Here is a 57,671-nt window from a genome sequence, read left to right as displayed (position 1 = left end):
TGAAGTCATCACCCTGGCGCACCTGCAAAAACAAACCTCGCGCTACAGCCAGATCCGCTTGTGGGGCTCCATCGGGTTCATCCTCACCGTGGTGATCATGGGCCGCCTGTTCGACTGGCTGAGCCTGGACATCTACCCGGTGGTGGTCGTGGTGATCATGGCCGGCATCATCGGTGCCAGCCTGTGGGTGCCGAATGCGCAACCTGCCAGCCACGGCAATCGTCTGGCGGGCGGGGGCTTCCTCAAACAATTGCGCAGCCCCGGCGTCCTGGCGTTTTATGCCTGCGTGGCGCTGATGCAGATGAGCCATGGGCCGTATTACACCTTTCTCACCTTGCACCTCGAACACCTGGGCTACAGCCGCGGTGTGATTGGCATGCTGTGGGCGTTGGGCGTGGTGGCGGAAGTGCTGATGTTCCTGGCCATGAGCCGCATCCTTTCGCGCTTTTCGGTACGCCGGGTGCTGCTGGCGAGTTTCCTGCTGGCGGCGCTGCGCTGGCTGCTGCTGGGCTCGTTTGCCGAGTTTTTCTGGGTGCTGTTGCTGGCGCAGGTGATGCACGCCGCTACCTTTGGCAGTTTCCATGCGGCGGCGATTGCCTTTGTGCAGCGCAGTTTCGGCGACAAGCAACAAGGCCAGGGCCAGGCGCTGTATGCCGCGTTGGCCGGCACCGGTGGCGCATTGGGCGCCCTGTATTCAGGCTACAGTTGGAACCTGTTGGGGCCGACCCTGACCTTCAGCATCGCCAGTGTCGCCGCCTTGGCGGCCGCCGTTATCATCGGTTTTCGATTGCAAGAGCAGAACCAAGGAACCCTTCAATGAGTTATGTCGCTGTCTACTCCGTCGCTACACCGGAAACGCCGAACAAGGTCCTGACCCATTTTGACGACATCGCCGCCACCCTGGCCGAGCAGGGCGTGCGTTTTGAGCGCTGGCAGCCCGGCCCGGTCGAGAAGGGCGCCAGCGATGGCGAGTTGATTGCCGCCTGCCAGGCGCAGATTGATCAGCTCGGCTACCGCGCCGCCGAGGTGATGAGGGATGCCGGCGACCCCGCGCAGAACGCCGAATTACGTGGGCAGTTTCTCGATGAGCGCCGCTATAGCGAAGACGATGCGCGTTTTTTCCTTGCCGGCCAGGGCCTGTTCGCGTTGCATATTGGCGATTACGTATACGCCATACGCTGTGAGAAGAATGACCTGCTGGTGATCCCGGCCGGTGTGGCACATTGGTTCGACATGGGTGAGAACCCGCACTTCGTGGCGTTGCGTTTATTCAATACCGAGAAAGGGTGGGTGCCAGCATTCACCGGTGACGATATTGCCCGGCGTTTTCCCGGTTTGGATGACTGATCGCGAGCTATCAGAATCTTCAAGTCCCGCATGTTGGAAGTTGTTGTGGGAAGAAACTTAAGCTCATGTAGGGGCTTGCTGTTTATTCTCATGGGTGCGCCTTAATCCCACGCCTTATGTAACTCTCTTCGGCAATAGCGTTTATATCATCCGTCAATAGGAGGAATCCGAAGGGTGATAGGTCGTCAGCCAATAATAAAGGAGAGGAACTAATGAGAGGCCCAAGGGAATCGTTTCTGGCGCCGTATACGGTGCCCAACGCTGTCAGGCGGCGCATTAATCTGGCGGGCAAGAGCCTGACTCGCACGGAGCTGGAAATACTGCGTTGGGCCTCGGAAGGCAAGACCGTGTGGGAGATCAGCCAGATACGCGCCACGTCCGAAGCCACGGTAAAATTCCACCTGCGCAATATCTACGGCAAGTTGGAAGTCAGTAACCGCGTCCAGGCAATGAATGAAGCGGCGCGCAAGGGCCTGTGCTGAACGCATGAAAAAGGGCCGCGACACCCCTGGGTGTCGCGGCCCTTTGCTTTTGTGGTTGATTAAGCCGAATGGTAGGTCGGCAGGGCAAAGCGGTTCTGGCTTTGCAGCATCGAAATCTGTGGCAGGTCGCTGGCTTGTTCAGCCAGGTCGCGGCGGATGGCGCTGATCACCCAAGTCAATTGGTCGGCCGTGTGCAACTGCTGGTACGAGATCGAGCGCTTGACCTGTTTGCCTTCACTGTTACGCAGGGTCAACAGGATGCCGCCGTCGGGACGTGGCTGGGTGGTGACGTCGTAGTTGGAGAATACTGAAGCGAATTTATCTTGGATCAGGCTCATGTCTATCAGCTCCGTTGGCTCAAGTTGGCAAGCATGGAGTGATAGGTGCAGTGATTGTGCCAGCTATTGATTTTATAAAATATCGTTATAAATCAATAAGATATAAAAATTGCAGATTTTCGATTTCGTGCAATTTGCATGAATGGCCATCATGCATCCTGCATTTTGCGTGGCCCGTCGGGGTCGAACGGGCCCGCCATTACTCCTACAGACTGCCCTGGCGTCGCTGAATTCCTTTTTTCGGCGGTCGTTCATCGGGATACAAAACTTTTCAAATCCTGCGTGTACAGCCGAAGAGAGGCTGACGTACTTTCCTGCAAGGTTTACGAAGAATAAGAAAAAGGATGTTCCCATGAGCCAACCGCCAAACGACATGATCACCTGGGGCATGATGCTGCGTAAGGTGCCCGCCATTGTTCGCGCCCTGCCACGGGTAGTGCGCGGCATGCGTGCCGCCAACGTCACCGACCCTCAGCAGCCCTGCGGCCTGGGCTGGACCTTCGAGCAAGCCACCCAGCGCAATCCGGATGGCGCCGCGTTGTTGTACGCCGACCGCGTGCTCAGCTACACCGAGGCCAATCAATCCGCCAACCGTATCGCCCACCACTTGCAGGCCCAGGGCATTCGCAAGGGCGATGTGGTGGCGATGTTTATCGAAAACCGTCCCGAGTTGCTGCTGAACGTGCTGGCCGTGGCCAAGCTGGGCGGCATCTGCGCCATGCTCAATACGGCGCAGACCCAAGCGGCGCTGGTGCACAGCCTGAACCTGGTGAGCCCGGTGGCGATTGTGGTGGGCGCGGAATTGGTGGCTGCCTATGATGCCGTACGCGATCAAGTGGACATTCCCACTGCACGGTCCTGGTTTATCCCGGAGCAGCAGGCCGTTGTGACGCCCGAGGGTTATGTCGACCTGATGGCCGCCAGCGCCGACGCCCCGGTGGATAACCCGGTCAGCAGCGCGCAGATCTTTTTCAACGATCCCTGCTTCTATATCTACACCTCTGGCACCACCGGCTTGCCCAAGGCCGGCATCATGAAACATGGCCGCTGGACCAAAACCGCCGTCAGCTTCGGCAGCATCGCCCTGGACATGGGCCCGGACGACGTCCTCTATTGCACCTTGCCGCTGTACCACGCCACCGGCCTTTGCGTGTGCTGGGGCTCGGCGATTGTCGGGGCGTCAGGGTTCGCCATCCGGCGCAAGTTCAGCGCCAGCCAATTCTGGGATGACGCCCGCCGCTTCAAGGCGACCACCCTCGGTTATGTCGGCGAATTGTGCCGTTACCTGCTCGATCAACCCGCCAACCTCAACGACCGCGATCACCGCGTGACCAAGATGGTCGGCAATGGCTTGCGCCCCGGCGTGTGGGTGCAGTTCAAGGCGCGGTATGGGGTTGAGCATGTCTGCGAGTTGTATGCAGCCAGCGACGGCAACATCGGCTTCACCAATGTATTGAACTTCGACAACACCGTCGGCTTTTGCCTACAGCACTGGGCGCTGGTGGACTACGCCCACGACACCGGCGAGCCGATTCGTGGCAGCGATGGCTTCATGCACAAAGTAAAGACTGGCGGGCAAGGTTTGCTGCTGGCCAGGATCGATGAAAAGTCGCCCTATGATGGCTACACCGACCCGGAAAAGAACCGCAAGGTGATCCTCACCGACGTATTCGAGAAAGGCGACCGCTACTTCAATACCGGCGATCTGGTGCGCAGTATCGGCTTCGGTCATGCGCAGTTCGTCGACCGCCTGGGGGATACCTATCGCTGGAAGGGTGAAAACGTCTCCACCACCGAGGTGGAGAACGTGTTGCTGCAACACCCGCAGATCGCTGAAGTGGTGGCCTACGGTGTGGAAATCGAAAACACCAACGGCCGCGCCGGCATGGTTGCCATCACCCCGAGCGAATCGCTGGCCTCGTTGGATATGCGCGAGTTGCTGCAATTCGCCCACGGCCAGTTGCCGCACTACGCGGTGCCGTTGTTCCTGCGTATCAAGGTCAAGATGGAAACCACCGGTACGTTCAAATACCAGAAGGTAAAGCTCAAGGAGGAGGCGTTCGACCCTGAAAAAGCGGGCAATGACCCGGTCTACGCCTGGTTGCCAGGTTCGGACTGCTATGTGCCGGTGACGGGACAATTGTTGGCGCAGATCCAAGGTGGCCAGTTCCGTTATTAAAAGCAGCGTTATTGATTCTGGCTATGGCGCCTTTTGACAAAAAAGCCATGACAGGCGGGAACTCCCTCGCGACACTGGGCGCCATATAGAGGACAAGACAAGGAGCCCCACATGTCAGACCAAGCCAAACAAATGACCGATGACGAAGCCGCAGAATTTGCCGAACAGGTGTTCGACGTCGCCCGCAAAGGCGACGCCGCCATGCTTGCCGCGCTGCTGGCCAAGGGCTTGCCAGCCAACTTTCGTAATCACAATGGCGACACCTTGCTGATGCTCGCGGCCTATCACGGTCATGTCGAGGCAGTAAAAGTGTTGCTGGAGTTCAAGGCAGACCCGCTGATTGCCAACGACAAGAACCAGCTGCCAATGGCTGGCGCGGCGTTCAAAGGCAGCCTGGAGGTAGTCAAGGCACTGATCGAAGGCGGTGTGCCAGTGGATGCGTCTTCCTCCGATGGCCGTACGGCACTGATGATGGCTGCGATGTTCAACCGCGTGGAAATGCTCGACTACCTGCTCGGCCAGGGCGCCGATCCCAAGGCCACTGACGCCCAAGGCGCAACCGCGTTGGCGGCGGCACACACCATGGGCGCGGTGGATACGGCGGCGAAATTGCAAAAACTGGTGTAGGTCGGGGGAGGCGAATCACTGGTTACAGTAGCTTTGCCCAAACATACCAAGTGAATACACCGGTCATTTGCAGTCTTGAAAAACAGTAGTAGGCGATAAGCCAGCGTTTCAATGCAACAGGGATCGCGGCGAGCTCCTCTTCGGTGATCTCGCCGCGTTTGATCATTTTTTTTGGTCTGACGACATAGTCAATGATGGCGCTTAATCGGAATGACTCATTCATAAATGTGTTCCACCACCAGAACTTTTTTTCTGCCTGTACTTCACGGTTGTTGGGGAAGTAGCTTTCCAATTCTTCGAGTCTCCACTTACGTAGATACCAATGGAGTGCACAGTCCAGTACCAAAGCGGGAACTATTACGAGAACGACGACTTTTTCCCATGTTATGACCATCAGTCTTTTGCCTCATAAAGGATGTCCCCGAATTCCTCGCCAACCGAGCCTCCGACATTGCCCCCCGCCAATCCGCCCGCGACCCCTCCAATGATTGCGCAACCTAGCGCACCTAACCCACGCTTTCGTATTTTCAGTGAAATACACAGCTTGCTGGCCGCCTTTGACGTAAAGGTTCCCGCTGCTGCAGCTAATGCGGTACCCGCAACCAAGCGGCCCGTTTCTATATATTTAGCTCTTTCACACAGCGCCTCCCGTCCTTCCATAAAAGCCTCCTTAATCGCCAACCCAGTCGCGCCGACATCCAGCGCCATTCCGATGTAAGTCCCTTTTCCCAAAAACTTAGAGGTTTCAGCTATCGCTCTGATGCGTTGCGTATAACCCACGATCTCGCGTTTGTGCAGGTAGCTCTTGGTCGAGATCCCTAGAATTTTCTTCAGCGACGTGTGCGAGCGTAGGCTGGTACCCAAGCGGGCGACGCCGTGGAGTTGAGCATCCAGTTTCTTGAACAAAGTCTGGCGCTGCTGGAGAAACGTCGTCCTCCCCAGCGTACCGTCCTTGAATCGTTGGTGAAGTTGTTCAATCTCGCTCAGTGCCTGCTTCACTTCGTCCAAATGCTGTGCCCACGCGGAGGTCGTGCTGCCTACGCCCAAGGAGCCATACCCCAACCAACTCTGAAGCAAGTCATAGTGACCAATGACTACCGTTCCCGCCGAAGCATCTTGGTCCAACCTGCGCCGTATCTCCTGTGCGTGGCGCATCAGCCACGCATCATCGGCAGTACAGGCCACACCATATTCTTGCGGGATAATCACCATCTGCCCTGGCGTGACCAAGCCATGACGCAGGTGCAGGTTCAGTGCATCGAATTTTTCACTCAACGCTCGACTTGATCCGGGTAACAAGCGCGATTTTAAACTGGGCAAATCGCTGGTGTACTGATTGATATACGCTTGGGCCATGCGCTCTGTCCTTAGACGAACAAACATGGCCACGGACTATAAGTAGCTGAAGGCGCAATAAATCAGCGTGTTGGAATTTCGGAATTGGACTACGCATGCACCTGAACAGGTCCTACAATTGCGCGAAGTTGTTGTACAGGGTAGCCGGTGTTATCTTCCCGGCCCCAATTCAGCCCGCCACAGGACCACACCCATGAAAACCGCCCTCGTCGAACTCATCAGCAAAATCAGCGCGGGTGTCATGAGCGAGGAAGAAGTGGCGCGCATTGCCGATGAAGCGGCCCAGGCCTACGCGGACCCCGCGGCGTTTCTGGCGGCCAACCCGGATATCAACTACGACGACAGCTTCCCGATTCCGTTGGGCGAGTGGGTCGTCGTCGGCAGCCTGCCGGAGACCGTGCTGTTCCAGGCCGACACCTATGGCGACCTGTTCGCGCAAATCGTCGCCTCGTTCGGTCCTGGCGTGGCGTTCAACCTCAAGCCCAAGCAGCTGGCGAAGACTGAGGACCTCACGGCGCTGAACCGCATCCAGATCCAGATGAGCGCCCTGAGCCCGGAAGATGGCGGCTATGTGCTGCTTAACTTCAGCCAACTGCTGGATGACGAGATCCAGGCCGTGCTGGTCTATGGCAACGACTTGCCGCGCGTGCTGGAACTGTGCGCCGAGGTGGGCATCAAGGGCGAGCCCTCCCTGGAAGCGCTGAAGATCGCCGTTCACGTCTGAAATAAAACGGAACCCCCGCCAGGGCTGGCTATCCTACAAGTGCATGCCCCCACTTTAGGAGCGACACCATGGGTTCCACTTTTAATGGCTTGATCGGGCTGATCATCCTGGCCCTGGATATCTGGGCGATCATCAACGTGTTCAAAAGCGGCGCGAGCACGGGCGCCAAGGTGCTGTGGATTTTGCTGATCCTGTTGTTGCCGGTGCTGGGCTTGATCATTTGGGCAATCGCCGGGCCGCGCGGTAACGTGCGGATCTGACCCCGCAACGCTTAGTCGATGCAGTCGGTGTGGAAGAGGGGCAAGCCTTCTTCCACATTTTTTGTGTCCAAATATTCGCTACACAGAATTTTCACACAGCGTTTTGGACAATTCCCTTCGCTTTGCTTCCTTGTAGGATAGGTCTGTCAAAGGCCTGGAAAAGCACCACAAAGACGTGTTTTCCCTCAGTAATCAATAGCGTTGATGGCATTCATCGGGCACCATTTGCGCCAACGCGCTAACCCCCCTGTTCCTACACGCTTGGGTGTAGGCAGGATGCCGCTGCAATATTTCGCAACTTAAACCTCCAATGGGTCCTAAAACGACATGGCAAACCCGGACGCCCTGAATCAGCAGCGCGCTTCAAATCGCTTGCTGCAACCGACCGTCAAATCCCATCTGGCGTACACGCTGCTCTGCGCACTGGTCATGATGGTGATGTTCTCCCTGCTGCGCCTCGCGCTGCTGGTGTACAACCGTGAAATGATCCTCGACACGCCGGCCTCGACCTTCCTGGAAGCGTTCGGCAATGGCACGCGCTTCGACATCCGCTTTGTGATGTACGCATTGGTCCCGCTGCTGCTGGCTCTGTTCAGCGTCCGCGCCATGGCTGCGCGTGGGTTCTTCCGTTTGTGGCTGACTGTCGCGTCCAGCATTGCCCTGTTCCTGGGCCTGATGGAAATGGACTTCTACCGCGAATTCCACCAGCGCCTCAACGGCTTGGTCTTCCAGTACGTGAAGGAAGACCCGAAAACCGTGATGAGCATGCTCTGGTACGGTTTCCCGGTGGTGCGCTACCTGCTGGCCTGGGCTGTGGGTACGCTGATCCTGAGCATCGCCTTCAAAGGCGCCGACCGTGCAACACGCCCGCGTGGCCCGTTCAGCGGTGGCAGCATCGGCACCCGCCAAGTGGCGCCGTGGTACACCCGCATCGCGGTGTTTGTGGTGTGCCTGTTGGTCGCCGTGGTCGCCATTCGCGGCACCCTGCGCCAGGGCCCGCCGCTGCGTTGGGGTGACGTGTACACCACCGACTCGAACTTCGCCAACCAGTTGGGCCTCAATGGCACGCTGTCGTTGATCGGCGCCGCCAAGGCGCGTTTCTCCGAACACCGTGATAACACCTGGAAGGCCACGCTGGAGCAGCCGCTGGCAACCCAGACCGTGCGTGACATGCTGGTGCTGCCGACGGAAAAACTGGTGGATACCGACACCGCCGCCGTGCGCCGCGAGTTCACCCCGCCGGCCGAGAAAACCCTGCCGATCAAGAACGTCGTCGTGATCCTGATGGAAAGCTTCGCCGGTCACTCGGTCGGCGCCCTGGGGCGTCCGGGTAATATCACGCCGTACTTCGACAAACTGTCCAAGGAAGGCCTGCTGTTCGACCGCTTCTTCTCCAACGGCACGCACACCCACCAAGGCATGTTCGCCACCATGGCGTGCTTCCCGAACCTGCCGGCGTTCGAATACCTGATGCAGACCCCGGAGGGCAGCCACAAGCTGTCGGGCCTGCCGCAGTTGCTCAGCGCGCGCAAGTTTGACGACGTGTATGTCTACAACGGCGATTTTGCCTGGGACAACCAGTCGGGCTTCTTCAGCAACCAGGGCATGACCAACTTTATCGGGCGTAACGACTTCGTCGACCCGGTGTTCTCCGACCCGACGTGGGGCGTATCCGACCAGGACATGTTCAACCGTGGCCTGGAAGAGTTGAAAGCCCGCGAAGGCGGCAAGCCGTTCTATGCCTTGCTGCAAACCCTGTCCAACCACACGCCGTATGCCTTGCCGACGCCATTGCCGGTGGAGAAGGTCACGGGCCGTGGCAGCCTCGACGAGCATTTGACGGCGATGCGCTACTCCGACTGGGCCCTTGGCCAGTTCTTTGAAAAGGCCCGCAAGGAGCCGTACTTCAAGGAAACCCTGTTTGTGATCGTGGGCGACCATGGTTTTGGTAACGAGCAGCAAATTACTGAAATGGACCTGGGTCGCTTCAACGTGCCGATGCTGATGATTGCACCGGGCATGCAGGAGAAGTTCGGCGAGCGTGACCACACTGTCGGTACGCAGATCGACATCGTGCCGACCATCATGGGCCGCCTCGGTGGCGAGACCCTGCACCAGTGCTGGGGCCGCGACCTGCTGAACCTGCCGGAAGGCGACAAGGGTTTTGGTGTGATCAAGCCGTCGGGCAGCGATCAGACTGTGGCGCTGGTCACAGGCGATCGCATCCTGGTACTGCCAAAGGAAATGCCGCCGAAGTTGTGGGAATACGAGCTGGGCGCCAACCCGACTGGTAAGGTGATTCCAGAGTCGCCGGACGAGGGTGCATTAAGGCAGAAACTGGAGTCGTTCCTGCAGACGGCAACCAAGAGCCTGTTGGATAACACCGCTGGCGTGGTTGACGGTAAGCCGGACTAAATAACCGGCAATAAAAAAGAGGCCTTTAAAGGCCTCTTTTTTTTGCCTGGCTTTTATATCCGGCCGAGCAGCAGTAGCACCAGCAGGACGACCAGCACAACACCCAGAATACCTGACGGGCCATAACCCCAGTTACGTGAGTGAGGGAATACTGGCAGACCACCGACCAGCAGGAGGATCAGGATAATGATCAGAATGAGGCTCATGGTTTTTTTCCTTATTGGCCTTCTGCAAAGACCGGTTATTAACGATAGGCCCGCTAGTTGATTCACGAACGCCTTAACAACTCCGACTGTTACCCTCTGCGGAAAATTCAGTATTTTTTTAAAGCATTTCGCACACTTGCTTATTTCTTTTAATGCGTTCGCAAATACGCGTTGTTAGTTGAAAAATATTGAACTTAGGCTACACGCGAACCTCCGACCCGGCTGCCGGTTTGCCAGGGGCATTCATCATTCTGATGGTGGATGGGGGCAGGAAGAACCTTCGCTACACTGCCGGTCACTTCTTCCGTGAACCACAAGGCATACCTCCTATGCAAAATCGCATGATGATCACTGGCGCCGGGTCGGGCCTGGGCCGCGAAATCGCTTTGCGCTGGGCCCGTGAAGGATGGCAGTTGGCCTTGTCAGACGTCAGCGAACCAGGCTTGCAGGAAACGCTCAAGCTCGTACGCGAGGCGGGTGGCGACGGGTTTATCCAGCGTTGCGACGTGCGTGACTACAGCCAACTCACCGCGTTCGCCCAGGCGTGCGAAGTGAAACTGGGTGGCATCGATGTGATCGTCAACAATGCCGGGGTGGCCTCCGGTGGGTTCTTTGCCGAACTGTCCCTGGAAGACTGGGACTGGCAAATCGCGATCAACCTGATGGGCGTGGTCAAGGGCTGCAAGGCGTTCCTGCCGCTGCTGGAAAAGAGCAAGGGCCGCATTATCAACATCGCGTCCATGGCGGCGTTGATGCAGGGCCCGGCGATGAGCAACTACAACGTGGCCAAGGCCGGAGTGGTGGCGCTGTCGGAAAGCCTGCTGGTGGAACTCAAGCAGCAGGAAGTCGGCGTGCACGTGGTATGCCCGTCATTCTTCCAGACCAACCTGTTGGATTCGTTCCGTGGGCCGACCCCGGCGATGAAGGCCCAGGTAGGCAAGTTGCTTGAGAGTTCGCCGATCTCGGCGGCGGACATTGCCGACTACATCTACCAGCGCGTGGCAGAAGGCGAGTTCATGATCTTGCCCCATGAACAAGGGCGGATGGCGTGGGCGTTGAAGCAGAAGAACCCGCAACTGCTCTATGACGAGATGACCACCATGGCTGACAAAATGCGCGCTAAAGCGCAGGCGGCCAAGGGCTGATCAGGTAGTAGTCTGTCAGGCAATTTACCTGCGTTTGTAGGTATGGCCTGATTTCGCGGCAAGCCATTGCTGCGGTCCACCCCCAGCGCGCATGGTCGAGGTCCTTTCACTGTTAAAAGGACAACCGCCATGCTGGTCTTAAGCCGCGCTGTAGGCGAAGTCATCTCCATCGGCGATGACATCGCCGTGCACATCCTTGAGTTGAACGGTAACCAGGTGAAGTTCGGCGTTGAAGCGCCGGCCGGGGTGCATGTTCATCGCGCGGAGGTGTACCAGAAGATCCTCGAGCGCCAAGACGCCAGAACCCATCCGGTGCCTGTGCCCAACCCCTGAAAACCCGCTCAGTCGAACAGATGCTTGGGCACATCGTGCTTGAGCATCAACTGGCACTGCTCGCTCTCGGGGTCGAACACGATCAGTGCCTGGCCCTTGGTCAGCGCCTGGCGCACCCGCAATACGCGGGTTTCCAGGGGCGTGTCGTCGCCATTGTCGGTGCCGTCGCGGGTGACAAAATCTTCGATGAGGCGGGTCAGGGTGTCGACTTCAAGTGCGTCGTAGGGAATCAGCATACAAGCCTCGGGTGATGGATCCCGGCGATGCTACTGCGCCGGGACCCTGGTTGCCAGCCTCAGGACTTATTGCCCACCAGACTGTCCACCGACGGCACACGTGTGTCGCTTTCCATCTGCGTCTCGTGCTCGATCTGATGACTGAACCGATCCAGGGAGCCCTGGGCCGGCTGTGCATCGCTGGCGAACACCGGCGGGCTGAGGATGTAAGCGCCCAATAGACGACTCAACGCCGCGAGGCTGTCGATATGGGTGCGCTCGTAGCCGTGGGTCGCATCACAACCGAAGGCCAGCAAGGCGGTGCGGATATCGTGGCCGGCGGTGACCGCTGAGTGTGCGTCACTGAAGTAATAGCGGAACAGGTCGCGACGCACTGGCAATTCGTTGTCAGACGCCAGGCGCAGCAGATGCCGGGACAGGTGATAGTCATACGGCCCGCCGGAGTCCTGCATCGCCACGCTGACCGCGTGCTCGCTGGAGTGCTGGCCGGGGGCGACCGGGGCGATATCGATGCCGACAAACTCACTGACGTCCCAGGGCAGGGCGGCGGCTGCACCGCTGCCGGTTTCTTCGGTGATGGTGAATAGTGGATGGCAGTCGATCAGCAAGGGCTCGCCACTGTCGACAATGGCCTTGAGCGCCGCGAGCAGGGCGGCGACACCGGCTTTGTCATCCAAGTGGCGCGCGCTGATATGCCCGCTCTCAGTGAACTCGGGCAACGGGTCGAAGGCGACATAGTCACCGATGCCAATGCCCAGGGAATCGCAATCGGCGCGGGTCGCGCAATAGGCGTCAAGGCGCAGTTCCACGTGGTCCCAGCTCACCGGCATTTCATCCACGGCGGTGTTGAAGGCATGCCCGGAGGCCATCAATGGCAACACACTGCCGCGGATCACGCCATTGTCGGTGAACAGGCTGACGCGGCTCCCTTCGGCAAAGCGGCTCGACCAGCAGCCCACCGGCGCCAGGCTCAGGCGGCCGTTGTCCTTGATCGCACGCACGGCCGCGCCGATGGTGTCCAGGTGCGCGGACACGGCGCGGTCGGGGCTGTTTTTCTGGCCTTTCAAGGTCGCGCGGATGGTGCCGCGGCGGGTCATCTCAAACGGGATGCCGAGTTCTTCCAGGCGCTCGGCGACGTAGCGCACGATGGTGTCGGTAAACCCGGTGGGGCTGGGAATGGCGAGCATTTCCAGCAGGACTTTTTGCAGGTAATTCAGATCCGGTTCGGGGATGGTTCGGCTCATAAAGACTCCTGGGGTTCGGATCGTTCAGCTATGGGGAAACAGCAAATCCACAAATTTCTCCGCGGTAGGCTGCGGTTCATGATTGGCCAGGCCGGCCCGTTCGTTGGCTTCGATAAACACGTACTCGGGTTGATCGGCGGCGGGCACCATCAGGTCCAGGCCCACCATGGGGATGTCCAGGGCGCGGGCGGCGCGCACGGCGGCGTCCACCAGCGTCGGGTGGAGGATGGCGGTGACATCTTCCAGGCACCCGCCGGTGTGCAAGTTGGCGGTGCGGCGCACGGCCAGGGTCTGGCCACGGGGCAGGATGCTGCTGTAGTCGACACCGGCGGCGTTCAAGGTGCGTTCGGTTTCGGCATCCAACGGGATTTTGCTTTCGCCGTCGGTGGCAGCCTGGCGGCGCCGGCTTTGGGCTTCGATCAGCGCGCCGATGGAATGGTGGCCGTCACCGGTCACCTCCGCAGGGCGACGAATCGCAGCGGCAACCACCTCGAAACCGATCACCAGGATGCGCAGGTCCAACCCTTCGTGAAAGCTCTCCAACAGCACACGGCTGTCGAACTGCCGCGCCGCTTCAATGGCCTGCTGCACCTCTTCGATGCTCTGCAGGTCCACCGCCACGCCCTGGCCTTGCTCACCGTCCAGCGGCTTGACGACGATGCGCTGGTGCTCGTCGAGGAACTCCAGGTTGTCATCCGCGCTGCCCGCGAGTTGCTGTGAAGGCAGTTTCAAACCGGCCGCTTTCAGCACTTTGTGAGTCAGGCTTTTGTCCTGGCACAGGGTCATGCTGATGGCGCTGGTCAAGTCGCTCAGCGATTCACGGCAACGCACGCGACGCCCGCCATGGCTCAGGGTGAACAACCCGGCATCCGCATCATCCACCTGTACGTCGATACCACGACGATGCGCCTCTTCGACAATGATCCGCGCATAGGGATTGAACCCCGCCTGCGGGCCCGGGCCGAGAAACAGCGGCTGGTTGATGCCGTTCTTGCGCTTGATCGCAAAGGTGGTCAGCGCGCGAAAGCCAAGCTTGGCGTAGAGGTTCTTGGCCTGACGGTTGTCGTGCAGCACTGACAGGTCCAAGTAGCTCAAGCCACGGCTCATGAAGTGTTCCACCAAATGGCGCACCAGCACTTCGCCCACGCCTGGCCGCGTGCATTGCGGGTCGACCGCCAGGCACCACAGGCTGCAACCGTTTTCCGGGTCGTGAAAGGCTTTTTGGTGATTCAGACCCATGACGCTGCCGATCACCGCGCCGCTGTCTTCGTCTTCCGCCAACCAATACACCGGGCCACCTTGATGGCGCGGCGTGAGGCGTTCTGCGTCGACCGGCAACATGCCGCGTCCCTGATACAACTGATTCACTGCCAGCCAATCCGCCTCAGTCTGCACCCGGCGAATGCGAAAGCCGCGGAACACGCGAGTGGCGGGGCGGTAGTCGGTGAACCACAGGCGCAGGGTGTCGGAAGGGTCGAGGAACAATTGCTGCGGGTCGATCCCCAGGATCTGCTGGGGCGCCGCGACGTAAAGCGCGATATCCCGCTCGCCCGCCTGCTCATTGAGCAATTCCTGGGCGAGACTGGCAGGGTCTGGAAAGGTATGACCGATCAACAACCGGCCCCAACCGCAATGCACGGCAATCGGTTCGGCCGCCAATGGGCTGCCATCTTCCGCCAGCCGGGCTTGCAGGCGCTCGTACGACGGTGCCTGGCCCTTCAGCAAACGTTGGCTGTAAGCCGCTGCATGGGGTTTCATCGATCAGATTCCTTGTTCGCTGAGCCACAGGTTCAGCGCCGCCAGTTGCCACAGCTTGGAGCCGCGCAGCGGAGTCAATTGGCCTTGCGGGTCGGTGAGCAAGCGGTCAAGCATCGCGGGGTTGAACAGGCCGCGATCCTGGCTTGGGTCGAGCAACAGTTCACGTACCCAGTTCAACGTGTCGCCCTGCAAATGCTTGAGGCCAGGTACCGGGAAGTAGCCTTTTTTGCGGTCGATGACCTCGCTTGGGATCACGCGGCGCGCGGCTTCTTTCAACACCTGTTTGCCGCCATCGGGCAGCTTGAACTTACCCGGCACCCGCGCGGAGAGTTCCACCAGGCGGTAATCGAGAAACGGCGTACGCGCTTCCAGGCCCCAGGCCATGGTCATGTTGTCGACGCGTTTGACCGGGTCGTCCACCAGCATCACCGTGCTGTCCAGGCGCAGGGCCTTGTCCACCGCGGCATCGGCGCCTGGCATGGCGAAGTGTTCGCGCACGAAGTCACCGGCGGCGTCATTGGCGGTCAGCCATTTTGGCGCGACAGTCGCCGCGTAATCGTCATAGCTGCGGTCGAAAAACGCATCGCGATAAGCCGCGTACGGATCGCTGGCGCCGTCCACCTGCGGATACCAATGGTAACCGGCGAACAGTTCATCCGCGCCCTGGCCGCTCTGCACCACTTTGCAATGCTTGGCTACTTCCCGCGACAGCAGGTAGAAGGCGATGCAATCGTGGCTGACCATCGGCTCGCTCATGGCGCGGAAAGCGGCGGGCAGTTGCTCGATGATCTCGCTTTCGGCGATGCGCAATTGGTGGTGGCGGGTGCCGTAGTGCTTGGCGATCAGGTCCGAGTATTGAAACTCGTTGCCCGCTTCGCCGCCGGCGTCTTCAAAACCGATGGAAAACGTCGACAGGTCTTGTACGCCGACTTCGCGCAGCAGGCCCACGAGCATGCTCGAATCGACACCACCGGAGAGCAACACGCCCACATCCACCGCCGCACGTTGGCGGATGGCCACGGCTTCGCGGGTGCTGTCGAGTACGCGGTCGGTCCAGTCTTCCAGGGTCAGGTTTTTTTCGTCGTCGTGTGGGCCGTAGGGCAGGGTCCACCACACTTTCAGCTCGGTCTTGCCGCTGGCGTCGATGCGCATCCAGCTGGCTGGCGGCATTTTTTCGATGCCGGCCAGCAAGGTGCGCGGCGCAGGCACCACGGCGTGGAAGTTCAGGTAATGGTTGAGGGCCACCGGATCGAGGATCGGGTTGATATCGCCGCCCTTGAGCAGCGCCGGCAACGCCGAGGCAAAGCGCAAACGCTGGCCGGTACGTGACAGGTACAACGGCTTCACGCCAAGACGGTCACGGGCGATAAACAGACGTTGGGCATCGCGCTCCCAGATGGCAAAGGCAAACATGCCGTTGAGCTTGGGCAGCAATGCCTCGCCCCATGCGTGATAGCCCTTGAGCAGCACTTCGGTGTCGCCGCCGGAATAGAAGGCGTAGCCCAGGGCTTCCAGCTCTTCTCGCAGTTCCGGGAAGTTATAGATCGCGCCGTTGAAGGCCAATGACAGGCCGAGCTGCGAATCGACCATCGGTTGGGCTGAGCCGTCCGACAGGTCCATGATTTTCAAGCGCCGGTGGCCGAGTGCAATCGGCCCTTGGGCATGGAAACCCCAGGAGTCTGGGCCACGGGGAGCCAGGTGATGGGTGATGCGCTCAATGGCTGCCAGGTCGGCAGGTTGGGCATCGAAACGTAATTCTCCAGCTAATCCGCACATAAATTCCTTACCGGTTTTTCCGTTGGGGAGGGGAAACACTCAATACGCCCTGAAGGGCGCGTACCCAGGAACTGACACGGGGCTATAGCGGGAGTTTTAGGTCGATAAGTTATATGGCGAATGGCCGCATGCCGCGAAGGAGTGGCGCGGGCTGTGTAAACCTGGCGGTATTCAGGTGTCGGTTCAACGCAAATTTCGCGGGATTGGCGGGTCCGAATGCCCAAGTATTCGAATCTGAGCTCAGCGTGGGAGCGCTTATCGTAGCGAGTCATCAATCACTGCTTGAAGAACCACTGCTATGACCGAAACGACTGATTTATATACGCTCACCGAGCCGTTGACCAAGGATGAACTGGACACTGCTCTACTGGAAATGACCGGCGACCTGGACAAAGCCCAGGTGCTGCACAACACCTTGCCCCGCTGGATGCTCAAGGCGCCCTTACCTGCGTTGACGGCCCTTGAAGATACATACCGGCGCAGCAGCGTCATGCGTCGAAACCTGGAACAACGTTTGAACCGCTTGCAGTCTCTGGACCAGTTCTGTATCGAAAAGCTGAGTCGCTACCTGACCGAGAACGGGCATCCCCAGTTGGATGTGCGCTGCGACTATTTAGAACGCCCACGGCGTGATCCGGTGGGCGTGACCTACATCACAGGCCTTTTAATTGAAACGCTGGCCTTGGAAAAACACAGCCTAGTGCTGTCTGCCATGCAAAATTTCTCTGAGACCGAGGCAAAGCCCGGCGGCCTGCCGGACAAAACCCTGATTCGCGAGGGTCTGCATGATGCCGAGGCCACCGGCATCACCGCGCAGCAATTTGTCGGCTACTGCCGGGCATTGGACCTAGGCAATGCCTATCAGGAGCACGTGCGCGAGGTCTTCGACTTGCCGGCTCCAGGTGAGTCGCCCTCGGGTCCCCATTACGCAGAGGCCTTAAGCGACGTAGGGTTCAGCAAGAAAGCCGATATGTTGGTCGACCTGCACATGGCCCTGGCCAAGCAGCACATCAGCCAAGTGAACCACACCCGCCTGCTCAATCTGATCAATGCCAATATGGCGGTGGACTGGGTGGTCAAATCCAAGTCCGACGGCAAGCCCTTGATCTGGCAAGGTTTGAAAATCGCCAAGGCGTGTCTGTGGAGCGTGCTGGTGTTTTCCGAGGACACCTTGGGCGAGTTGGCCGCCGATAAATTCATCATTTATATGCCCAACGATCCGGTGCGGCCTTGGTTCGAGTACGCGTCACTGGAGAGCTTCAAGCAGTACCTGACCTCCAAGTTGAAAGAAAAACCTTACCTGGAATTTTTTGAGCGTTACCTGGATGAGCTGGAGCGCCTCAAGTTTTTGAGCGACTTTAAAAGTGACCCGACGTTGGGGGTGTTCGAGAGCATCATTACGAAGGGCAACTTCTGTGATTTTTTCTTTCGAAGTTGCGTTGGCAAGATCCAATTGGACGCGCGCGTGCTGGCCGTGCCGACGGCCGATGTGGACGAAGAAGCCCGGCGGCAACGCCTGATAGATTACCTCGACTACGGGCTGGACATCTTGAATGTTGCGGGGTTTTTCGTGCCGGTGCTGGGCCAGTTTATGATGGGCGTAGCCATCGGCCAGTTGCTCGGGGAGGTGTTCGAGGGGGTGGAGGACTGGAGCCATGGCGACAATGCGGGTGCGCTCAAGCATTTGGTCTCAGTCGTGGAGAGCATTGTCGCCATGGTCGTGTTTGCGGTGGGAGGGCGTGTGGTGGGGACGCTCAAGCGCAGCCAGACACCGTCGCCGATGTTTTTTGAAAACCTCGAGGCGGTGCAATTGCCCGATCACAGCCCTCGCCTGTGGCGGCCTGACTTCGTTCAATACCGTCAACCGCAGGGGCTGCCGAAACCGTGGGTGCCCAATGCGCGCGGGGTTCATCAGGCTAATGGCCAGTCGTATATCCAAATCAATCGCGGCGCCTATTCCGTCAGCTTTGACTGGACGCACCTTCAATGGCGCTTCAACCATCCCAAGCGTTCGACGGCCTATCGGCCGCCGTTAAAACACAACTTGGGCGGTGGCTGGCAGCATATCTTCGAGCGTCCGCATGAGTGGAGGGACCCGATCTACACGCTGCACCGTCTTAACCCTGCCTTGGCGGACGTGCCGTCGGACGCCCTGCAAAGCCTCGCGGCGATCAACCAGATCGACCTGGCCGACCTGCAGCGCCTGGCGATGGAGAACAAACCTTTGCCAGAACGGTTTCAGGACGCGGTGGCACGGTTCAGGCAGCACGAAAAGGTCCTTCATCTGATTGAAACCCTGGGGCAGGAAGGCCAGCTCGACTCGCATACAGCCCGCACCCAGATGCTGGCCTTGCCGTTGATGGCCGGTTGGCCTAAAGGGCGCTTCTTTGAGCTACTGGACAGCAAGGGCAACCTGCTGGAAAGCCACCCGAATCTGGCGCCCTTCGATTATGAAGACCAGAGCATCCATATCACTGAGCAGCAACTCAAGGATGGGCAGGTGCTGGAAACCTTGCTGACGGCTTTATCCAAAACCGAGCGTAATACTTTGCTCGGTGAGACCGTGACGTTGGCAAAGGCCCCGGCGTTGCTCAAAAAACGCTTGCTGGAGACGGTCAACGACCAGCACGGCGCGTTGTATCGCAAGCTGTATGAGGATTACAAAAGCGTGCGCTGCGACGAGATGGAGCCACTGTGTGCGCGATTTACCCAATTGCCACGTAACGTAGCCTGGGAGCAGGGCACCAAGGCCTCATCCCTGGACCGTCGTTACCTGCGTCAGACCCGACGTGTGCCGCTGACGTTGGAGCAAAATATCCGTGAGGTGCTGGATCAAATGGCCGAGGATCAGGCCTTGATGGGGTTGTATTGGCCGCCCCTTGCGGATGCTGCGACCCATCGCCTGACTTTCGGCATGCTGGGCCGGTTGGCCCATTGGCCAAAAGAGTTATCACTGCAACTGCGTGAAATCAGCGCCACCGGCAACCTGTTGGCGCAGGTCGGGCCTGATACGGCGTGGGTGCGCCGCACGATCGTGCACAACGACCGTGGGTTCCAGGCGTTCAATGAACAAGGCGCTGGCCTTAACGCCCTGGTGAGCGGGCCGGACGCATTGTTGCAGTCGGTGGTGGATTGCCTGTCGCCGGGGCAACGCAAAATGATGAACCTTGTGGGACCGGACCCCGCACAGCGTTTGCGTAGCCAGTTGCGCTTCAAGTCCCAGGATGAGCGTGAGCGCGTGCCGCGCTACCTGTGGCCTGAGCGGGCTGTTCCTGAACAGGCTTCGAGCTGTGCCGCGGCGCAGATGGAGCAGGACAAGCCCCCATCCATCGAGTTTGCCCCGGCACTGGTAAACAAGATGAGGGCGCTGTACCCCTTAGTGAGCGAAGCCGAACGATTAAAAATGTTGCGTGACGCGGGCACGGATCATCTTAGTCGGGCCAAAGTGGTCAAGGCATTGGAAGAGCAGTTCGCGCAGTTGCACAAAACGTTGGAGCACTGGGCGAGGCAGCGGCCGGTGTTTGCACATGGAGAGGCGCCACCACGGGACTGGCGATTGAGTCGTTACCAGGTGCGCCAATCCATTGAGCGGTGCTGGAGCCGGGCGTCTTTCGTGGATGACATCGATTTTAAAACGGTGCCGGGTCTTGAGCTTGACCGCATGCACGTAGGCGAACTGCCAACATTGCCCGCCGAGGTTAATTTTGACCATGTGCAGCAGTTGTCTTTGCGCAGCATGGGCCTCAGCGAAGACATATCCGCGTTTCTTGAACACTTCAAAAACCTGCGAGGGCTTGAACTGGCAGACAACCAACTCGCGCAAGTCCCTGAAGCGCTGTCCTCGATGCCCGCGCTGGAGCACCTGAACCTGGCCCGCAACAAACTGAATATGACCGAGGATACGCGCAAGAGGCTCGCCAGTCTGAGTCGTTTGAAGGCCCTCAACCTGGCGGGCAACCCGTTGAGCGATGGCCTTGATGTCTCGGGGCAATCCTCGCTGCGCGAGCTGATTCTGCGTGATTGTCGTTTGACTGAGTTTCCTTCGGGGGTCCGGCGTTTGCCTTACCTGGAGCACCTTGATTTGCGCAGCAATGACATCAGGGACTTGCCAGGCTGGCTATTTGAGCTGCCCAGTCGCTACGCGCGAGCGGTCAACTTGCGTGATAACCCGGTGTCGACCACCAGTAAAGTTGCGCTGAGTGCTTATCGCATGCGCTCGGGAATTGGCATGGGCTACGTTGAAGATAACATCGCCCGGATTGATGAGCAGACGGCGCGCGACGCGTGGTTGGCAGATCAACGGGTAGAGCGCTATGCGGAAAAGGACCTTGCCTGGAGAGCGCTGAAAAACGAACCGCGTAGCGACGCGTTATTCAATTTAATGGCCCGCCTGGTCAACACGGCAGACGCGACCAAGCTGCGTGACGATTTGGAACGGCGTATTTGGCGGGTGTTGGACGCCACCGCCGCGGATGCCAAGTTGCGCGACCGCGTGTTCAACCGGGCAGCAATGCCGATCAATTGCGATGACGCGGCTGCGGCGAATTTCAGTGACCTCGAGGTACTGCTCGATATCCACGAAGCCTCGCGCTCAGTGGTGAGTGGGCAAGCGACTGCAAAGTCGCTGCTGGACCTTGCCAAGCGGTTATTTCGCCTGAGCCAAGTGGAAAGCTTTGCCTTTGCCCACAGCAAGAAACACCCCGAGACCGATGGGGTGGAAGTCAGCCTGTTCTTCCGCACGCGGTTGGCGCAAACACTGGATTTGCCGGGGCAGCCTAAACACCTGATCCATGAAGACTTGGCCGGTGTGAAGCCGTCGGACCTGGTCGAGGCGAAAATCGCTGTGGAGAACGCCGAGCGCACTGCGGCGCTGTTGCAATACATCGTCAAGGCGCGCTTCTGGATCGACTATTTGAGACAGGCCTCTTCCGATAGGTTTGACGCCGTGTTCAAGCCTTTTTTCGAGCGCTTGGCGGCGCTCGAAACACAAACCCCGCCCATTACCGAGGGTGAATACCTGACACAGGCAAACCTGATCATGGAGGAGAAAGACAAGGCCGAAGCCACAGAAATCGAACGCCTGACGAAAGATCAAATGCGCCGGGCCGGCCCGTGCTGAAGCCCCGTCAGCGGCTCACCGTGCAGGCGGCTTGGCCCGGACCAGCGCACGCAGCGCAAACCGGTTGGGGTGGCAGGCTTCAGCCACGCTACGCGGCAGCGGCAATGGCTCGTTATCCAGCCACGCGGCGAGCAGTTCGCCGCACAACGGTGCGGTGATCAGTCCACGTGAGCCGTGGCCGCTGTTGATATACAGGCCGGGAAGCCAGGGGCAGGGCGTGTCCGGCACCTGTCGGGCATCCTTGCTCAATGTGGCATAGGCCTGGTTGAACACCGTGAGATCGGCAAGCGGGCCGACGATGGGCAGGTAGTCGGGGCTGGTGCAGCGGAACGCGGCGCGGCCTTGCAACTGGTCGGGCGCCAGTTGATCGGCACCCAGGCGGTGCAACAAGTCTTCGGAGATTTCCCGCAGCATCTCCAGGTTGCCTGCATGTTCGGCGGCGGTGGGCGTTAGGTCGTCGCTTTTAAAGTCGAAACTGGCACCGAGGGTGTGTTCACCCAGGCGTGCTGGGGCGACATAGCCTTCGGCGCAGACCACGGTGGCCAGTGCTTCGCTCGCCGGGGTCTGCGCCAACCGGGTGATCTGCCCGCGGATGCGCTTGAGGGGCAGCTCGGCGCTTTGCGGAAACTGTTTGATCTCTGCGGCGCCGGCCAGCACTACCACGCGGGCACTGGCTAGCAGGGTGTCACCCTCGAGAGCCTGCCATTGATTGTCGACGCGTTGCAGGTCAAGCGCATGGTGGTGGGGGAGGACCCTGATCAAGGGCTGCGCCGCTTGCCATTGACACAACGCCGGTGGATGCACCCAGCCGCCTTCAGGGAAAAACAGGCCGCCCTGAGCCAGATCGATCCCCGCCCGTTGTTGCGCCTGGGCGCGGTCCAGCAGGTGCAGCAACTCTGGCGCAAACGCCTCGGCCAGTTGAGCCTGGCGCTCGGCTTCCTTGGCATCGAATGCCAGTTGCAGCACGCCGCAGCCGTCCCAGTCCACGCCGCGATGCAGGTGTTCCAGCAGGCGCCGGGTGTGGCCGAAGCCGCTCAAGATCAACTGGGACAATGCCGTGCCATGGGCGGACAGCTTGAGGTACAACACGCCCTGCGGGTTGCCCGAGGCCTCCTGGGCCAACTCGGCGTGTCGCTCCAACAGGCTGACGCGCCAGCCACGGGCGGCGAGGCTGGCGGCGGTGGCACAACCGGCCAGGCCGCCGCCGATAACCATGGCGTGGCGTTCGCCTTCGATAGCCGGCGGGAGTGAAAACCATGGTTTTGCGCATGGCGGTGCGGGCGTCTCGGCGGGCCAGCCGAGGAACTCACCGCGCAGGATCTCCCACTTGTGGCCGATGCCCGGCGTGCGTTTCATCTTGAACCCGGCTGCGTTGATCAACCGGCGCACCCAGCCCGTGCTGGTGAAGGTGCTGATGGTCGAGCCGGGGGCGGCCAGGCGCGCCAGTTCGGCGAACAGTTCAGCGGTCCACATGTCCGGGTTTTTCGCCGGGGCGAAGCCGTCGAGGAACCACGCGTCGACCTGCGCGTCCAGTTGCGGCAGTTGCTCCAGGGCGTCGCCGATCAACAGCGTCAGGGTCACGCGACCGTTGTCCAGCACCAGGCGTTGGAAGCCCTGGTGGATGGCGATGTATTGCTTGAGTAGCAGCTCGGCGAACGGTTGCAGCTCGGGCCAGAGGGCGAGGGCGCGTTGCAGGTCGGAGGGGCTCAGCGGGTACTTTTCCACGCTGACAAAATGCAGGCGCGCACCGGTCACGGCGTGCTGTTCGAACAATTGCCAGGCGCACAAGAAATTCAAGCCAGTGCCGAAACCGGTTTCGCCAATCACCAATCGCCCACCCGCCTGCAACGTAGCGAAGCGCTCTTGCAGACGGTTCTGTTCCAGGAACACATAACGGGTTTCTTCAAGGCCCGATTTATCGGAGAAATACACATCGTCGAAAACCCGCGAATGCGGGCGACCTTGGTCATCCCAGTCGAGCTGGGCGTGAAATACGGGGTTCATGGGCGACTCATAAAAAAGCAGGCAAAGGCAAGGCGGCCATTCTAGCTGATTGGCCCACCCTTGCCTGATCTGTGGCAATCTTTGACGCTACGCTTTATACAGCCACTCCTTCTCTTCCTTGACCAGCATGTCTAGCCAGAACGGCTCATTGGGGCTGCTCCATTGTGGCGCGCCGCCGGGGGGGGACGGGTTGACGATCAAGAGTTCTTTACCGGCGCGTTGCCACTCGTCCATTTTTTGTTTGAGACGCGTCACATACTCACTGGCCTTGCATTCGATTTCCGCCCATGGGTCGACGATCCAGGCATTTGCCCATTTGGGCTCACTGAAGTCGATGGTCCTGGCATTGAGCCCGGTCGGCGCTCCGACCACTGTAAATACATGCCCCGACATCGCCCATACGCTGGCATCGCCACCGCTTTCCTTGATGATTTCAGCGGCGGCCCTTGCCATCTGGTCGCAATTGCCCGCGCCGGTCTTGAGGACGATGTCGGCATAGTTGGGGGCGCCGATTTTGTCGTACTCCCAGATCACAACCTCGCGAGCGACTTTTTGTCGCGTTAAGTCGCTTGGGTTGGTGGGCACACGCTGATTGGCAGAGCCGACCCCGGTGGCGTGGAGTTGTTTATCCACTTCCTTCTTCGCAGCTTGCGCATAGAACCGGTTTTTGTTGACCGGTAGGAACTGATCGAAGTCAGCCGGTTTGCTCAGGGCCGTCACTTTCACCTCCTGCGCCGCGACCTCGACCGGCCGGCCGTCTCCCTTGTTCCAGACACCCAATGCGAACTCGCGTTTTTTCTCGTCTGGCAGCTTGTCGACCTTTTCTTTCAGGGCTGCCATTTGTTTGGGCCGGTAGTGAGACTTCTCGCGCAGATTGGTAAAAATCGTTTCCAGCGGTGGAAGGGTGACCAGATCGTTATTGATGTTCAGCTTCGCGGCGTTCAAGGCGTCTTCGATGTTCTGGTTGTGTTTGAGAATAAGTTCAAGGCCCAGGCTGTTGCCGGTCAGCGCATCGATTTTATGGAAGTCAAGATCAGTGCCCTGGCCCAGTTCGGCCTGGTAGAAGACCCCGCTGTCAGCCTCCGCCACCAGATACTGTTTCGGGCCACTGTTGTTGTGATCGAGTTCGATCACCATCGCCCGCACATCGCGTTGAGTGTTGGCCTGGTCGTCGATGGCTTCAAGCCTGACCACACGTGTGTGGGTATTGAGTACCGGGTCCACTTCGTTATTGGGCAAGCCAAAAGAGGGGTCATCAATCACTTTACCGCTGACTTGAGGTTTGTAGTTGATGAGCACTCCTGGCGTTTCAAGTCGAAGCTTTTGATCTGTCAATGGGGTGTCAGCCCGGTAGTAGCGCCGGTTATGGCTGAGCAGCGTTGCACCGGAACGGTTGGGGTAGGGCTGGAAGCGTTTGTGTTCAAGTGATTGCGCACGCTTGAACTCGCTCGTACCGGTCGCAGTTACATTTTTTGCAAAACACAGGTTGGACAGGCCACGCTTGACCCGAGCACCATTCTTTGGCGGGCTGCAAACAGCGGCCAGATCGTCAGCATTTTTTTCCGGATGAGTTGTGGCCAGGTCGTATAAGACGCCCGGTTGCTTGGGGTCCTGCCGAAAGACCTGGTCACCAATGACGACGTCACTGAAGCCGGCGCGATGAATCACCAAGGGGCGTTCGTTGAGGGCCGTTTCCAGGACGTTGAAATCGGTTCCGCCAAATGAGGTGTTCTGTAATGAGCGGGCACTGGCGCGGAAGTCATCCCGAGGTGGGCCATAGACGGATTGAGTGGCAGTATCAAAAGCATGCCAGCGGCCTTTATGAAGCACCGCGGCCCCTTCGAAAGGTTGACCGGCAACCGTGAAAATACCCGCTGCACAGGGCTGTTTCGGATAGGCCTTAAGCAGATCGCCCACTTGAGCCAAGAGCGAGTGGGTGCCGCGCAATGCTGATTGTGCGCCTTTGATGATCAGCTTCCCGGCACCTACCACCAAGTCGCCCACGCCACCCAGCGGGTTGATCGTGCCGATGGCTGTCGTTCCCAGGATTTTTGCCGCCTGTAGCGCTTTTGTGCCGACGCTGGTGGTTGCATTCACTACTTTGCCGAGTTTCCCGGCCACCCCTAGCCCCGCCGTCAGAAAACCAAACACATCCACTACCAAGTCATAAACCCCTTGGGCGGTATGGCCATCGCGGAAATTGACAATCGCGGACCGCAGCGGCACAAGGTTGAGCAGGAACTCATGCACCGCCTCCCGTGACGCTCGTTCCTGATCGACAGTGGTTATACCGCGTGCCGCGTTCAGGACATCGGCCGAATCAAGGTCAATCGCCTCGACGACGGCGTTGGCGATGTAGTCCGTTCGGGCACTGGAGAAGCTCAGGGGCGTCGACTGGGTTGAAGGGCGCTCATTACGCAGGTGTGTTTGCTTGTCGTCATCGGGCTTGAATTCTTCGATCACATAATTTTTATTGGCCGCCCGTTTGGTGGAGGGCGTTACCAGGTAGAGCGCGTCGCTGCGTTTACGGATGACGCCTTGGGTCATATCTATTTCATACAAGTCGACCTGGGTGGTGTTGTCGACGGATCGCTCAAGCTTCAGGGTCAGTGTGCGGCCTTTATTAACGAGCGTTGTCGATGGAATGATGTCCATCCCTATCTGGTAAGTGTTTTGCCGGTAAAACGAGAGTTTGCCCTCCTCGAGGTTTTTTCGGTCCTCCAGTGGAAGCTGGGCAATCAAGTGCTTGAGCAGGGTATGGTGAGCTTTCTTGTGTTCGCCGATGACGCTGTCGAATGTTTTTTTGAAGGAATCACTGGTCGTGAATTTGGCGCCGGTATTGAAGGCTTGGAGAGGAATGCGTGTGTCTTTGGTGACCCAGGTCTCGTGCTTTTCAATGCCCGCCATGACCAGGTCCAACATTGAGTATTTCCCGGTGTAAAGCCTTCCCGTTCTTGGCGTTCGTTGGGCTTCCAGGCATTTGTCTTCAAAGAACGGCTGGTCGCCAAAGCGTGCCTTGAGCTCCTCCAAAGCCATCTCCCTACGGCTGGGTAATGCGCTGTCCAGTGCCCTGGAGGCTGTTGCCCGTTCACTTTGCTGCTGATTGAACGCGCGCCTGAGGGTCTCGACTTGATCAGCCGTGTAGGCATCTTCTGCCTGCTTTTCGACAACACCATTGACCACTGCCCAATCGACCAGTGCCGCTTTCACTGCACGCGGGGACGGTGTCTGGGAGCCGCCCTCGGCCTTTGCCATGACCTGCGCAAAGCTCATGCTCGCCGTGCTGCCGGGCATGTCGGTTTCAAGGTGGTTCACCGCGATAGTAAATTTCGCCCACGTGGTGCTGCCGTAGACCACAGACGCGGGAACTTCCTTGACCCGATACTCCGGCGCCACCCTTGCCAGTAACAGCTGGGCGCCCAGCTTTGCGCTGTCGGCCGTGGCTTTGCCTTGAGCGATCAAGTGGTGCTCCAGCGCCGTCACTACGCTCGATGGCGGCTGGCCCCAGCGAGCCTGACCCGCCAGATCAAACCCGGCAACGGTGTTGCGCCTAGTATGATCAAGTGACTCAAGGTCCAAGCCAATACTGATAGCCGCCAATACGTAATCGTTGAGGCTGGTCTGGGTGGGAATGCCTTTGAGTTGGGTTTGTATGGCGTTGCCCAATGCTGCCCACCTGGGCGTTTGGGCGAGCTGTTCCAGCGCTGTCACGGGGTTCTGTAGGTCGATATTTGACAGTGACGGGTCACTCAGCAAGTAGCCCAAGGCGCCCTTGCGGTTGTCATTCAGTGGCAGCCCCGGCAGATGCGTGCTGTTACAGGCAATCACATCCGCGATTTGGCGTTGCATTTCGATTGACAAGGGCAGTGGCCAGGACAAAGCGCCACTGGAAATGCTAGGTGCAGTCGCGCTCGTCTTGGCTGAGCTTGTCGGTGGCTCGGGCGCTTCGCGAGTTCGCCTCAGAGAGCGTGCCAGAAGCGGGACATTGGTCTCGATCTTGTGAACGACGGTGTGCGGCGACGGGTTGTCGGGCGGTGTGGGGAGAGGGAAATCGAGGGTAACAGTTTGCTGTTTGTTGACGGAAAGCATGATTACCTACCTGATTTGACGTGACAGAAAAGTCTTCTTCCTTGGGGCGCTTAATCACGCCTTCCGTTGAGTGTTGAGGCGTCAGCGGTGAGTTCCGTCGGTGTCGAGCTGGAAATATTAGAGTTTGTGAGCTGAGTGTCAGCGAAATGTCATGGATCAAGCGCAACGGGCACTCCAATCCGCTAGTCTTGGTCCATTCACACACGGAGCTGCCCATGTTCGAATCCGCCGAAATCGGTCACGCCATCGACAAAGACACCTACGACGCCGAAGTGCCGGCCCTGCGCGAGGCCCTGCTGGAGGTGCAGTACGAGCTGCAACAGCAGAAGCGCTTCCCGGTGATCATCCTGATCAACGGCATCGAAGGCGCCGGCAAGGGCGAGACCGTCAAGCTGTTGAACGAATGGATGGACCCGCGCCTGATCGAAGTGCGCACTTTCGACCAGCAGACCGACGAAGAGCTGGCGCGGCCACCGGCCTGGCGCTACTGGCGTCAGTTGCCCGCCAAGGGCCGCATGGGGATTTTCTTCGGTAATTGGTACAGCCAGATGCTGCAGGCCCGCGTGCACGGGCAGATCAAGGACGCGCGCCTGGACCAGGCCATTGCCGGTGCCGAGCGCCTGGAAAAGATGCTCTGCGATGAGGGCGCGCTGATCTTCAAGTTCTGGTTCCACCTGTCCAAGAAGCAGATGAAGGCAAGGCTCAAGGCCCTGGCTGACGACCCGCTGCACAGCTGGCGCATCAGCCCGTTGGACTGGCAGCAGTCCGAGACCTACGACAAATTCGTGCATTTCGGCGAGCGCGTGCTGCGTCGCACCAGCCGCGACTATGCGCCGTGGCATGTGATCGAAGGGGTGGACAGCAACTATCGCAGCCTCACTGTGGGCAAGCTGCTGCTCGAAGGCCTGCAAAATGCGCTGAAGCTGCCCAAGGGCAAGGCCAGCGGCATGAACCCGGCGCCGTTGATTGCGTCGGTGGACAAAAAGAGCCTGCTGGACAGCCTCGACCTGACCCAACGTTTGGACAAGGACGATTACGAAGAACAACTGATCACCGAGCAGGCGCGTTTCTCCGGCCTGATGCGCGACAAACGCATGCGTAAGCACGCGCTGATCACGGTGTTCGAGGGTAACGACGCGGCGGGCAAGGGCGGGGCTATCCGTCGGGTGGCGGCAGCGCTGGACCCACGGCAGTATCACATTGTGCCGATTGCCGCGCCGAGCGAAGATGAACGCGCTCAACCGTATCTATGGCGTTTCTGGCAAAAGATCCCGGCGCGGGGCATGTTCACCGTGTTCGACCGCTCCTGGTACGGCCGCGTGCTGGTGGAGCGTATCGAGGGCTTCTGCACCCCGGCGGACTGGATGCGCGCCTATGGCGAGATCAACGACTTCGAAGAACAACTGCGTGATGCGGGTGTGATCGTCGTCAAGTTCTGGTTGGCCATCGACAAGCAGACCCAACTGGAGCGTTTCCAGGCCCGCGAGGAAATCCCGTTCAAACGCTTCAAGATCACCGAAGACGACTGGCGCAACCGCGACAAGTGGGACGACTACCGCGCCGCCGTGGGCGATATGGTCGACCGCACCAGCACCGAAATTGCACCCTGGACCTTGGTGGAAGCCAACGACAAACGCTGGGCCCGGGTCAAGGTGCTGCGCACTATCAACCGGGCGCTGGAAGACGCGTTCGACAAATCCGACAAGCACGACAAAAAGAAAAAGAAATAACCTCGTCACAGGGTGCAAGGTGCCCATGCTTTTGCATACGCCGGGTGAATGATCGTCGCGATTGACGGGAGCTGGATCTATCCTCGATCCATCTCCCCACAACCACAAGATCGAGGTAGCCCATGCGTGAAGTAGTGATCGTCGACAGCGTGCGAACCGGCCTGGCCAAATCCTTTCGCGGCAAGTTCAACCAGACCCGCCCGGATGACATGGCGGCCCATTGCGTCAACGCGCTGCTGACCCGCAATGGCATCGACCCGGCGACGGTGGAGGACTGCATCGTCGGCGCCGGCTCCAACGAGGGCGCACAGGGCTACAACATCGGGCGCAACGTGGCAGTGTTGTCGAAACTGGGCACCGGCACGGCCGGGATGACCCTCAACCGTTTCTGCTCGTCGGGCTTGCAGGCGATTGCCATCGCGGCCAACCAGATTGCCTCCGGTTGCAGCGACATCATCGTTGCCGGTGGCGTCGAATCCATCAGCCTGACGATGAAAAGCGTCAACACCGACAACCTGATCAACCCGCTGCTGAAAGAGCAGGTGCCGGGTATCTACTTCCCCATGGGCCAGACTGCCGAGATCGTCGCGCGTCGCTACAGCGTCAGCCGCGAAGAGCAGGACCTCTACGCCCTGCAAAGCCAGCAACGCACTGCCCATGCTCAGGCCGACGGTTTGTTCAACGATGAAATCGTGCCGATGGCGGTCCAGTACAAGGTCGAAGACAAGAACACCGGTGCAGTGCAGGTGCTCGAAGGCGTGGTTGACCGTGACGACTGCAACCGCCCGGACACCACCCTGGCCAGCCTGCAAGGCTTGAAGCCAGTGTTTGCCGAGGACGGTTCGGTGACGGCGGGTAACTCCTCGCAGCTGTCCGACGGCGCTTCGATGACCCTGGTGATGAGCCTGGAAAAAGCCCTGGAGTTGGGGCTCAAGCCTAAGGCGTTTTTCCGGGGGTTCACGGTAGCCGGGTGTGAGCCGGACGAGATGGGCATCGGCCCGGTGTTCTCGGTGCCCAAGCTGCTCAAGGCCAAGGGCTTGCAAGTGGCGGACATCGACCTGTGGGAACTCAACGAAGCCTTCGCGTCCCAGTGTCTGTATGCGCGTAACCGCCTGGAAATCGATAACGCCAAGTACAACGTCAATGGCGGCTCGATCTCCATCGGGCACCCGTTCGGCATGACCGGTTCGCGGCAGGTGGGGCATCTGGTACGTGAGTTGCAGCGGCGCAATCTGCGTTACGGCATCGTCACCATGTGCGTGGGCGGCGGCATGGGGGCGACCGGGTTATTCGAAGCGGTGCGCTGATCTTCGCTACACAAAGTGCGTCGGGTGCCCCTAGAATGCAGCTCCACTTCCTCTGGCTTCTGGGGCACTCATGCACATCTCTTCCGGCCGCTGGGTCTACGGTTTTCTCCTGACCCTGCTGACCGCGCTGCTCTGGGGCATTCTGCCGATCAAACTCAAGCAAGTGCTGCAGGTGATGGACCCGATCACCGTCACCTGGTTTCGCCTGATCGTGGCCGGCAGTTGTCTGTTTATCTACTTGGCGCTGACCAAACGCTTGCCCAGCCGCAAGGTATTGGGCCCCAAGGGCGGTTGGCTGGTGGGCATGGCGGTGTGTGGCCTGGTGGGCAACTACGTGTTGTACCTGGTGGGCCTGAAAATGCTCAGCCCCGGCACCGCGCAGCTGGTGGTGCAGATGGGGCCGATCTTCTTGATGATCGCCAGTGTGTTTGTGTTCAAGGAGCGGTTCAGTCGCGGGCAGGTGTTGGGGTTGTTCGTGTTGATCGCAGGCTTTGGCCTGTTCTTCAACCAGCGCCTGGAAGAGTTGCTGACGTCCCTTGGCGCCTATACGGCTGGCGTGCTGACCATCCTGCTTGCCACTTCGATCTGGGTGTTCTACGCCCTGGGCCAGAAGCAACTGCTGACGGTGTGGAATTCGCTGCAAGTGATGATGGTGATCTACCTCACCTGCGCGTTGTTGCTCACGCCTTGGGCGCATCCCCTTGAGGCCTTGGACCTGAGCCCGCTGCAAGGCTGGCTGTTGCTGGCGTGCTGCATGAATACCCTGGTGGCCTATGGCGCCTTTGCCGAAGCGTTGGCCCACTGGGAAGCATCGCGGGTCAGTGCGACGTTGGCGCTGACACCGCTGGTGACTTTCGTGGCTGTGGCCCTGGCGGCGTGGCTGTGGCCCGAGTATGTGCAGGCCGAAGAGATCAACGCCCTGGGCTATGCCGGGGCGTTGGTGGTGGTGTTGGGCTCGGCGACCGTGGCGCTGGCGCCGTCTTTGCTCGCCGGGCTCAAGGCCCGGCGGTTGCGCATGGCGTCCTAGGCACCGAGCATGTCTTGCGGGCGAACCCACTGGTCGAATTGCTCATCGGTGAGGTAGCCCAGGTCCAATGCGGCCTCGCGTAGGGTCAAGCCTTCGGTGTAGGCCTTCTTGGCGATTTCCGCCGACTTGTCGTAGCCGATGTGCGGGTTGAGCGCGGTCACCAGCATCAGCCCGCGCTCCAGGTGCTCGGCCATCTGCACGGGGTCAGGCTCAAGCCCGGCGACGCAATGTTCCTGGAAGTTGTTGCAGCCATCGGCCAGCAGGCGGATGGATTCCAGCAGGTTGTGGATGATCACCGGCTTGTACACATTCAACTGCAAGTGCCCTTGGCTGGCGGCGATGCCGATGGTCACGTCATTGCCCAGCACCTGGCAGGCCAGCATCGACAGCGCTTCGCACTGCGTCGGGTTGACCTTGCCCGGCATGATCGAACTGCCGGGCTCGTTGGCCGGCAACTTCACCTCGGCCAAGCCGGTGCGCGGGCCGGAGCCCAGCAGGCGCAGGTCGTTGGCGATTTTCATCAGGGCCACTGCCAGGGTTTTCAGCGCACCGTGCAGGGTCACCAACGGTTCGTGGCCGGAAAGGGCGGCGAATTTGTTCGGCGCGGTGACGAACGGCAAGCCCGACAACGCCGCCAGCTCGGAGGCAATCGCCTCGCCAAAACCGTGGGGCGCATTCAGCCCGGTGCCAACGGCCGTGCCGCCCTGAGCCAGTTCGCACACGGCGGGCAGGGCGGCGCGAACGGCGCGTTCGGCGTAGTCAAGCTGGGCGATGAACGCCGAGAGTTCCTGGCCGAAGGTGATCGGCGTGGCATCCATCATGTGGGTGCGGCCGGTCTTCACCAGCTTCATATGTTTGGCAGCTTGTTCAGCCAGGCCGCCGGAAAGCGTGGCAATCGCCGGCAGCAAACGCTGATGCACAGCCTGGACCGCCGCGATGCTCATGGCGGTGGGGAAGCAGTCATTGGAACTCTGGGAACGGTTGACGTGATCGTTGGGGTGCACCGGGCTCTTGCCGCCACGTTTGTTGCCTGCCAGTTCGTTGGCGCGGCCGGCGATCACTTCGTTGGCGTTCATGTTGCTCTGGGTGCCGCTGCCGGTCTGCCACACCACCAGGGGGAATTGGTCGTCATGTTGCCCGTCGAGCACTTCGTCGGCGGCTTGTTCGATCAGGCGGGCGATGTCGGCGGGCAAGTCGCCATTGCGGTCGTTGACCCGTGCTGCGGCCTTCTTGACCAGGGCCAGGGCGTGCAACACCGCCAGCGGCATGCGCTGTTCGCCAATGGCGAAGTTCACCAGCGAACGTTGGGTCTGGGCGCCCCAGTAAGCGTCATCCGGGACGTGGACTTCTCCCAGGCTGTCGGTTTCGATACGGCTCATCGGGCACACTCCTTCAGGTCTGTTTGCGCAGTTTAGGCCTTGATCGACCGGGGGGGTTCCCTAAAAGACTTTTCATCGGGTTCATCCCTCGAGAATCCTTGTCCTACATGGCTTGGGGTTGAGCCATAAGGTTTTTTAGGCGCAGAATGGGCGCCCTTGGGGTCCGACCTCGCCTGCTAGAAAAGGAAACTCGATGACTCGTCTTCGTGCCATCTGTACCGCGGTTGCTCTGGTTTGCGCCAGCGGCCAAGTCTTCGCCGATACCGCCAGCCACAACGCCAGTGCCGAAGCCTTCCTTACCCTGGCCCATGCCGACAAGCTGGGTACCCCGGTGTACATGCAAGTGCAGCAAATGTTCGCCCAGCGCTTCGAACAGACCAAGGCGCCTGCCGCCAAGCAGTCCGTACTGGACAGCTACCAGGCCAAGGCCAACGCCGCCCTGGACCAGGCTATCGGCTGGCCGAAGCTGAAACCGGACATGGTCAAGCTCTACACCAGCAACTTCAGCGAATCCGAACTCAAGGAACTGGTTGCCTTCTACCAGTCGCCACTTGGCAAGAAAGTCCTGGAAAAAATGCCTCAGCTGACCCAGCAGTCGGCCCAGATGACCCAGGCCAAGCTGGAAAGCGCCGTGCCGGTGGTGAACAAGCTGTTGGAAGACATGACCAACGAGCTGACGCCTAAAGCCGCCGCCCCGGCCAAGAAGAAGTAAGCAGGAATGACCATGCAACAGCGTATCGAAACGGCGCTTGCCGCCCTGGGCACCGACCACTTGAGCGTGCTGGACGAAAGCCATATGCACAGCCGTGGGTTGCAGACCCACTTCAAGGCCGTGCTGGTCAGCCCGCAGTTCGAGGGGCTCAACCGCGTCAAGCGCCATCAGAAGGTCTACGCCACCCTGGGTGACCTGATGAGCGAATTTCATGCGCTGGCGCTGCATACCTACACGCCTGAGGAATGGGCGAAAATCGACGCAGCCCCGGCCTCGCCGACCTGCGCTGGCGGACATGACTGATGATCGGGTGTCTCTGACACCGGGCATTTGTTAGAATCCGCAACGCGCCGCTTAGCCGGCGCGTTTTTTTTGCATCCGGTTCACCCTTTACGAGGGTAGCCACCTGGAGAGAACACCCATGACTCAACCGATTGTCGTGGCGGCACTGTATAAGTTCGTCACCCTCGAAGATTACGTCGCCCTGCGCGAGCCGCTGTTGCAGGCGATGGTCGACAACGGCATCAAAGGCACTTTGCTGATCGCCGAAGAAGGCATCAACGGCACCGTTTCCGGCAGCCGCGAAGGCATTGACGGCCTGATGGCCTGGTTGAAGAACGACCCGCGCATGGTCGACATCGACCACAAAGAATCCTACTGCGACGACCAGCCGTTCTACCGCACCAAGGTCAAGCTCAAGAAAGAGATCGTGACCCTGGGCGTCGAAGGCGTCGACCCGAACAAGAAAGTCGGCACCTATGTCGACCCGCAGGACTGGAACGCGTTGATCAGCGACCCGGAAGTGCTGTTGATCGACACCCGCAACGACTATGAAGTGTCCATCGGCACATTTGAAGGTGCGATCGACCCGAAAACCACCAGTTTTCGCGAATTTCCCGACTACATCAAAGCCAACTTCGATCCGGCCAAGCACAAGAAAGTCGCCATGTTCTGCACTGGCGGCATTCGCTGCGAGAAGGCGTCGAGCTACATGCTCAGCGAAGGCTTCGATGAGGTCTACCACCTCAAGGGTGGCATCCTGAAGTATCTCGAAGAGGTGCCGCAGGCCGAAACCAAATGGCAGGGCGACTGCTTTGTTTTCGATAATCGCGTGACCGTGCGCCACGACCTGAGCGAAGGCGACTACGATCAATGTCATGCTTGCCGCACACCGGTGAGCGCCGAAGACCGCGCCTCCGAGCACTACGTGGCTGGCATCAGCTGCCCGCATTGCTGGGATAAGCTGCCGGAGAAGACCCGTCGCAGCGCGATCGACCGCCAGAAGCAGATCGAGCTGGCCAAGGCCCGCAACATGCCGCACCCGATTGGTTTCAACTACAAGCAAACTCCTTCCGAGGCCTGACCCATGTCCGCGCGCCTGCTCTATGTAATGGACCCGATGTGTTCCTGGTGCTGGGGGTTTGCCCCGGTGGCCGAGGCGTTGGTGGAGCAGGCCCAGGCGGCCGGCGTGGAACTGCATCTGGTGGTGGGCGGCTTGCGCACCGGCAGCGGCGCGGCGCTGGAGCCGACCACTCGGCGCTATATCCTGGAACACTGGCAGGCAGTCACCGACGCCACCGGCCAGCCGTTCAAGCGCGAAGGCGCGTTGCCCGACGGTTTTGTGTATGACACGGAGCCGGCGTGCCGGGCCATTGTCACCGCCCGCAGCCTGGCGCCGGACTGCGCCTGGAAGCTGCTGGGGCTGATCCAGCGTGCGTTCTATGTGGAAGGCCGCGACGTGACCCTCGCCAGCGTGCTGGTGGAACTGGCGGAACAGGCGGGTATCCCGCGTATCGAGTTTGCCGGCGAGTTTGACCGCGCTGAGCAGCATGCGGCTACGGCGGCCGACTTCACCTGGGTGCAGGACTTGGGCATCGCTGGTTTCCCGACGCTGCTGGCCGAGCGCAATGGTCAATTGGCCTTGCTGACCAACGGTTACCAGTCGCTGTCCGAGCTATCGCCTCTACTGGGCCGATGGCTGGAGCGAGCCACCTGTGCATGAACCCGCCCAGCGCACCGATCGCCTGACCTGGGCGGAAATTCGCCGCCTGGCCCTGCGTCACAAGAAATCCCTGTGGATCGCCAATGGCGTCGCCGTGCTGGCGACCCTGTGCAGCGTGCCGATCCCGTTGCTGTTGCCGCTGCTGGTGGACGAAGTCCTGCTGGGCCATGGCGACGCTGCGCTCAAGGTCATGAATCACGCATTGCCGCTGGGCTGGCAGAAGGCGGCTGGCTATATCGGCCTGATGCTGCTGGTGACCCTGTTCCTGCGCTGTGGTGCGTTGGTGTTCAACGTAATGCAGGCGCGCTTGTTTGCGCGATTGGCCAAGGACATTGTGTACCGCATCCGCGTGCGCCTGATCGAGCGGCTCAAGCGCATTTCCCTGGGCGAATACGAAAGCCTGGGTAGCGGCACGGTCACGACTCATCTGGTCACCGACCTCGATACGCTGGACAAATTCGTCGGCGAAACCCTCAGCCGCTTCCTGGTGGCCATGCTCACGCTGGTGGGCACCTCGGCGATCCTGGTGTGGATGCATTGGCAACTGGCGCTGCTGATCCTGTTGTTCAACCCGCTGGTGATCTACGCCACGGTGCAGTTGGGCAAGCGCGTCAAACACCTGAAGAAGCTGGAAAACGACAGCACCTCACGTTTTACCCAGGCGCTGACTGAAACCCTGGACGCGATCCAGGAAGTCCGCGCTGGCAACCGCCAGGGTTTCTTCCTCGGGCGCCTGGGCCAGCGTGCCCAGGAAGTGCGCGACTACGCAATACACTCCCAGTGGAAAACCGACGCCTCCAGCCGCGCCAGTGGTTTGCTGTTCCAGTTCGGTATCGACATCTTTCGCGCTGCGGCCATGCTTACCGTGTTGTTCTCCGACCTGTCGATCGGCCAGATGCTCGCGGTGTTCAGCTACCTGTGGTTCATGATCGGCCCGGTGGAGCAATTGCTGAACCTGCAATACGCCTATTACGCGGCGGGCGGCGCGCTGACGCGGATCAACGAACTGCTGGCGCGTGCCGATGAGCCGCAGTACGCCGGGGGCGAAGATCCCTTCGTGGGGCGTGAGACCGTCGGCATCGAAGTGCGCGGCCTCAATTTCGGTTATGGCGAAGATTTGGTGCTGGATCAGTTGAACCTGGCTATCGCGCCTGGAGAGAAGGTGGCCATCGTCGGCGCGAGCGGCGGCGGTAAAAGTACCCTGGTGCAACTGTTGCTCGGACTTTATACGCCACAGGCTGGAACTATCCGCTTTGGGGGAGCCACTCAGCAGGAAATCGGCCTGGAGACCATTCGCGAAAACGTCGCCGTGGTGCTGCAACACCCGGCACTGTTCAACGACACGGTGCGCGCCAACCTGACCATGGGCCGTGAACGCAGTGACCAGGCCTGCTGGCAGGCACTGGAAATCGCCCAGCTGGATGCTACCGTCAAGGCATTGCCCATGGGCCTGGACAGTGTGGTGGGGCGTTCCGGGGTGCGGTTTTCTGGTGGGCAGCGTCAGCGCCTGGCGATTGCACGCATGGTATTGGCCGAACCGAAAGTGGTGATCCTCGACGAGGCGACTTCTGCCCTCGATGCTGCCACCGAATACAACCTGCACCAGGCGCTGGCGCGGTTCCTCAGCGGCCGTACTACACTGATCATCGCCCACCGTCTGTCGGCGGTTAAGCAGGCTGATCGAGTATTGGTCTTTGATGGCGGTCACATTGCTGAAGACGGGGACCATCAACAGCTGATTGCTGACGGTGGGTTGTACGCCAAACTCTACGGGCACTTGCAACAAGTTCGTTGATTTAGCCTAGGCTGAGCTATCGGAAGCGGTTTTTCGCGTGCGTATCCAGCGGTGCATGTGCAAGGGGCTTCATGAAGCAAAAGCGGACTCTCGGAACGCCACGGCTGTTGGGCATTGTGTGGCCTTTTATCGCCGTCGTACTGTTCCAGGCATTGTTAGGCTGCGTCAGTCTCTACGTGCTGTCGGCAGTGCGCGGCTACGTGGCAGGCGAAAGTTTGTGGTCCAAGGGCCAGAAAGATGCCATTTATTACCTGACGCTCTATGCCGACAACCGTGACGAAACCACGTACCTCAAGTACCAGCAGGCGATCGCCGTGCCCCAGGGCGGGCATGAACTGCGCGTTGCGCTGGACCAATCCACGCCAGACCTCAGCGCTGCCCGCCTGGGCATCCTCAAAGGTGGCAACCACCCGGATGACGTCTCCAGTTTGATCTGGCTCTACCTCAATTTCCGCCATTTCAGCTACCTGGAAAAAGCCATCGAGCTATGGACGGTAGGCGATAGCTACCTGGTGCAACTGGATGACCTGGCCCGGGAGATGCACAGCTCAATCACCCGTGACCAGGTCAGTGCCAACGACGTACGTCAGTGGAAAGCCCATATCATCGCCATCAACGAAGGGGTGACTCCGGCGGCCAAGGCCTTCAGTGATGCCTTGGGCGAAGGCTCGCGGATGATCCTGCGGTTGCTGCTGATTACCAACCTGGCCACGGCCCTCGGCCTGATCGTACTGGCACTGTTGCGTACCCATAAGCTGCTGACCCAGCGCCACGCGTTTGCTGATGCGTTGCAGGAAGAGAAGGAGCGGGCGCAGATCACGTTGGAGTCGATTGGCGACGGGGTGATCACCACCGACGTCGACGGCGCCATCACCTACATGAACCCGGCTGCCGAGGCACTGACTCACTGGAATTCTGCCCAGGCCCAGGGTCTGCCCCTGGCTGCGCTGTTCAACCTGCTGGATGACAATGCCCAGCCAGACGGTTTTACCCTGATCGAACATATCGTCAAGGGCCAGCTCAGTGGCGGCAGCGAGCATTCCAAAACCATCCAGCGCCTGGATGGCAGTACGGTTTCGGTGACGCTGGTGGGCGCGCCGATCCGCAGTGCCGGCAAGGTGACGGGGGCGGTGCTGGTGCTGCATGACATGACCCAGGAGCGTCAATACATCGCCAACCTGTCCTGGCAGGCAACCCACGACGCCTTGACTGGCCTGGCCAATCGCCGCGAATTCGAATTCCGCCTGGAGCAGGTGCTGCACCCCACAGCACAGCATTTGGGCGAGCGGCATGCGTTGATGTTTCTTGACCTGGACCAGTTCAAACTGGTCAATGACACCTGTGGCCACGCGGCCGGAGATGAATTGCTGCGGCATATCTGCGCGCTGCTGCAATCGGACCTGCGCGAGGGCGACACCCTGGCGCGACTGGGCGGCGACGAATTCGGCATCCTGTTGGAGAACTGCCCGGCAGCGGTGGCGGAAAAGATCGCCGAGAGCCTGCGCCACACGGTGCAAAGCCTGCACTTTGTGTGGAAGGGGCGGCCGTTCATGACCACCGTCAGCATTGGTCTTGTGCACCTTGGGCACACCCCTACCACCCTGGAAACCTCACTGCGCGCCGCCGACATGGCGTGCTACATGGCCAAGGAAAAAGGCCGCAACCGCGTGCAGGTTTACCACGCCGACGACTCGGAACTGTCCCTGCGTTTTGGTGAAATGGCTTGGGTGCAGCGCCTGCACATGGCCTTGGAAGAAAACCGGTTCTGCCTTTACGCCCAGGAAATCTCGCCCCTGGGGCACACCGACGGAGGGGATGGGCATATCGAGATCCTGTTGCGCCTGCATGACGAAGCCGGTCGTATCATCTTGCCCGACAGCTTTATCCCGGCCGCCGAGCGTTATGGCTTGATGACGTCCCTGGATCGCTGGGTGGTCGAGAATGTGTTCAAGATCATCAATCGATGCATGCAGGAGCGGCCGGGGCGGCCCATGGCCATGTGTGCGATCAATTTGTCAGGCATCACTATTGGTGACGATGACTTCCTCGGGTTTTTACGTGAGAAGTTTCATACATACGCTATTCCGCCGGGCATGATTTGTTTTGAAATAACCGAAACCAGTGCTATCGCAAACTTAGGCAGCGCGATCCGCTTTATTAATGAACTCAAAGCCTTAGGCTGTCATTTTTCGTTGGATGACTTTTGTGCCGGAATGTCCTCATTCGCCTATCTTAAACATTTACCTGTAGACTTCCTGAAGATCGATGGAAGTTTCGTAAAGGATATGCTGGACGACCCGATTAACCGCGCGATGGTCGAAGTGATCAACCACATCGGCCATGTCATGGGTAAGCGCACAATTGCTGAATTTGTCGAGACACCGCAAATCGAACAGGCATTACTCGAAATTGGTGTGGATTACGCTCAGGGCTACCTGATTGAACGACCGCAATTGTTTACCTTTGATAGCTTGCAGTGTCGACCTGTGCGGCCGCAGCCTCTGTTATTCAAGGCGCCCGGCACATTCCGCTGAAACATTTGCTGGTCTGTACAATCACACTTAAAAAGGAGCCTTAACAGTGATCGACACATTCATCAGAACCGGCCCGCTTATGGAAGCCTCGAGTTACCCGGAATGGGCTCAGAAACTGATCCTGGACTGTAGCGAGAGCAAGCGCCGCGTTGTCGAACACGAACTGTACCAGCGCATGCGCGACAACACGCTCAGCGCCAAGACTATGCGCCACTACCTGATTGGTGGATGGCCCGTGGTGGAACAGTTTGCCTTGTACATGGCACAGAACCTCACCAAGACCAAATTTGCCCGCCATCCTGGGGAGGACATGGCGCGCCGCTGGCTGATGCGCAATATTCGCGTGGAACTCAACCACGCCGACTATTGGGTGCATTGGGCCCGTGCCCACGGCGTGAGCCTAGAGGAGTTGCAGGCCCAGAACGTACCGCCGGAACTGCATGCACTGAGCCATTGGTGCTGGCACACCAGCTCTGCCGATTCGCTGATCGTGGCCATTGCCGCGACCAACTATGCGATCGAAGGCGCTACCGGGGAATGGTCGGCGGTGGTGTGTTCTACCGGCGTCTATGCGGCGGCTTTTCCTGAAGAAGAGCGCAAGCGTGCGATGAAGTGGCTGAAGATGCACGCGCAGTACGATGATGCTCACCCATGGGAAGCACTGGAGATCATCTGCACCCTGGCCGGGCTGAACCCGACCAAGGAACTGCAGACGGAGCTGCGCCAGGCCGTGAGCAAGAGCTACGACTACATGTACCTGTTCCTGGAAAGCTGCATGCGCCTGGAGAAAGAGAAAGCACCAGCCGTGGCGCGCGAGCGCCAGGCGCGGGTCGCCAGCGAAGCGTGATGTAACGGGAGTGGCGGGGCTTTACCCCGCCATTGCCAGGCGGTTACGGCCTTCGCGCTTGGCCACGTACAAGGCGCTGTCGGCCCGGCGCAGCAGGCTTTCGGCAGACTCGGCGGCCAGCAAGGTCGAGCAACCCAGGCTCACCGTCAATTCGATCCGCGTGTCATCCGCCCAATAATCCTGGGCCTGCGCGGCTTGGCGCAGTCGTTCACCGACCATCGCCGCCGCATCGCGACCCGTGTTGGACAGCAGGATCAGAAACTCTTCCCCGCCAAACCGGAACACCATGTCCACATTACGCAATTGGCCCTTGATCGCCCCGGCGACGGCGCGCAGTACCTTGTCGCCAGCGGAATGGCCGTAAGTGTCGTTGATGGTCTTGAAGTGATCGATGTCCAGCATCAGCAACGACAACGGGTTGAGGTGCCGGCGCGCCATGTCGATTTCCCGTTGCAGGGTCTGGTCCATGGCGATGCGGTTACCGGTTTCGGTGAGCGGATCGCGCAAGGCGCTGCGGGTGGCGGCGCGGTAGAGCAGGGCATTGCGCATCGGGTAGAGCAGGGTGGCCAGCAGGGATTCGAGTTGGCCAAGTTCTTCTTCCGCCAGACGCTGATTGCGGCGAAAGATCAGCTCGCCCAGGTGCTCACCTTCATGGCTCAGGCTATAACTCACTGAATGGTGGCCGCGGTGGCCGAACTCCAGGCGCAAATCGCTGGCTTGATGGCGATATTGCAAGGCGTCCAAGGGCACCAGGCGCTGGATCTCGCGAAAGAACACACCGAGGATGCGTTCCGGCTCCAGGCTGGTCTGCAATTGCAGGCCCAATTGTTGTCGGAGTTGCGCAAGGGTGGTGGGGCGGCGTGGGACGAGGGATGGCTGACCAAACCCCAGGCGTTGCAATTTGGCACTGTCAAAGTCAATTGCGTTGGTCTGGGTAGGTGTTTTCATAAGCGATCGGCCTCTAAGCACTTGGCTGTCTTACAGGCTCGATGAGAGTGGCGAGTGCCAAGCGTCTTACTGTTCCTTCAGTTCCGTAAAACATGGGTAACAGTCTAGACCGCTTTGCAATGGGTTATAACCCCTGGGCACTGCCGCACGTCTTGTCATCGCTAACCTGCTTGAACAGGGTTAGAGCGAGATTCATGCCAAATACGATCAACTTAATAAAAAGGCTTATAAATCAAGCGACTGTTTTTATCGCAAGATACAGTCGCTGAATGATGACGCCAGTTAATTGGCAACTAAGCACCTAGCAGAATCAGACTAGGGTAGTTCGGTCAATGTGTTCGATGGAGGTGACTCCGGTGAGGGTCATCGCCACGCGCATTTCCTTGGCGAAGATATCCAGCAGGTTTTCCACGCCATGCTGGCCATCGGCGGCCAACGCATAGGCCGTGGCGCGCCCCAGCAGGCAGGCCTTGGCGCCCAGGGCCAGCATGCGCACCACGTCCAGTCCGGAACGGATGCCGGAGTCCACCAGCACCGTGAGGTCATCGCCCACCGCATCGGCAATCGGTGGCAGGGCTTTGGCGGTGGACAGCACGCCGTCCAGCTGACGGCCGCCATGGTTGGAGACCACGATGCCGTCTGCGCCGAAACTCACCGCGTCCTTGGCGTCCTGGGGGTCGAGAATACCTTTGATGATCATCGGGCCTTTCCAGAATTCGCGGATCCATTCCAGGTCTTTCCAACTGATGGACGCGTCGAAATTGTTCGCCAGCCAACCGATGTAGTCTTCCAGGTGGGTGGGTTTGCCCAGGTACTTGGAGATATTGCCCAGATCATGTGGCCGGCCCATCAACCCGACATCGAAGGCCCATTGCGGCTTGGTGACGGCTTGCAACATGCGCCGCTGTGCCGCGAAAGGACCGGACATGCCCGAGTGCGCATCGCGATAACGCGCGCCGGGCGTGGGCATATCCACGGTAAACACCAGTGTGGTCACCCCGGCGGCTTGCGCACGCTCCAGCGCATTGCGCATGAAACCACGGTCCTTGAGCACATACAGCTGGAACCAGATCGCCTGGGCGCTCTGCGATGCCACCTCTTCAATCGGGCACACCGACACCGTCGACAGGCAGAACGGAATGCCTTTGTTCGCCGCTGCCTTGGCCGCCTGCACTTCACCACGTCGTGCGTACATTCCGGTCAGGCCCACCGGGCTGAGGATCACCGGCATGTCCAGCGCCTGGCCGAACAGCGTGGTCTTGAGGCTCAGGTTCTCCACATTGCGCAGGATGCGCTGGCGCAGGCTGATCTCGGCCAGGTCCGAACTGTTCGCGCGCAATGTGTGTTCGGCGTAGGCGCCGCCGTCGATGTAGTCGAACAGGAAGCGCGGCAGCTTGCGCTTGGCGGCTGCACGGTAGTCGGAGGCGGACGAGATGATCATTATTGGGGGCTCCACAAGGCAAGGTGGGTTCAGGATAGGTAATTCTCTGGCATGATAAAAACAACTTTTATCGCTGGTAGCCAGTCGCCAAAGGAATACTGATGAACCTGAGAACGTTGCGCGCCTTTGTCGAAGTGGTGCGCCAGGGCGGCTTTTCCCAGGCTGCCGAGGTGGTGTCCCTGACCCAATCTACCGTGAGCAAGGCGGTCAAGACCCTGGAAGATGAATTGGGCACGCCGCTGCTTAACCGCCTCGGCCATCGCAACGAACTCACTGCCGCCGGTGAAATCGCCTACCGCCGTGCCTTGGTGCTGCTCGCCGAGCGCAACGATTTGGTGGCCGAGATCAACGACCTGCGGGGTTTAAAGCGTGGCGTGCTGCGTATCGGCCTGCCGCCGGTAGGATGCGGTGTGCTGTTTGCGACGATGTTTGCGACCTACCGCCGGCGCTATCCGGATATCGACATCGAACTCACCGAGTACGGCAGCAAAAAGTTGCGCGAATGCCTGGAGGCGGGGGAGGTTGACCTGGCGGCGCTGCTGCTGCCGGTCGACGAAGACTTCGACTACCAGCCCGTGCGCAATGAGCCGCTGATGGCTGTGTTGCCCATCAGCCACCCTTTGGCCCAGCGCAATCTCATCGACTTCACCGACCTGGCGGATTCTCCTTTCATCTTGTTCGAAGCCGGCTTCGCCCTCAACGCGAAGATCCTTGCCGCCTGCGAGCGCAAAGGTGTCACCCCGAAGGTGACCGCACGCAGCGGGCAGATCGACTTCATCATCGATCTGGTCGCCGCCGGACTGGGCGTGGCCTTTGTGCCACGCATGCTGGCACACAAACATCAACACGCTGGCATCGCCCTGATCCCCTTGGACGAACCCCACACAGATTGGCACATCGCCCTGGCCTGGCGCGCCAGCGCCCACCTGCCACCGGCCGCTTTGGCCTGGCTGGAGTTGGCCAGGGAACACGCCGCTTCAACCGGTCATCCGATTTAATCAAGCCGAATGCCCGAAAAGGTTTGACTTATCCTTTTTAATCAGTAACATACGGCGCATTCCGCGATAGCTCAGTTGGTAGAGCAAATGACTGTTAATCATTGGGTCCCTGGTTCGAGTCCAGGTCGTGGAGCCAGATAGAGAAAAGCCTGCAGAGATGCAGGCTTTTTTTTGCTTGGGATTTGACCCAGCAATCAAAGCGCATAGCGTGACCAGCATGAAGCCGTCTCTAAATCCTACGATTCAGAGGTAAGCCCCATGAAAGTCGCAGCAGTCGTTTCAACCAAAGGCGGGCCGGGTAAAACCACGGTTGGCGCCAATCTGGGCGCGTTCTGCGCCGATGCAGGCGTTCGAACCCTGCTCATCGATCTTGATAATCAGCCGTCGCTGTCCTCGTTTTACAACCTGTCGCACGAGGCACCTGGCGGTACCTATCAGTTGATCACGAGTAATGAGACTCGGCCTGATCAGATCATTTCTCAGACCTGTATCCCCAATCTGTCGCTAATCAAGTCGAATGATCCGTTCAATTTGCTGAGCAATTTGTTACTGCACGCTGCTGACGGTCGCCTGCGTCTCAAGAATTTGATGCCGGCGTTCGCGCAGGACTTTGATCTGATTCTGATCGACACCCAGGGTGCTCGCTCCATCGTTTTAGAGATGGCCTTGCTGGGTTCTCAAATGGCGGTTTCTCCAATTACTCCCGATATGCTGACTGCGCGGGAGTTTCAGCGCGGGATGCTCCAGCTCTATCGGGACCTTGAACCCTTGGCTGCGTTGGGTGCGGTGACCCCCATGTTGAACATCGTGATCAACAAACTGGATGCAACCAATGATGCAAACCTGATCTATCACACGTTGACCGAGACGTTCTCCGACCACCCCAAAATTCAGATGGTGCAAACCACAATCCCCGCAGCGGTGAGCTTTCGCCGCGCAGCGACCGAAGGTGTGCCAGCACATCGGCTTGAGTATCGACTCCCCACCCATAGGCGCTCGCCAACTGCTTTCAAAGTAATCAAAGAACTCTCCATAGAGCTTTTTCCCGAGTGGCGCTCGAAGTTTGAGGCGCTGAACGAGGAGCGTTTGAGTCAGAACGTTTCGTTGCTATCGAAGAGGGCGGCCTTGGGGAGAGCGGCAGTATGAGCCTGCTTGATTTAGTCCCACCTCATTCGATTGAGGTCGAGCAGGGCGTGATCGGTGGACTGTTGCTCGATAACTCGGCTTGGGATCTGGTCGCTGACATGCTTTCAGCTGGAGATTTTTTCAGGCGTGATCACCGTATGATCTACCAGGCTATCGAGAAGCTCGCTGCGCGTGGCTCACCCATTGATGTGGTGACGGTGTTTGAGTGCCTGGATGAGCCTGATGAGGCAGGAGGAGTGGGCTAACTGGCGGAGTTAGCAAAAAATACGCCTTCCGTTGCCAACATCTCGACGTATGCCTCCATCGTTCGTGAGCGCTCCCATCTTCGTCGGTTGGTGATGCTCGGGTATGAGTGCAGCCGCGAAGCGTCCTCAAATCAAGCCAATGTATGGTCAGCCCACCTTTTGCTATCCAGTCACGATGAACGGTAAATCAGGCTTGCGCTAATGTATCCGGGCTCCATGTGAGCGCGGTTACGCGCTCGGCCCTTGATGAGTATTCGCTCCTGTCTGTCCTTAAAAGCGCTTCAGCTTCGAAAGCTATTTTGCTTATCAGGTTCTCAGCCAGGGTGTCTGCCGTTTATCGCCATCATTTACTGGCGCCGCAAAAGCCGGTGGTAAAGCTGGGTCACGCGGTGAAATGCCCGTTGTAGGTGCCACCTTTGGTCAACAGCGCCCAGACGATCCTGGCCATTTTATTCGCCAGCGCACAGGCAACTTTGTTGAGTGGTTTTCGAGCCAGTAGACTTCTGGCCCAGACGCCAAGAGCGTCGTTTCGTTTAACGGAGCGCTCATTAAATATTTCGGTGGCGACGTGGAGTACATGGTCAACATCCCTGAGCGGGGAGCGACGCTCATTTCAAACGGGGTTTGGCTTCAAGAGGTTTGGTGAGCTGAGCGTTTGTCCCTAGATTGTTCGGTTGAGGTTGGAGTCATTACGGGGCAAGGATGGTTTTTAGAGGACGCTTGGTATCCGTTCTAAGTTGACCTTTCTTCCTGCGTCGTTACGGGGGGGGGGGTTGAGTTGGCGGCTCTTGGATGAGTTTACGCACGTTCTTTTATCATCTTTCGCATCGATAACATTGTTCTTGGATTGAGTAGTGGTGAGAGGAGTTGACCTAGGCTGTCTAGTCATCTCACGCATGCGGCTGCCGGTGCCTAGTAGAAATGTGTTGGCAGATGATTCAATCGTTCTTTGAAGTAACTGCGCAGGTATCGCTTTTTGATGGCGACGAAAAGCTGTGAGCAGGAGCGGACTCGTGATTTACGGCCGCTTGGTTCCAGGGTTTTGTAAGGCGGCCGGCTCTGTGCCACTATCCCACCACTTGGCTTGGATGCAGGCGATATTCCTGATTCGAGTTGCCTTCAGATTAAAGTAGGGATGCTAATGCCTGATTACAGTATCGACCCAGCGTACGATAAATGCCGGGCTTTCATTGATGCTTGGCGCTCGAAAGGCAGGGGCTGGGACGATATCGCCAGGCTCGGTCGGATGGGAGAGTCGCTTGATAAGGTCAATGGCTGGTTTCTCACGCAGGAGGAAATGGAGGACTGGCCTTCGCTGGGCAACAGTCCAGAAGAGCGATTTGAATGTTGGAAGGAAATTGTTCGTCGCAAGGAGCAGGCAGAACAGCAATCTGTTGCCGCGACAAGACCCTTGATCTTTGTCGGTGCGGAAGAGGCTGAGCCCGGCATGGCGGTTCCGCAAGATGCGCGAAGTGCATGGCAGCTCTACAAAGCATACCTCATCGCGCAAGGCTGGAAGAAAACCGCCGTCGATAATATTCAGAAATCTGCGGTTCGAGTCCTCCAGCGTCTTCGTCAGAGCACGAAAGATCGTATGGCTGTAAAAGGGCTGGTGGTCGGTCATGTTCAGTCTGGCAAGACAGCCAACATGGCTGGTTTGATTTCCATGGCGGCCGACTATCGGTGGAACCTGTTCGTCGTGCTGACAGGGACGCTCGAGAACCTCCGGGTACAAACTAGCAAGCGTCTGGTCGGAGACCTGTTCCAGCATGATGGTAATGTCAGTTGGAAGTCGATTGAACACCCGTCGAGAAATAGCCCATATGGCGCTCGCGCCCAAGACATGCAGTTCGATCCGGGCCGTAGAGACCGCCATCTTGTTGTGTGCCTGAAAAACCCAGCACGATTGAAGCACCTTATTGATTGGATCAAGGCGCACCCGCTGGGGATGTCGCAGATGCGGCTTGTAGTTATTGATGACGAGGCGGATCAGGCTGGAATCAATTCAAATGATTTTTCGAAGGCTGAGCGTACGGTCATTAATGGGCTGATTCTGCAGTTAGTCAGTCTGCCGCTGCAATGCGTGAATTACGTTGCATTTACTGCAACACCCGCTGCCAACTTTCTCAATGAAGGTCCCGGCGAAACCCTGTACCCAAAAGATTTCATAGCGGTGCTACCGCAAGCTGACGAACATTTTGGGCCTGTTCAGATTTTCGGTAACACCGAAAATGAGAAGGAACCGCTTGGGGTCGTTCGAGAAGTTACTGGTAAGGACTTGGAGCAGGTGGCCAGTCTTCATAAAGGGGAAGATCTGGCCCTGCCTCATGCACTGGAAGAAAGCCTTATCTGGTACCTGTGCTGCGTAGCAGTGATGAGGTTGTCCGGCGCCGCAAGGCCAGTGAGCATGTTGATTCATACGAGTGCGAGACAACTTCATCATGATTTCATGAGTGAAGCGGTGCAAGCAGCGCTCAACGCTTGGTCGTCATTTGATGATGATAAACTGGACGATACTTTTAGGCGCGTATGGGACAGGGTTTCATCAGATCTGGATGTTGCGAAGTTTGCTGAGCGTTTTCACGACTACGGACGGCTCTCTGAAATTAGTGAGCTGCCTAGTTTTGATGATTTTTTTGCAGAGATCCGGACACTCCTCGGAAAGGTGACGGCCATTCAGCTGGATGCGAACTCAAAGCGCACGTACCACCGTGGTATTCACGTGTGTGTCGATAACGGCGCCAACAATGGGGTGACCGACGAGAATGAAGTCCGGCGCCTCTTTTATCCTGACGCATCGCAAGGGCTGGATTTTTGTTCGGCATTTATCGTTATCGGCGGTGCTACGCTTTCCCGAGGGCTGACGATTGAGAACCTAGTCAGCACCTTTTTCCTTCGGGGCTCGGCGCAAGCGGACTCCCTCATGCAGATGGGGCGCTGGTTTGGTTACCGTAAAGGCTATGAGTTGTTGCCGCGCATCTGGATGTCCGATGATACGAGAGCCAAGTACGAGTTCATGACTGTCGCGGAGGAGGAGCTCCGTGATGATCTACAACGGTTCATGAGTGGAGGCGCCAAACCTGAAGAGTTTGGTCCTCGCGTCCGCGTACATGCGAGTCTCGCTTGGATTCGTCCGACAAGTGCGAACAAAATGCAACGCTCAATCGAGGCAGAATTCGACTTTTCGGGGATCAATCGGCAAACAACGGTTTTCCATGATGGTGATGATGCTGCGGCAATACTTGAAGCCAATTTGTCAGCGACTGAGAAATTTCTGAGTTCGGCAGGTACTAAGCTCGAGCAGTCTAACATGAGAGGTGCTAACAGTCTTGTCTGGCGCGAAGTTGGTGTAAGTCTGGTAGCCGACTATTTAGCTGATCTGTCGTTTCATCCCGGGAATCAGTTCTTCTCCGACATAAAAGCGTTTTTGAAATGGCTCAGCGAGCACGCTGAAAACGCCGGCTACAAAAATTGGAACGTGGTGGTAGCGGGGAGCTCTCCGACGCAAGAAAACAGCTGGGATATTTCTGGACGGTCTGTAGGTCGGGTAAACCGTAGCCGCTTCGTGGATAGACGTTCGGATAACGGCGTGTCTATTGGTGCGCTGCGAGATCCCAGGGATTTACTGGCGGACGCTGTCGGCCTTGAAGATGGTGTCCTGCCAAAGACGGGTTTCAGTAGTTCTGTAGTGGCAGGGCTTCGCGACAAAGGTGGTGTTGGAACCACACCTCAATTGCTGATCTATCTCATCGACAAAGTCAGCTATCGCACTCCTACTATAAATTCGCCGCGTAGAGCGAGGGGCTCGCTCAATGCCAAGGCAGACATTGTAGGTATCAGTCTTTATCTGCCGGGCTCGCAAGGTAAGAAGAAACATTACGTCACTCATGTGACGGTAGGGATTCCTGATACCTTCGTGCCGTTGGAAAACGACCTCGAAGAAACGATAGGCGTGATCTGACCCATGAAGTACTACAGTCTCCAATTGCAGCCCATGCAGGAATCCGGCGCATTTCTGCTTCGTGCGTTGCAGAACGAAGAAACTCCATTGCTTGACCTGTTGGTACGCGAGTCTGTTCAGAATTCTCTCGACGCGGGGCGCAGTGGTAGTCAGGCACTACCGGTTTCAGTGAACTTCCATTTTCGCGAGCATTCGCTGGGTGCTATCGCCTCCACGTTTAGTGAGGGGTTGGACCTGGAAATGCTTGATAAACGCTATCCGCGTACTCCAAAACTGCTGGAAATTCGCGATTCAGACACTGAGGGGCTGACGGGGCCGATTAGCTTTGACGACGTGGACGCGAATGGTCAGCACGGTAACTTCCTGAAGCTCGTGTTCGAAATAGGTCGAACTCGCGCTGATGACAGTGCAGGAGGTTCGTGGGGTTTAGGTAAGACCTGTTATTTCCGAATGGGGGCTGGCCTAGTCATCTACTACAGTCGGATCCAGACTCCCGATGGTTATGAAGAGCGATTGGTAGCTTCATTGGTCGAAGATGAAGATCGCGCTGACCGCCTTCAATCCGAGACGAAAACCGGCATTGCCTGGTGGGTGGCAGATGACACCTTAAGTGCAATAACGGCCCAGAACCAGATCCACGAGGTGTTAGATGCATTTGGATCTAGACCGTTCACTGGTAAAACGACCGGAACGGCAATCATCATTCCATTGCTCAAGGAAAATCTGCTACCGGTGTTCTGCGAGGAGGGCAGGCCAGCGCCATGGTGGTACAGCAGTGCTGAAAACTACGTAAGTGTTGCGATCCAGCGATGGTTCAGTGCTCGGCTGGATAACCCTTTTTTCGCCAGCGGTCGATATCTGAGCGCGTCGGTTAATGGTAATGAGATCACTAGTGGGGAGATGTTACCGACATTTCGGGTGAGTCAGTGCTTGTACGATCGTGCGGTCCGAGATGTGCCAGAAAAGGGAGATTATCTAACGGACATAGGCGTCAAGAATGCAGATGTACTCTGCAGAGCTATTCAATTGCGGGGTGAGTTCGTGGCTAGTGCTCCTGCGGGGTGGCTGGTTGCTGTGGCTTTAAGCCCACGTCAGTTACAGATGGACGCACCAGACAACGTGGCTAGCCCTGAAACCTGCATCTTCTCCAAAGCAGACAGCGGCGCGCCCCATCGCCCGATAGTGACGTTTATGCGTTCCCCTGGAATGAATATCTGTTGGGATGACAGTATCGATTCGCGAGGCTGGGCTGGCGGGTTCACTGGTTTTGCGGATGGCCGATACGTTATGGCGCTCTTCCTGCCAGATTCCGAACAAGAGCTCCTACCCTCCCAAGCCAGAGGGTTGCGCTCGACCATACAAAATCTCGAAGGGTATTTGAGGAGTTGCGAGCGTGCAGATCATGCCGCTTGGATAGATGTCAGCGGAGGGGGAATCGTCGGAAAGATTCGTTCTCAGTGTGGCCGGGCTTTGAAAGATTTCGGCGTGCCGCCCCAGCCCAGTGTGACCGTAAAGCCTTTAATGCGGATGTCACGCAAGTTTGCCGAGCTCGTACTTCCCAGTCGAGGGTTTGGTGGGGATGGGCGGTTTGGCAAAGCGACGCCACGTACGGCCATTTCCATTCGACAAGATCCCAGAGGGGGCACGGTGCTTTCGCCCGAACTGGAGATAACTGACATCAGGTATGAAGCCTCCTTCATCGTCATGAAGTGGTGTCTGAGGTGGGGGATGGTGCAGCCAAATCTACCAAGGGAGATCGTTGTATCAGTGGATTCAGAAGCTGGGCCTATCACCTTTGATCAGTGGATTGAAAGCGGGCTCGGCGCATTCCCCTTTCGATTTGAGGCAATCCAATTAGCTAGCTCGGCTATTTCTGTGCACAGCACTGAAGTTGCCGGTGGAAGCGCTGTCAGGCTCATGGTTGTTACGGCGTCTGTTCAACCAGGACTGATTCTGGAGGGGGAGCTTAACGTCAGAGTGGTTGAGTCCGGCGGCAAGTTGCTGCGTCCGGTGATCAGTGTCCGGGCTTCGGGTACAAATGGAGTTGTGGAATGAGTACGCGGCTTCCGCTATACCGAACGCTGTATGCACCACTCGGCGGTGCAAGCGAGTCCGAAGTGAAGTATATCTTTCGGTCAGATGACGGCATTGACCCAGGCGCGACTGCGATCAGTGGTAGTCAATATGCTCTTGGAAAGGAAAGTGACTGGAGTCCGGATGAGCATCCCTTGGAGGTTCAATGTTGGATCGATAAGGCTCCGCTTCTGGAGGCCATTTTCGGTTCCGACGGGGTGGTGAGCACGGAGGCTGAAGTATTGCTCGCGCTGGAGTGGGCTTCTGCAGACTCCTGCTGGCGCACACTTGGGTCTGTCCATACCGTGCGCCACGATGCGGAGAGCGACAACGTGGTACTCGACATCGAATTGGCCGCTGGTACGGTCAGAGGTAGCGGTTTTTTATCGGTTCAAGCATTTCTAGGCAAGTGCGCGACAGAGCTTACTCCCGGATTTGCACATCACCCTGGAGCTCGATTAGGTCTTTTAGCACACCCAATCGAAATCGTCATAGATGGTGATGGCTCCCTTTTCCCTGTGCTGGAAGAGTCCTTGGGCGTAGATGGGCCGCTGTGGGCGTTGAAGGCTTGCTGGAGTGATCCGCAGGATGAGCCCTTTACCAGCGACTATGTCGCTCTGGTTCTAAACAACGCCCACCCGCATTTCGAGCAATTGCGCGATCGTAGGGCTCAGAATTCCGAGCAATCGCCGTTGATGCGTCAGGTTTTCGCGAGTTGGCTTGCACTAGTCATTGCTCATGTCAAGGACGACATGGGTGTAGAGTTTGATACCTATCTTGGAGCTCCAGACGCCGATGAAGGTATCGCAAGTATTGCGGATGCGGTTCGCTCATTCATTCGACTTGGTGATTTGAGTACAGGCTCGCTTCCGGAGTTGTTCGTATCTACACAATGTTGGCTGGATCAACGAGTGCGGGAACTGGAGAAAGAGGCATGAGCTTTCCGAGGTTGAACCTCAAGTTATCGCAGCGCCACTTTGACGAGATGGTCAAAAACGATGATTTTCGCCACGATAGGCTGAATCCGAAATTAGAGGAAATACGTCGCCAGTTATTCGCCGTCGTGTCTCTGTATGAGCCTAATGCGAGAAGCAACGTCTCAGGCCCTGGCGCCTATGACATGAAACTCGGCCTTGCCTTGTATCGAATATTGGCAGAGGCCGGCATGGATACTCGTACCGCCGCAGATGATGGATGGTGGCGCTTTCTCTCCCTGCGAGTGCTGCCGGATCTGGTAAAGGGGCGCTGGGACAGCGCGCCACCTGTGCGGTATTGGAAAGGGCGAAGCCGCATCTGGCTACGGGCAATGTGGTGGACCGTTCATCTTACGTGGCAGGGCTCCGAGGAAAAGACTCGAAAAGTACTGGAAAATGTGACCACTGATACGGTTGTGCAATTGGTTGAGCGCCCAGGCAAAGGCGGTTTTAGGATTGAGCTGACACGGTTGATTTTCAAGAGGCGTCAGTTACTCAAACCCTCTCAGGATCAGTTCAGAGCAATCATGAAACTCAATACGGCGCAGATCGTGTTGAAAGAACCCCTGTTTTGCGAAGGCGGTTTGTTGGGGTACGTCGACGCGTTGTTTGCTGATGTGGGATGCATACCTATCGATTCGGAGAGTGGTCATGACTGATCTGCTTAAAGAGATCCAGGAGGGCTTTGCCAACCTCGATGAGAGCGGCCGAATGCTGCCTATCAAGGCTATGCCGGTTGAGTGTCCTGCGTGGGTCTTTCGAGAAGGTGACATATTCGGCGTCGCCGTTGAATGTTCTGAACCCTTGGAAATTTCAGAAGGGTTTGCTGGCGCCAAGCTTCGGACCGTGGAGCGAGTTGTCGCGGGTCAACATCGGTGCTTCCTGCGGCTGGAGTCGTCCATCGAATGGCTTCGAAACGAGTTTGGAGTCATCTGCGAGCATATGGTGAGCGTCGAGTCCGGCACTGCTGTTCGCAAAGCGTTGCTGACTGCCCCGTTGGTTTGGTGGGAGCGCTGGCGGCATCTGCTGGGCAATGCTTTGGTCGATAGACATGGCTATGACGTTTTGGCTGAACTGCTGGCCTTGCACACTCTGGTTATCCGAGGAGTCGGCTTCGAATGGTCTGGGCCTTTCGGCGGTGTGGTTGATATCAAGACTCCAACGACTGATTACGAGGTCAAGTCAACGATTAGCCGCTACGGAGCCATAGTCAATATATCAGGGCAGTTTCAACTAGCTGTCTCATCTGGTAAACCATTGCAACTGGTTCACTACAGGTTCGAGGCCGTCGATGATGGTCTGTCGATCGATCTCGCTTGTGATCGTCTCATTGCGCTTGGCGTCGATGCGGCGATGCTGGAAGGCGCGTTGCAGCGCCTTGGGATGGAAGCGGGGTGCTCTACCCGGAAAGAGACATACGACCTACTAGAGGTTAAGTCATATGCGGTTGATGACGATTTTCCGCGGATAACACCTGCAAGTTTCATTGGTGGGGTGATGCCGATAGGCGTAGTTAAATTTGAGTATAGTGTTGATCTGTCTGGATTTAAATCGCAACAGTTCTAGGGGTTAATGTTGGATTCGTGCTTGTTTGAGCTTTAGTGCTCCATCCCCGCAGAATTTTAATAGCGGCGTGTGTATGCATTTTTCCGCATATCGACCCTAAGTACTAATAAGCGTAGCTCATATAATAGGGGGGTAATGATTGTGCTCAACAACTCATATAAAGATGGCGCGCCCCATCTATTTGATATTTCTCAGTAAGTCGGATGTTTGTGGAGAGTAAAACCTTGGTTTTTCTTGTTTGACCAAGACCTAGGAGCATAATTTCACTTTAGGTGAGTGTCGCAGTCAGCTGAGGAAGCTCGGGCCAGGAAATATATTGTTTGTTACTATCAGGCACGGCCTCCAGAAGCCAATTCATCGCTACCTCTGGCTTGCGGATTCCGCACTCCCAAAGCTCGAACACGCGCCAACCTTGTTGGAGCAGTTCGTGCCTGTTTCTCGTATCTCGATTCACATTTTGCTCAAATTTTGAGCGCCAGAAATCTTCACGAGTGCTTGGGGTGGTTGCATATCTGCACCCAGGGTGCCTGTGCCAGAAACAGCCATGAATGAGTATGCAGAGATGGTAGCGAGGTAGCACAATGTCGGGGCGACCGGGAAGCTCCCGTGGATGAAGTCGATACCTGAATCCATTTTTGTGCAGCAGCTTACGGATCTTCATCTCAGGGACTGTATTGGTGCCGCGGATGTTGGCCATCATTTTAGACCTGACATCTTTACTGACTACGTCCACTAATCACTCCCGAGATGTGTCTGCACCTGCTCAAGAATTCTGTCTTAGAGGTCGTGATAGCCGGCCCTAAGCCAATATAAATAGCAGGTTTTGGCTTCAAATGAGGGGCTTGATAATGAGGTTTTCTTATCAGCGGCAGGTAGTGGCCTGGCTCCGATTATTCGCGGAAGCGTCTTTGACTGGCGCTGCTGGCCACTTCAAGGGAGAAGCGTCGATTGGGCGTTGTCGCAGTCAACGCTACTGTAGCTGCGCTCCTGTCCCAATCCTAGTACAGTGTCGCGGCTCGGCTGCCTCAGCTGTCGCCATTCATGATTTTTTGAACAATGAAGCCCATGATTCAATACCAGAACACCCTCTTCCCTCCGAAAGCGATCGTCGAGTCAACGGCTGCAGTCAAAGACGCTATTCAGATCGTCGACCTTTTTGCTGGCCCAGGAGGGTTGGGTGAAGGTTTTTCATCCTCTGGAGGTGGGAAGCACTTCGATATTATCGTTTCTGCCGAAATGGATTCTGTTGCTAGGAAGACGCTCAGGCTGCGTGCTTATTATCGCTTGCTCAAGCGCGAGTACCCTGATGGGCTTCAGGATTACTACCGGTACTGCAATGGAGAGACGACTGAACCTAGTTCCCCTGAAACAGAGAAATACTGGAACCGGGCTGAGCAGGAGGCGCGTCAAATTACCTTGGGTTCGGAAGAGGGCGACAGAGAGTTAAATGAACTCATCAATGCCCGATTGAATAACGACGGGCGTCCGTGGGTCCTCATTGGTGGCCCTCCATGCCAAGCGTATTCGATTGTTGGTCGAGCACGAAATCAAGCCAAGCAGGGTTATATTCCTGAGGATGACCATAGGCATTTTCTTTATAAGGACTATTTGCGCATCATCAAAGACTATTGCCCTACCGTTTTCGTCATGGAAAATGTCAAGGGTATCTTATCCTCAAAGATTGGCGGCAAAAGGATTTTTTCGCAGATATTGAAGGATCTGGCAGATCCCACTAAAGCGTTGGATAACGCTGAGGGAGGGCAAAAATACAAGATTTGCTCTCTGGTTTCCGAGGAGTCATATAGTTCTTCAGACTGCATAGACAAAGTGAACCCAAAATCCTTCATAATTGAAGCGGAAAAATACGGAATTCCACAAGCTCGTCATCGTGTCATTCTCCTGGGAATAGCACTCGATGAGAACGGTAATGTCCCGTTTCATGAGCTTTTGGAAACCGCCGACCCAGTATCGGTGAAAGAAGCCATTGGCGGACTACCCAAGCTTAGAAGTAAGCTCTCGAGAGGTTTGGATTCCTTTGAAGCTTGGTATAAGACTGTTGCTGACGAAGTGGAGGATTTGGTACGCCATGCGGTACTTGAAAATGGAAAACTGATTGATCCACTGCAAAAAACTCGCCAAGCTCTTATCAACGCCCCCCTGAGCTCAGGTGGTGAGCGAGTACCAAAGGAGCTGGGTCAGGGGGAGACCGGTATTCCATCTCTGGATACTTGGTATCAGGACACCAATATCAAGTATTGGATGGGGCACGATGCCCGTAGCCATATGCGGTCGGACCTTCGACGATACGTGTTTGCTAGTACGTTTGCTGAACACAACAAGTTTTCTCCCAAGGGGCATCAGCAGTTTTCTCTTCCAGGTCTTGCTCCAGCTCACAAAAACTGGGAAAGCGGTAAGTTTAGCGACCGCTTTAGAGTTCAGCTTGCAGGGCTTCCTGCCACTACTATTACTAGCCACATCTCGAAGGATGGGCACTATTTTATTCATTACGACCCTGCGCAATGTCGCAGCTTGACCGTTCGCGAAGCCGCGCGTCTTCAGACGTTCCCTGATAATTATTATTTCGAAGGGAATCGCACCCAGCAATATCACCAAGTTGGTAATGCGGTACCGCCTTTGTTAGCCAAAAAAATCGCGGAAATTGTATATGGTGTTGTGTGTCGGCGTGTTGTCGAAGGCCAAGATTGTGCTAGCGCCGTTCCTATAGCAGATCAAGCGCTAAGTAACACCTGAAGGGCAACTAACACCTCGGTTTTGATCAATGACTTTCGCCATGGCCATTGCGGCGTCCAGCATCATTGATGCCGAGGTCATTCATCAACCTGAACCGCTCGGCTTTTTCCTCTGGTTCAGTCATGGCCATCGCCAAGTACAAGCTTGGCGGCACGGCTCTGAAAAACACCTCCGTGGACTTTGACAAGATGACCCCTTCGGTAAATTTCCCTGACTCCTTACGCGCCGACAGCATCAGCTTTTTCTGAGCATCATTGAGCTCCCGGAATCTCGCAATTTTGTTCACCTCATCCGGCGGCATATTCAAGCAGATCCACCACTCAATCATGTTCAGCATCGGCTCTGCCGCTTTTGGCAGGTCATCGATGTTCTGTGTGGCTAACTTTCGTGGCGTGACGTATTCGCGTACTCACGCTATGCAGCGATTCTATTTCTCCAGCACGTTTTTCGTGGCCCAGTTATGACTAGTCGGTAGCAAATGACTGTTAATCATTGGGTCCCTGGTTCGAGTCCAGGTCGTGGAGCCAGATAGCGACATAAATAAAAGCCTGCAGCGATGCAGGCTTTTTTTTGCGTTGTGTCCCGTCCTGAATAAGG

General features: G+C 57.9%; 43 protein-coding genes, 1 tRNA gene and 3 pseudogenes (1 of these 47 running past the window's edge). 31 read left to right on the top strand and 16 right to left on the bottom strand.

Going from position 1 to position 57,671, the window contains the following annotated elements; genetic code table 11:
* The 3 genes from HX812_RS23630 to HX812_RS23620 form a co-directional block, all read left to right on the top strand.
* Positions 1-820, top strand: partial view of an MFS transporter gene (locus tag HX812_RS23630; RefSeq protein ID WP_038847443.1) — the 3' portion only. It extends 341 nt beyond the left edge of the window; only the last 820 of its 1,161 coding nucleotides appear in the window; the start codon falls outside the window, past its left edge; the stop codon is at positions 818-820.
* Positions 817-1,347, top strand: a complete 531-nt coding sequence (locus tag HX812_RS23625) for an acireductone dioxygenase (protein WP_038847442.1) — start codon at positions 817-819, stop codon at positions 1,345-1,347. Before HX812_RS23630 ends, HX812_RS23625 begins: the two co-directional genes overlap by 4 nt.
* A gap of 212 nt (positions 1,348-1,559) precedes the next feature.
* On the top strand, positions 1,560-1,829 hold the full coding sequence (locus tag HX812_RS23620; protein WP_033900889.1) for a response regulator transcription factor: 270 nt from the start codon (positions 1,560-1,562) through the stop codon (positions 1,827-1,829).
* Positions 1,830-1,888: 59 nt separating this feature from the next.
* On the opposite strand, the gene HX812_RS23615 is transcribed toward HX812_RS23620, so the two are convergent.
* On the bottom strand, positions 1,889-2,167 hold the full coding sequence (locus HX812_RS23615) for a DUF3509 domain-containing protein (protein ID WP_010208870.1): 279 nt from the start codon (positions 2,165-2,167) through the stop codon (positions 1,889-1,891).
* A gap of 352 nt (positions 2,168-2,519) precedes the next feature.
* Here HX812_RS23615 and HX812_RS23610 point away from each other — a divergent pair, with 352 nt between their 5' ends.
* Both HX812_RS23610 and HX812_RS23605 read left to right on the top strand, forming a co-directional pair.
* Positions 2,520-4,346: a long-chain-acyl-CoA synthetase gene (locus HX812_RS23610; protein WP_038847440.1), complete on the top strand. Its 1,827-nt coding sequence runs from the start codon at positions 2,520-2,522 to the stop codon at positions 4,344-4,346.
* A gap of 111 nt (positions 4,347-4,457) precedes the next feature.
* The gene (locus tag HX812_RS23605) at positions 4,458-4,973 is read left to right on the top strand and encodes an ankyrin repeat domain-containing protein (protein WP_038847437.1); all 516 of its coding nucleotides are present in this window, start codon (positions 4,458-4,460) and stop codon (positions 4,971-4,973) included.
* 22 nt (positions 4,974-4,995) lie between these two features.
* Here the strand turns inward: HX812_RS23605 and HX812_RS23600 are convergent, their stop codons facing one another.
* Complete coding sequence (locus tag HX812_RS23600; protein WP_152514729.1) at positions 4,996-5,265, bottom strand: hypothetical protein; 270 nt, start codon at positions 5,263-5,265, stop codon at positions 4,996-4,998.
* A 101-nt stretch (positions 5,266-5,366) separates the two neighbouring features.
* Positions 5,367-6,329 (bottom strand): hypothetical protein, encoded by a 963-nt coding sequence (locus tag HX812_RS23595; protein ID WP_038847435.1) that lies wholly within the window; start codon positions 6,327-6,329, stop codon positions 5,367-5,369.
* Positions 6,330-6,522: 193 nt separating this feature from the next.
* Here HX812_RS23595 and HX812_RS23590 point away from each other — a divergent pair, with 193 nt between their 5' ends.
* From HX812_RS23590 to HX812_RS23580, 3 genes are all read left to right on the top strand, one after another.
* Complete coding sequence (locus HX812_RS23590) at positions 6,523-7,053, top strand: hypothetical protein (protein ID WP_038847433.1); 531 nt, start codon at positions 6,523-6,525, stop codon at positions 7,051-7,053.
* 68 nt (positions 7,054-7,121) lie between these two features.
* Positions 7,122-7,313 (top strand): PLDc N-terminal domain-containing protein, encoded by a 192-nt coding sequence (locus tag HX812_RS23585; RefSeq protein WP_003172956.1) that lies wholly within the window; start codon positions 7,122-7,124, stop codon positions 7,311-7,313.
* Between the two features lie 327 nt (positions 7,314-7,640).
* The gene (locus HX812_RS23580) at positions 7,641-9,728 is read left to right on the top strand and encodes an LTA synthase family protein (protein ID WP_038847430.1); all 2,088 of its coding nucleotides are present in this window, start codon (positions 7,641-7,643) and stop codon (positions 9,726-9,728) included.
* Between the two features lie 53 nt (positions 9,729-9,781).
* Here the strand turns inward: HX812_RS23580 and HX812_RS23575 are convergent, their stop codons facing one another.
* Complete coding sequence (locus tag HX812_RS23575) at positions 9,782-9,934, bottom strand: DUF3309 family protein (RefSeq protein WP_015885095.1); 153 nt, start codon at positions 9,932-9,934, stop codon at positions 9,782-9,784.
* Positions 9,935-10,263: 329 nt separating this feature from the next.
* Here HX812_RS23575 and HX812_RS23570 point away from each other — a divergent pair, with 329 nt between their 5' ends.
* Together HX812_RS23570 and csrA are read left to right on the top strand one after the other, a co-directional pair.
* The gene (locus tag HX812_RS23570) at positions 10,264-11,079 is read left to right on the top strand and encodes an SDR family oxidoreductase (RefSeq protein ID WP_016976386.1); all 816 of its coding nucleotides are present in this window, start codon (positions 10,264-10,266) and stop codon (positions 11,077-11,079) included.
* 129 nt (positions 11,080-11,208) lie between these two features.
* The gene (gene csrA, locus HX812_RS23565) at positions 11,209-11,412 is read left to right on the top strand and encodes a carbon storage regulator CsrA (protein ID WP_038847428.1); all 204 of its coding nucleotides are present in this window, start codon (positions 11,209-11,211) and stop codon (positions 11,410-11,412) included.
* Between the two features lie 8 nt (positions 11,413-11,420).
* Here csrA and HX812_RS23560 read toward each other — a convergent pair whose 3' ends face one another.
* The 4 genes from HX812_RS23560 to HX812_RS23545 are packed head-to-tail and all read right to left on the bottom strand — an operon-like array spanning position 11,421 to position 16,426.
* Complete coding sequence (locus HX812_RS23560) at positions 11,421-11,648, bottom strand: YheU family protein (protein WP_003192759.1); 228 nt, start codon at positions 11,646-11,648, stop codon at positions 11,421-11,423.
* 59 nt (positions 11,649-11,707) lie between these two features.
* A complete protein-coding gene (locus HX812_RS23555) occupies positions 11,708-12,892 on the bottom strand; it encodes an osmoprotectant NAGGN system M42 family peptidase (RefSeq protein WP_010208883.1) in 1,185 nt (394 codons plus the stop codon).
* Between the two features lie 24 nt (positions 12,893-12,916).
* A complete protein-coding gene (ngg, locus tag HX812_RS23550; RefSeq protein WP_038847425.1) occupies positions 12,917-14,650 on the bottom strand; it encodes an N-acetylglutaminylglutamine synthetase in 1,734 nt (577 codons plus the stop codon).
* 3 nt (positions 14,651-14,653) lie between these two features.
* Entirely contained in the window at positions 14,654-16,426 is a 1,773-nt protein-coding gene (locus HX812_RS23545; protein WP_038847423.1) for an N-acetylglutaminylglutamine amidotransferase, read from the bottom strand.
* Positions 16,427-16,724: 298 nt separating this feature from the next.
* On the opposite strand from HX812_RS23545, the gene HX812_RS23540 reads away from it, so the two are divergent.
* Complete coding sequence (locus HX812_RS23540) at positions 16,725-21,545, top strand: NEL-type E3 ubiquitin ligase domain-containing protein (protein WP_038847420.1); 4,821 nt, start codon at positions 16,725-16,727, stop codon at positions 21,543-21,545.
* Positions 21,546-21,560: 15 nt separating this feature from the next.
* Here the strand turns inward: HX812_RS23540 and mnmC are convergent, their stop codons facing one another.
* Together mnmC and HX812_RS23530 are read right to left on the bottom strand one after the other, a co-directional pair.
* Positions 21,561-23,549 (bottom strand): bifunctional tRNA (5-methylaminomethyl-2-thiouridine)(34)-methyltransferase MnmD/FAD-dependent 5-carboxymethylaminomethyl-2-thiouridine(34) oxidoreductase MnmC, encoded by a 1,989-nt coding sequence (gene mnmC, locus HX812_RS23535; RefSeq protein ID WP_038847419.1) that lies wholly within the window; start codon positions 23,547-23,549, stop codon positions 21,561-21,563.
* 87 nt (positions 23,550-23,636) lie between these two features.
* On the bottom strand, positions 23,637-27,638 hold the full coding sequence (locus tag HX812_RS23530; RefSeq protein ID WP_152514728.1) for a hypothetical protein: 4,002 nt from the start codon (positions 27,636-27,638) through the stop codon (positions 23,637-23,639).
* A 215-nt stretch (positions 27,639-27,853) separates the two neighbouring features.
* On the opposite strand from HX812_RS23530, the gene pap reads away from it, so the two are divergent.
* The 3 genes from pap (at position 27,854) to HX812_RS23515 (ending at position 31,702) form a co-directional block, all read left to right on the top strand.
* Positions 27,854-29,368, top strand: coding sequence for a polyphosphate:AMP phosphotransferase (gene pap / locus HX812_RS23525; protein ID WP_038847416.1), 1,515 nt, complete (start codon positions 27,854-27,856; stop codon positions 29,366-29,368).
* Positions 29,369-29,490: 122 nt separating this feature from the next.
* Positions 29,491-30,675, top strand: a complete 1,185-nt coding sequence (locus HX812_RS23520; RefSeq protein WP_038847414.1) for a thiolase family protein — start codon at positions 29,491-29,493, stop codon at positions 30,673-30,675.
* A 70-nt stretch (positions 30,676-30,745) separates the two neighbouring features.
* Positions 30,746-31,702 (top strand): DMT family transporter, encoded by a 957-nt coding sequence (locus HX812_RS23515; protein ID WP_038847411.1) that lies wholly within the window; start codon positions 30,746-30,748, stop codon positions 31,700-31,702.
* Here HX812_RS23515 and HX812_RS23510 read toward each other — a convergent pair.
* On the bottom strand, positions 31,699-33,081 hold the full coding sequence (locus HX812_RS23510) for a class II fumarate hydratase (protein ID WP_038847408.1): 1,383 nt from the start codon (positions 33,079-33,081) through the stop codon (positions 31,699-31,701). The two genes, HX812_RS23515 and HX812_RS23510, sit on opposite strands and share 4 nt — an antisense overlap.
* A gap of 193 nt (positions 33,082-33,274) precedes the next feature.
* On the opposite strand from HX812_RS23510, the gene HX812_RS23505 reads away from it, so the two are divergent.
* From HX812_RS23505 to HX812_RS23475, 7 genes are all read left to right on the top strand, one after another.
* Positions 33,275-33,793, top strand: coding sequence for a DUF2059 domain-containing protein (locus HX812_RS23505; RefSeq protein ID WP_038847406.1), 519 nt, complete (start codon positions 33,275-33,277; stop codon positions 33,791-33,793).
* A gap of 6 nt (positions 33,794-33,799) precedes the next feature.
* A complete protein-coding gene (locus tag HX812_RS23500; protein ID WP_038847405.1) occupies positions 33,800-34,096 on the top strand; it encodes a BolA family transcriptional regulator in 297 nt (98 codons plus the stop codon).
* 118 nt (positions 34,097-34,214) lie between these two features.
* Entirely contained in the window at positions 34,215-35,156 is a 942-nt protein-coding gene (locus HX812_RS23495) for a rhodanese-related sulfurtransferase (RefSeq protein WP_038847404.1), read from the top strand.
* 36 nt (positions 35,157-35,192) lie between these two features.
* The gene (locus HX812_RS23490) at positions 35,193-35,795 is read left to right on the top strand and encodes a DsbA family protein (RefSeq protein WP_177128180.1); all 603 of its coding nucleotides are present in this window, start codon (positions 35,193-35,195) and stop codon (positions 35,793-35,795) included.
* The gene (locus HX812_RS23485; protein ID WP_038847399.1) at positions 35,788-37,590 is read left to right on the top strand and encodes an ABC transporter ATP-binding protein; all 1,803 of its coding nucleotides are present in this window, start codon (positions 35,788-35,790) and stop codon (positions 37,588-37,590) included. The genes HX812_RS23490 and HX812_RS23485 overlap by 8 nt, the downstream gene beginning before the upstream one ends.
* Positions 37,591-37,661: 71 nt before the next feature.
* Positions 37,662-40,124 carry an EAL domain-containing protein gene (locus HX812_RS23480; RefSeq protein ID WP_038847396.1) on the top strand — a complete coding sequence of 821 codons (2,463 nt, stop codon included), beginning with the start codon at positions 37,662-37,664 and terminating at the stop codon, positions 40,122-40,124.
* Between the two features lie 79 nt (positions 40,125-40,203).
* Entirely contained in the window at positions 40,204-40,971 is a 768-nt protein-coding gene (locus tag HX812_RS23475; protein WP_218174381.1) for a TenA family transcriptional regulator, read from the top strand.
* A gap of 21 nt (positions 40,972-40,992) precedes the next feature.
* Here HX812_RS23475 and HX812_RS23470 read toward each other — a convergent pair whose 3' ends face one another.
* Positions 40,993-41,919: a GGDEF domain-containing protein gene (locus tag HX812_RS23470; RefSeq protein ID WP_038847393.1), complete on the bottom strand. Its 927-nt coding sequence runs from the start codon at positions 41,917-41,919 to the stop codon at positions 40,993-40,995.
* Positions 41,920-42,229: 310 nt separating this feature from the next.
* The gene (gene lldD / locus HX812_RS23465) at positions 42,230-43,360 is read right to left on the bottom strand and encodes an FMN-dependent L-lactate dehydrogenase LldD (protein WP_038847392.1); all 1,131 of its coding nucleotides are present in this window, start codon (positions 43,358-43,360) and stop codon (positions 42,230-42,232) included.
* A gap of 101 nt (positions 43,361-43,461) precedes the next feature.
* Here lldD and HX812_RS23460 point away from each other — a divergent pair, with 101 nt between their 5' ends.
* From HX812_RS23460 to HX812_RS23445, 4 genes and pseudogenes are all read left to right on the top strand, one after another.
* Positions 43,462-44,358: a LysR family transcriptional regulator gene (locus tag HX812_RS23460; RefSeq protein WP_038847390.1), complete on the top strand. Its 897-nt coding sequence runs from the start codon at positions 43,462-43,464 to the stop codon at positions 44,356-44,358.
* A 60-nt stretch (positions 44,359-44,418) separates the two neighbouring features.
* A tRNA-Asn gene (locus HX812_RS23455) sits at positions 44,419-44,494 on the top strand.
* A gap of 122 nt (positions 44,495-44,616) precedes the next feature.
* Complete coding sequence (locus HX812_RS23450) at positions 44,617-45,504, top strand: ParA family protein (RefSeq protein WP_038847389.1); 888 nt, start codon at positions 44,617-44,619, stop codon at positions 45,502-45,504.
* A pseudogene (locus HX812_RS23445) lies at positions 45,501-45,890 on the top strand (DnaB-like helicase N-terminal domain-containing protein); the annotation flags it as partial. The gene HX812_RS23450 and the pseudogene HX812_RS23445, both read left to right, overlap by 4 nt.
* Positions 45,891-46,131: 241 nt before the next feature.
* Here HX812_RS23445 and HX812_RS23440 read toward each other — a convergent pair.
* Positions 46,132-46,284 (bottom strand): annotated as a pseudogene (locus tag HX812_RS23440) (IS110 family transposase); the annotation flags it as partial.
* A 606-nt stretch (positions 46,285-46,890) separates the two neighbouring features.
* Between HX812_RS23440 and HX812_RS23435 the strand changes: the two are divergent.
* From HX812_RS23435 to HX812_RS23415, 5 genes are read left to right on the top strand one after another with little or no spacing between them, the layout of a single operon-like run.
* Positions 46,891-49,710 (top strand): Z1 domain-containing protein, encoded by a 2,820-nt coding sequence (locus tag HX812_RS23435; RefSeq protein WP_161630251.1) that lies wholly within the window; start codon positions 46,891-46,893, stop codon positions 49,708-49,710.
* A 3-nt stretch (positions 49,711-49,713) separates the two neighbouring features.
* On the top strand, positions 49,714-51,765 hold the full coding sequence (locus tag HX812_RS23430) for a hypothetical protein (protein ID WP_038848432.1): 2,052 nt from the start codon (positions 49,714-49,716) through the stop codon (positions 51,763-51,765).
* Positions 51,762-52,721, top strand: coding sequence for a hypothetical protein (locus HX812_RS23425; protein ID WP_038848435.1), 960 nt, complete (start codon positions 51,762-51,764; stop codon positions 52,719-52,721). The genes HX812_RS23430 and HX812_RS23425 overlap by 4 nt, the downstream gene beginning before the upstream one ends.
* A complete protein-coding gene (locus tag HX812_RS23420) occupies positions 52,718-53,416 on the top strand; it encodes a hypothetical protein (RefSeq protein ID WP_050572472.1) in 699 nt (232 codons plus the stop codon). Before HX812_RS23425 ends, HX812_RS23420 begins: the two co-directional genes overlap by 4 nt.
* Positions 53,409-54,323, top strand: coding sequence for a PD-(D/E)XK motif protein (locus HX812_RS23415; protein WP_038848437.1), 915 nt, complete (start codon positions 53,409-53,411; stop codon positions 54,321-54,323). Before HX812_RS23420 ends, HX812_RS23415 begins: the two co-directional genes overlap by 8 nt.
* Positions 54,324-54,591: 268 nt before the next feature.
* On the opposite strand, the gene HX812_RS23410 is transcribed toward HX812_RS23415, so the two are convergent.
* Positions 54,592-55,020, bottom strand: coding sequence for a very short patch repair endonuclease (locus HX812_RS23410; protein WP_372849555.1), 429 nt, complete (start codon positions 55,018-55,020; stop codon positions 54,592-54,594).
* A gap of 368 nt (positions 55,021-55,388) precedes the next feature.
* On the opposite strand from HX812_RS23410, the gene HX812_RS23405 reads away from it, so the two are divergent.
* The gene (locus tag HX812_RS23405) at positions 55,389-57,074 is read left to right on the top strand and encodes a DNA cytosine methyltransferase (RefSeq protein ID WP_080642415.1); all 1,686 of its coding nucleotides are present in this window, start codon (positions 55,389-55,391) and stop codon (positions 57,072-57,074) included.
* Here the strand turns inward: HX812_RS23405 and HX812_RS23400 are convergent.
* Positions 57,060-57,456: pseudogene (locus HX812_RS23400) on the bottom strand (conjugative transfer ATPase); the annotation flags it as partial. The gene HX812_RS23405 and the pseudogene HX812_RS23400 sit on opposite strands and share 15 nt — an antisense overlap.
* Between the last annotated feature and the right edge of the window lie 215 nt (positions 57,457-57,671).

The organism is Pseudomonas sp. IPO3749 (assembly GCF_013386605.1).
Taxonomy (GTDB): Bacteria; Pseudomonadota; Gammaproteobacteria; order Pseudomonadales; family Pseudomonadaceae; genus Aquipseudomonas; species Aquipseudomonas azotoformans_A.
Note: the sequence above shows the minus strand (reverse complement) of the source record. Positions and strands in the feature narration are given on the sequence as shown.

Coding starts and splice junctions, on each gene's coding strand:
- HX812_RS23625 (WP_038847442.1), top strand. CDS start 817: ATGAGTTATGTCGCTGTCTACTCCGTCGCTACACCGGAAACGCCGAAC.
- HX812_RS23620 (WP_033900889.1), top strand. CDS start 1,560: ATGAGAGGCCCAAGGGAATCGTTTCTGGCGCCGTATACGGTGCCCAAC.
- HX812_RS23615 (WP_010208870.1), bottom strand. CDS start 2,167: ATGAGCCTGATCCAAGATAAATTCGCTTCAGTATTCTCCAACTACGAC.
- HX812_RS23610 (WP_038847440.1), top strand. CDS start 2,520: ATGAGCCAACCGCCAAACGACATGATCACCTGGGGCATGATGCTGCGT.
- HX812_RS23605 (WP_038847437.1), top strand. CDS start 4,458: ATGTCAGACCAAGCCAAACAAATGACCGATGACGAAGCCGCAGAATTT.
- HX812_RS23595 (WP_038847435.1), bottom strand. CDS start 6,329: ATGGCCCAAGCGTATATCAATCAGTACACCAGCGATTTGCCCAGTTTA.
- HX812_RS23590 (WP_038847433.1), top strand. CDS start 6,523: ATGAAAACCGCCCTCGTCGAACTCATCAGCAAAATCAGCGCGGGTGTC.
- HX812_RS23585 (WP_003172956.1), top strand. CDS start 7,122: ATGGGTTCCACTTTTAATGGCTTGATCGGGCTGATCATCCTGGCCCTG.
- HX812_RS23580 (WP_038847430.1), top strand. CDS start 7,641: ATGGCAAACCCGGACGCCCTGAATCAGCAGCGCGCTTCAAATCGCTTG.
- HX812_RS23575 (WP_015885095.1), bottom strand. CDS start 9,934: ATGAGCCTCATTCTGATCATTATCCTGATCCTCCTGCTGGTCGGTGGT.
- HX812_RS23570 (WP_016976386.1), top strand. CDS start 10,264: ATGCAAAATCGCATGATGATCACTGGCGCCGGGTCGGGCCTGGGCCGC.
- csrA (WP_038847428.1), top strand. CDS start 11,209: ATGCTGGTCTTAAGCCGCGCTGTAGGCGAAGTCATCTCCATCGGCGAT.
- HX812_RS23560 (WP_003192759.1), bottom strand. CDS start 11,648: ATGCTGATTCCCTACGACGCACTTGAAGTCGACACCCTGACCCGCCTC.
- HX812_RS23555 (WP_010208883.1), bottom strand. CDS start 12,892: ATGAGCCGAACCATCCCCGAACCGGATCTGAATTACCTGCAAAAAGTC.
- ngg (WP_038847425.1), bottom strand. CDS start 14,650: ATGAAACCCCATGCAGCGGCTTACAGCCAACGTTTGCTGAAGGGCCAG.
- HX812_RS23545 (WP_038847423.1), bottom strand. CDS start 16,426: ATGTGCGGATTAGCTGGAGAATTACGTTTCGATGCCCAACCTGCCGAC.
- HX812_RS23540 (WP_038847420.1), top strand. CDS start 16,725: ATGACCGAAACGACTGATTTATATACGCTCACCGAGCCGTTGACCAAG.
- mnmC (WP_038847419.1), bottom strand. CDS start 23,549: ATGAACCCCGTATTTCACGCCCAGCTCGACTGGGATGACCAAGGTCGC.
- HX812_RS23530 (WP_152514728.1), bottom strand. CDS start 27,638: ATGCTTTCCGTCAACAAACAGCAAACTGTTACCCTCGATTTCCCTCTC.
- pap (WP_038847416.1), top strand. CDS start 27,854: ATGTTCGAATCCGCCGAAATCGGTCACGCCATCGACAAAGACACCTAC.
- HX812_RS23520 (WP_038847414.1), top strand. CDS start 29,491: ATGCGTGAAGTAGTGATCGTCGACAGCGTGCGAACCGGCCTGGCCAAA.
- HX812_RS23515 (WP_038847411.1), top strand. CDS start 30,746: ATGCACATCTCTTCCGGCCGCTGGGTCTACGGTTTTCTCCTGACCCTG.
- HX812_RS23510 (WP_038847408.1), bottom strand. CDS start 33,081: ATGAGCCGTATCGAAACCGACAGCCTGGGAGAAGTCCACGTCCCGGAT.
- HX812_RS23505 (WP_038847406.1), top strand. CDS start 33,275: ATGACTCGTCTTCGTGCCATCTGTACCGCGGTTGCTCTGGTTTGCGCC.
- HX812_RS23500 (WP_038847405.1), top strand. CDS start 33,800: ATGACCATGCAACAGCGTATCGAAACGGCGCTTGCCGCCCTGGGCACC.
- HX812_RS23495 (WP_038847404.1), top strand. CDS start 34,215: ATGACTCAACCGATTGTCGTGGCGGCACTGTATAAGTTCGTCACCCTC.
- HX812_RS23490 (WP_177128180.1), top strand. CDS start 35,193: ATGTGTTCCTGGTGCTGGGGGTTTGCCCCGGTGGCCGAGGCGTTGGTG.
- HX812_RS23480 (WP_038847396.1), top strand. CDS start 37,662: ATGAAGCAAAAGCGGACTCTCGGAACGCCACGGCTGTTGGGCATTGTG.
- HX812_RS23475 (WP_218174381.1), top strand. CDS start 40,204: ATGGAAGCCTCGAGTTACCCGGAATGGGCTCAGAAACTGATCCTGGAC.
- HX812_RS23470 (WP_038847393.1), bottom strand. CDS start 41,919: ATGAAAACACCTACCCAGACCAACGCAATTGACTTTGACAGTGCCAAA.
- lldD (WP_038847392.1), bottom strand. CDS start 43,360: ATGATCATCTCGTCCGCCTCCGACTACCGTGCAGCCGCCAAGCGCAAG.
- HX812_RS23460 (WP_038847390.1), top strand. CDS start 43,462: ATGAACCTGAGAACGTTGCGCGCCTTTGTCGAAGTGGTGCGCCAGGGC.
- HX812_RS23450 (WP_038847389.1), top strand. CDS start 44,617: ATGAAAGTCGCAGCAGTCGTTTCAACCAAAGGCGGGCCGGGTAAAACC.
- HX812_RS23435 (WP_161630251.1), top strand. CDS start 46,891: ATGCCTGATTACAGTATCGACCCAGCGTACGATAAATGCCGGGCTTTC.
- HX812_RS23430 (WP_038848432.1), top strand. CDS start 49,714: ATGAAGTACTACAGTCTCCAATTGCAGCCCATGCAGGAATCCGGCGCA.
- HX812_RS23425 (WP_038848435.1), top strand. CDS start 51,762: ATGAGTACGCGGCTTCCGCTATACCGAACGCTGTATGCACCACTCGGC.
- HX812_RS23420 (WP_050572472.1), top strand. CDS start 52,718: ATGAGCTTTCCGAGGTTGAACCTCAAGTTATCGCAGCGCCACTTTGAC.
- HX812_RS23415 (WP_038848437.1), top strand. CDS start 53,409: ATGACTGATCTGCTTAAAGAGATCCAGGAGGGCTTTGCCAACCTCGAT.
- HX812_RS23410 (WP_372849555.1), bottom strand. CDS start 55,020: ATGGCCAACATCCGCGGCACCAATACAGTCCCTGAGATGAAGATCCGT.
- HX812_RS23405 (WP_080642415.1), top strand. CDS start 55,389: ATGATTCAATACCAGAACACCCTCTTCCCTCCGAAAGCGATCGTCGAG.